A 55,119-nucleotide genomic window follows, 5' to 3' on the forward strand; every position below is an offset into this window, starting at 1 on the left:
GCAGTGTCCGGTGGGTACCGTGCGCTCCCGGATTTTCCGCGCTCGGGAGGCCATCGACAAAGCCCTGCAACCGTTGTTGCAGGAAAACTGAGACAGCGGCGACAGCCAAGAGAGGAACGCCATGAGTCGTGAAGCCCTGCAGGAATCGCTGTCCGCAGTGATGGATAACGAAGCGGACGAACTGGAATTGCGTCGAGTGCTCAGCGCACTGGATGATGTTGATACCCGTGAGACCTGGGCTCGTTACCAGATCGCTCGGGCAGCCATGCACAAGGATCTGCTGCTTCCGCGTCTGGATATCGCTGCGGCAGTGTCCGCTGCGCTGGAAGACGAAACGGCTCCGGCCAAAGTATCCCGCAGCCCATGGCGTAACCTGGGTCGCCTCGCTGTTGCCGCTTCGGTGACCGTGGCCGTTCTGGCTGGTGTTCGCCTGTACAACCAGGACGAAATTGCTGGTGTTGAACTGGCCCAGCAGTCGAACCAGCCTACTTTGGCCACTCCACAGGTCAAAGGTCCGGCAGTTCTGGCTGGTTACAGCGAGAGCTCGGAAGCGACTGGCCCTATGGCTAACGGCGTTCTGCAAGGTCAGCCAGGCTGGCATGACCAGCGTCTGCCAGGCTATCTGCGTCAGCACGCTCAGCAGGCTGCACTCAAAGGAACTGAAAGCGCGCTGCCATACGCACGTGCCGCAAGCCTGGAAAACCGTTAAGGAGGATCATGCGCGCCATCCCTCTACTTTCGCTTCTGCTCAGTGGCTGGTTCATAGTTCCAGCCCACGCTGACGAGGCCCAGGACTGGTTGACCCGTCTGGGCCAGGCCGAGCAGCAGCAGAGCTTCCACGGCACTTTCGTTTACGAGCGCAACGGCAGTTTTTCCACGCACAACATCTGGCATCGTGTCCAGAATGGCCAGGTCCACGAGCGGTTATTACAGCTCGACGGCTCGGCTCAGGAAGTCGTGCGCATTGATGGACGTACTCAATGCGTCAGCGGCACCCTGATTGCGGGATTGGGTGATTCACCCAACGCTGCCGCCCGTGCGCTGGATCCCAAAAAGCTGAAGAATTGGTATGACCTTGCCGTCATTGGCAAGTCGCGCGTGGCCGGCCGTGATGCAGTGATCGTGTCGCTGACGCCTCGTGATCAGCACCGTTACGGTTTTGAGCTGCACCTGGACAAGAAGACCGGGCTGCCGCTCAAGTCGTTGCTTTTGAACGACAAGGGGCAGTTGCTCGAGCGCTTCCAGTTCACCAGCCTCGACACGGATGAAATCCCGTCGGACAAGGACTTGTTGGCGGACCCGGATTGCAAGCCGATCAACATCGCAAGCGACAAGGCTTCTGCAGCTAAAACCGTGCAGAACTGGCGTTCGGACTGGCTCCCGCCAGGCTTTGAGCTGACCAGCAGCAGTTCGCACAAGGATGCGCAAACCAAGACCCAGGTCAGCAGTCTGATGTATGACGATGGTCTGGCGCGTTTCTCGGTGTTCCTTGAACCGTTGAATGGCGCAACCGTCACTGACACCCGCACTCAGTTGGGCCCGACCGTCGCGGTATCCCGTCGCCTGACCACGCCGCAGGGTGAAATGATGGTCACGGTGGTCGGCGAAATCCCGATTGGCACCGCCGAACGAATCGCTCTATCGATGCGTAACAACGATGGCGCTGCGACCAGCAAGCAGTGAGCTGATTTCAGTCATTTCCACTTCGTCGTCGAGACGTCGAAATGTTTGCTGAGCATTTTCATTTGCAAAACCCCTGAAAATTTTTTATAGGTCAGAGCCTCACGGCTCTGGCCTTGTTTGTTGTTCCCGGAACAAAAATGCCGGTCTGTGGTTTCCGGTGTTCCTTTGCTCCATATCGCTTAACCCTGCTCGTCGTAACGGGAGCTGTATGTCGATACCAAGTTTGAAGTCTTATCTTTCCATCCTCGCCACCGTGCTGTTGCTCGGTCAGGCGGTGCCTGCTGCGCAAGCGGCCGATCTGCCTGATTTCACCCAGTTGGTCGAACAAGCGTCGCCAGCGGTGGTGAACATCAGTACCACGCAGAAACTGCCGGACCGTCGGGTCAACCAGCAGATGCCGGATCTGGAAGGCCTGCCACCGATGCTGCGCGAATTCTTCGAGCGCGGCATGCCGCCTCAGCAGCGCTCGCCACGCGGCGATGGACGCCAGCGTGAAGCGCAATCGCTGGGTTCGGGTTTCATCATTTCGCCGGATGGCTACATCCTCACCAACAACCACGTGATCGCCGATGCTGACGAAATCCTCGTCCGTCTGGCTGACCGCAGTGAGATGAAAGCCAAGCTGGTCGGCACCGACCCCCGCTCTGACGTGGCGTTGCTGAAAATCGAAGGCAAGGATCTGCCGGTGCTCAAGCTCGGCAAGTCCCAGGACCTGAAGGCCGGCCAGTGGGTCGTCGCGATCGGTTCGCCATTCGGCTTTGACCACACCGTGACCCAAGGCATCGTCAGCGCTGTCGGCCGCAGCCTGCCGAACGAAAACTATGTGCCGTTCATTCAGACCGACGTGCCGATCAACCCGGGCAACTCCGGTGGCCCGCTGTTCAACCTGAACGGTGAAGTGGTCGGCATCAACTCGCAGATCTACACCCGCTCCGGTGGCTTCATGGGCGTGTCGTTCGCCATTCCGATCGACGTGGCGATGGATGTTTCCAACCAGCTCAAGAGCGGTGGCAAGGTCAGCCGTGGCTGGCTGGGCGTGGTCATTCAGGAAGTGAACAAGGATCTGGCCGAGTCGTTCGGTCTGGACAAGCCAGCTGGCGCGCTGGTAGCGCAGATCCAGGATGACGGCCCTGCGGCCAAGGGCGGCCTGCAGGTTGGCGACGTGATCCTGAGCATGAACGGTCAGCCGATCGTCATGTCCGCCGATCTTCCGCATCTGGTCGGCGCGCTGAAGGCTGGCGCCAATGCCAATCTGGAAGTGATTCGTGAAGGCAAGCGCAAGAACGTCGAGTTGACCGTCGGCGCAATCCCGGACGAGGACAAAGAGCTGGCAGGTCTGCCGAAATCCGGCGCTGAAAGCAGCAGCAACCGCCTCGGTGTTGCGGTCGGTGAATTGACCGCCGAGCAGAAGAAAACCTACGACCTCAAAGGTGGTGTGGTGATCAAGGAAGTGCAGGACGGTCCTGCGGCCTTGATCGGTCTGCAACCGGGTGACGTGATCACCCACCTGAACAATCAAGCCATCGGCTCGGCCAAGGAGTTCACCGACATCGCCAAGGCGTTGCCGAAGAACCGTTCGGTGTCGATGCGCGTGCTGCGTCAGGGCCGTGCCAGCTTCATCACCTTCAAACTGGCTGAATAAGCCAGCAGGCAGGTAAAAAGAAACCGCCTCGAAAGAGGCGGTTTTTTTGTGTCTGCAGCTTTTGTCTTTGTCGGGAAAGACTCAGCCCATCATGTCCTTGACCATGCGCTCCTGCTCCATCAGCTCGCGCTGGCGGGCATCGATGCGCGAGGACAGCGGGAAGTTGTTGCCCGCCTTGCGCTTGGCGAAGTCCAACTGCTGAATGGCCTGGCGGTAATCGCCGACCAGTGCAAAATACTCGGCGCGCGCCTGATGCAGGCCGATGATGTTGCCCGACAAGCCGCGGGTTTCAGCAACCTGATACCAGACGTCCGGATCATCCGGGCGTGACTTGAGCAGGCTGTCGAGAGCCTTCTCGGCATCGGCGGCGCGATTCTGTTTCAACAGCAGATCGACACGCACCTGATTCAGCGGATAGTTGCCCGGGAACTGCGTAAGCATGCGGTCGACCCGTGACTGCGCATCAGGCAGACGATTGTTGGTGATGTCCAGATCGACCTGCGCGAGGTTGTAGATGATCTCGTTCGGCGACTTGGCCAACAATTGCTTGAGGTTCTCTCGCGCTTCGTTGAGCTGGCCGCCCTTGATTTGCGCGATGGCGAGGCCGTAACGCGCCACATCGTTTTTCGGGTTCTCATCGAGCAGGGCGCGGAAGCGCTTGGCGCCCAGCCCCGGGGTTTCCTCGTAGATTAACTGCACCCGCGCGCGAATCAACTGGTAGCGCATGCTGTCTTCGATGCCGCCCGGTTTCGCCTGCTCGGCGCGGTTGCGAGTGTCGGCGATACGCGATTCGGTGACCGGGTGAGTCAGGAGGAATTCCGGCGGTTTGGCGTCAAAACGGTACTGGCGCATCAGGCGCTCGAACATGGTCGGCATCGAACGCGGGTCGTAACCGGCCTTTTCCAGGTTGAGAATGCCGATGCGGTCCGCTTCCTGTTCATTCTGCCGCGAGAAGCGCCGTTGTTCCTGCAACGCCGCAGCCTGGGTGCCAGCGATGGTGGCGATGCCAGCATCACCGCCGCCTGCCGCCGCGATGACGATACCCGCCAGCAACGCGGCCATCATCGGCACCTGCATTCTTTGTGAGGCTTCGACGCCTCGAGCGAAGTGACGTTGCGACAAGTGCGCCAGTTCGTGAGCGAGCACCGAGGCGTATTCACCTTCGGTCTGGGCGTTGAGGAACAGGCCGCCGTTGACCCCGACCACGCCGCCCGGCGCTGCGAAGGCGTTGAGCTGTGGGCTGTTGATCAGGATGAATTCCAGGCGGCGGTCGGAGACCTGGCTGGTCTCCACCAGTTTGTACACGCTGGATTCGACGTAATCCTTGAGCTGCGGATCGTTGAGCTGGGAAACCTGACTGCGCAGCATGGCCAGCCAGGCGCGGCCGAGCTGGTATTCCTGTTGCGGCGAGACAATGGCAGAGCTGGCGTCGCCGAGTGACGGCAGATCGTCGGCAAAGCCTGGTGAGGCGAGCAGGCAAGCGAGCGTCAGCAGGGTAGGGCGCAGAAAAGTCATGCACAAAGCCTTGGAGGACAAAGACCTTACTGTAGCCGGACACCGAAGCTGCGACCAGATATTCTAGGCAGCTCGACAACCCGAACCGGAGTGACGCAATGACTGACGCTGTAGCCCATGACGTGGAACTGGACGCCAGTGGCCTGAACTGTCCGTTGCCGTTGCTCAAGGCAAAAATGGAACTCAACAAACTGCACAGCGGTGCCGTGCTCAAGGTGATCGCTACCGATGCCGGCTCGCAACGCGACTTCCGTACCTTTGCCAAACTCGCCGGTCATGCGCTGTTGCGCGAAGAAGACGAGGCTGGCGTCTACCGTTACTGGTTGAAAAAAGCCTGAAGCGCCGCGCCTAAAATCGAAGGGATTATTGATGTTCAAAGTGTTACGCGACTGGATTCAGCGCTACTTCTCCGATGAAGAAGCCGTGGTGCTGGCAGTGCTGCTGTTTCTCGCCTTCACCGCCGTGCTCACCCTCGGCGGCATGCTTGCGCCGGTGTTGGCCGGGATGGTGCTGGCGTATCTGATGCAGGGCCTGGTGGTGACGCTCGAGCGGCTGCGTGTGCCCGGCGGGGTGGCGGTGGGGCTGGTGTTTGCGCTGTTCATGGGCGCGCTGATGCTGTTTATCGTCGTGGTGCTGCCATTGCTGTGGCATCAGTTGATCACGCTGTTCAACGAGTTGCCGGGCATGCTCGCCAAGTGGCAATCGCTGCTGCTTCTATTGCCCGAGCGCTATCCGCATCTGGTGTCTGACGAGCAAGTCCTGCAGGCGATCGAAGCGGCGCGGGGCGAGATTGGCAAGTTCGGTCAGTGGGCACTGACTTTCTCGTTGTCGAGTTTGCCGCTGCTGGTGAACATCATGATCTACCTGGTTCTGGTGCCGATTCTGGTGTTCTTCTTCCTCAAGGATCGGGCGATGATCGGCGAGTGGGTGCGTGGCTATCTGCCTCGCGAACGCGCGCTGATCACCCGCGTCGCCCAGGAAATGAACCGGCAGATCGCCAATTACATACGTGGCAAAGGCATCGAGATCGTGATTTGCGGCGGCGTGACCTACATCGCCTTCATCGCGCTGGGCCTCAACTACGCGGCGCTGCTGGCGTTGCTGGTCGGCTTGTCGGTGGTGGTGCCGTATGTCGGTGCGGTGGTGGTGACCGTACCGGTGCTGCTGATTGCGCTGTTCCAGTGGGGCTGGAGCGACCAGTTCATCTACCTGATGGCGGTCTACGGGATCATTCAGACGCTGGACGGCAACGTGCTGGTGCCGTTGCTGTTTTCGGAAGCAGTGAATCTGCATCCGGTGGCAATCATCTGCGCGGTGCTGTTGTTTGGCGGGTTGTGGGGATTCTGGGGGGTGTTCTTTGCGATCCCGCTGGCGACGCTGTTCAAGGCTGTGCTGGATGCGTGGCCGCGCAAGGAGCCGGTGGTGGCGCCGTTGCTTTAAATCGGGGTGAGGCTTTTGGCCTCATCGCTGGCAAGCCAGCTCCCACAGGTTTTGTATGTGCTGAACCCTGTGGGAGCTGGCTTGCCAGCGATGGCGTCGGTGATGACGCAGCAAAAACATCAGGCTTTATTCAGAGCCTCAGCCGCCGCCAGCACGGCATCAACATGCCCCGGCACTTTCACGCCACGCCATTCCTGACGCAGCACACCGTCCTTATCAATCAGGAAAGTGCTGCGATCAACGCCCAGGTATTCCTTGCCATACAGCTTTTTCAGCTTGATCACGTCGAACAACTGGCAAACCGCTTCGTCCTTGTCACTGATCAGTTCGAAGGGGAATTCCTGTTTGCCTTTGAAGTTTTCGTGCGACTTCAAACTGTCGCGGGAAATGCCGAAGACTTCGGTGTTGGCAGCCTTGAACGCCGCATATTGATCGCGAAAGCCCTGGCCCTGAGTGGTGCAGCCCGGGGTGCTGTCCTTCGGGTAGAAGTAGATCACCACTTGCTTGCCCTTGAGTTCGGACAGGCTGACGGTCTGCCCGCTGGTCGCAGGTGCGGTGAAATCCGCAACCGGTTGGTCGATGACTACGGCCATGAAAGCTTCCTTACATTGGGTTTTGTGGGCGCCAGGGCTCGATCAGGGCATCCAGGTTCATCGCGTCGGCGAAATCGAGGAACTGATCGCGCAGCCAGCTGATCTGCGTGTTGGCCGGCAGGGTCACGGTGAACGTGGCGTTGAGCATGGTGCCGCCGGTCTGTGGCGCCTGATAGGTGTCGCAGGTGAGGTTTTCCAGCTCGACGTTGTGGTCCATGAAGAACTGGCACAGCTCATTGATGATGTCCGGGCGATACGCCGAGCTGACGTAAGCCACGTAAGGCAGCGCTTGCGGACGATTTTCCAGAGCGGCGCTGCGCACCACGTTGACGGTGAAAGCGTGACGCTTGGCCAGCAATGGCAGGCTGCCTTCGAGGCGCGCGAGGGCGTCCCAGCTGCCGGAAATTTCCAGCACCAGGGCGCTGCACTCGCCGTGGCGGGTCAGGCGAGAGGTGACGACGGCGCAGCGGTTTTCATGGCTGGCGCGGCACAGGACGTTGGTCAGCTCCATGGGGTTGGCGCCGAGGGCACTGATGACAAGGAATTGTTCGCGAACTGTGGGGGTGGACATGCAGCATTCCTAAAGCGATGAGCGGTCGGTAGGTTGACGGGCATTGGTGGCCGGGCGTGCCTGTTCTGGCGGTCCGTATAAAGAGCCCCGGCCAGCGTTCGCGGCTCGCTCCACTGTGCGGGAGCGCGTCGATGCGACGCAGGAACGGGGCCTGGGAGGCCGAAAGGGGAGGCTGAAACCCGGCGTACAAGCTGATCTGTACCGATCAAAGTCTGAAGGGTAGCGAAAAGCGGCGCCAAGGGGAATGGCGGCGGCGCAGTACTTCGCTTGTGCAAGCATCTTGGCGCCAGTACCATTACCGCTCTCTTTTTCCGGCAGGAGCGGTTTCATGATTGCGGGCAGTATGGTGGCACTGGTCACTCCCATGGATGCACAAGGGCGTCTTGACTGGGACAGCCTCAGCAAACTCGTGGACTTCCACCTCAAGAACGGCACCCATGCCATCGTCGCCGTCGGTACTACCGGCGAGTCGGCCACCCTTGATGTAGAAGAGCACATCGCCGTCATCAAAGCCGTGGTCAAACAGGTTGCCGGGCGCATTCCGGTCATCGCCGGCACCGGCGCCAACTCGACCCGCGAAGCCGTCGAGCTGACCCGCAACGCCAAGGCCGCCGGCGCCGATGCCTGCCTGCTGGTGGTTCCTTATTACAACAAGCCGACCCAGGAAGGCCTGTACCAGCACTTCAAGCACATCGCTGAGGCGGTGGACATTCCGCAGATTCTCTACAACGTTCCCGGCCGCACCTCCTGCGACATGCAGGCCGAGACGGTGATTCGCCTGTCCACCGTGCCGAACATCATCGGCATCAAGGAAGCCACCGGCGACCTCAAGCGCGCCAAAGCGATCATCGATGGCGTGAGCAAGGATTTCATCGTGCTGTCCGGCGATGATCCGACCGCTGTCGAGCTGATCCTGCTGGGCGGCAAAGGCAACATCTCGGTCACCGCCAACGTCGCCCCGCGCGAAATGGCTGACCTGTGCGAGGCCGCGCTCAAGGGCGACGCCGATACCGCACGCGCAATCAACGAAAAACTGATGCCGCTGCACAAGGACCTGTTCATCGAAGCCAACCCGATTCCGGTGAAGTGGGCTTTGGTCGAAATGGGCCTGATGCACGAAGGCATCCGCCTGCCACTGACCTGGCTGAGCACCCCTTGTCATGAAACGCTGCGCTCGGCCCTGCGCCAGTGCAACGTCCTGGTTTAATTGAGGAAGTACAACGCATGAAGCGAATGGCCGGACTTTCCGCACTTGCCTTGATTATCTCCAGCACCAGTGGCTGCGGATGGGTCTGGGGGCCGGAAGGTTATTTCCGCGACCGTGGAAGCGATTACCTGCAAGCGCAACAGACTGCACCGATGCAATTGCCACCGGATGTGAGCACTGCCAAACGTCTCGATCCGCTGTTGCCGATCCCGCGCAACGTGGCCGATGACACCGCGACGGGCGAGTACGTTGTGCCGCGTCCTCAGCCGCTTTCGGCGGTTGCCGACGCAACTGATTACTCGCTGCAGAAGAGCGGTGATTCGCGTTGGGTCGTGGCTCAGCACCCGCCGGCCGAAGTCTGGCCAGTGGCGCTGCAGTTCTTCCAGGACAACGGTTTCCGTCTGGATGAACAGCGTCCGCAGACCGGTGAATTCACCACCACCTGGCAGCACTCCGACGAGTTGTCCGCGTCGATGGCCAAGCGCCTGAGTGCGGCCGGTATCGCCAGCGACAGCGAAACCCGCGTGCGTGTGCGCATCGAGCCGGGCGTGCAGCGCAACACCAGTGAAATCTACGTGGTCAGCGCCGAGCGTCCTGCCGGCAGCACGGCCGACGTGGCCTTCACCAACCGTTCGGTCAACACTGGCCTGGACGCTGCGCTGGTCGACGACATGCTCGCGAGCATGAGCCGCACCTCCGAGAAGGGCGGTTCGGTGTCGATGCTGGCCTCGCGTGATTTCGACGCGCCGAGCCGTGTCAGCCTGAACGAAGACGGCAGCGGCAACCCGGTGTTGAACGTCGGTACCGATCTGGACCGCGCCTGGTCGAGCGTCGGCCGTGCGCTGGAACAGGGCGAATGGCGCGTTGAAGACATCAACCGCAGCCTGGGCCTGTACTACATCAACCTGGCCGAAAAAGCCGAGAAGAAAGACGACAAGCCTGGCTTCTTCAGCAGCCTGTTCGGCAGTGCGCCGAGCAAGGAAGAAGTCGAAGCCCGCGCCGAGCGTTATCAGGTTCGCCTGAGCAAAGTGGGCGAGAACATCCAGGTCACCGTCGAAAAGAACATCAACACCGTCGCGCCGGCCGATGTCGCGCGTAAAGTGTTGAGCGTGATTCAGGACAACCTGGGCTGATCCGATATGCGTTTTGCCGTTCTCGGCAGCGGTAGCCAAGGGAACGGCACGCTGATCGCCAGTGCTGATACGTACGTGCTGGTGGATTGTGGTTTTTCCCTGCGGGAAACCGAAAGACGTCTTTTGCGCCTGGGTGTTCACCCGGCGCAACTGAGCGCGATACTCGTGACCCACGAACATGCCGACCACGTGCATGGCGTGGGTTTGCTGTCTCGGCGCTACAATCTGCCGGTCTACCTCAGTCGCGGCACGTTGCGCGGGATGCGCAAACCGCTTGAACCCGCTGGCTTTCTGGCCGGCGGCGAGCAACTGCAGATCGGCGCACTGAACGTCGGGGTCATTGCCGTGGCCCATGACGCGCAGGAGCCGACCCAGTACGTTTTCAGCGATCATGAACAGCGGCGCTTCGGCCTGTTGACCGACCTGGGATCGTTCTGCGAGCGGGTGCTGGATGGCTATCGGGACCTCGATGCATTGATGATCGAGTCGAACCATTGTCGCGACATGCTGGCCCGTGGTCACTACCCGTACTTTCTCAAGCAACGGGTGGGCGGCGAACGCGGACATCTGAACAACCATCAGGCGGCATTCCTGGTGGCCGAGTTGGGCTGGCAGGGTTTGCAACACCTGGTGCTGGCCCATCTGAGCAGCAAGAACAACCTGCCGCAGCTGGCCCGGCAATGTTTTGTCGACACCCTCGGGTGCGACCCGGACTGGCTGCAACTGGCCGATCAAGATTCAGGGCTCGACTGGCGCCACATCGCCTAGCCCACCTACTTAGCAAGCGGAGCCCATCATGGAAAAACGTGAAGAACTCTACCGCGGCAAAGCCAAATCGGTTTACAAGACCGACGACGCTGACCGCTTGATCCTGCTGTTTCGCAACGACACTTCGGCGTTCGACGGCAAGCGCATCGAACAGCTCGATCGCAAAGGTATGGTGAACAACAAGTTCAACGCTTTCATCATGCAAAAGCTCGAAGCGGCCGGCGTGCCGACCCAGTTCGACAAACTGCTGGGCGACAACGAATGCCTGGTGAAGAAGCTCGACATGATCCCGGTCGAATGCGTCGTGCGTAACTATGCCGCCGGCAGCCTGGTCAAGCGTCTGGGCGTCGAGGAGGGCATGAAGCTCAACCCGTACACCTTCGAACTGTTCTTGAAGGACGACGCCAAGGGCGACCCGTTCATCAACGAATCCCACGTCGTGGCGTTCGGTTGGGGCACCGCCGAGCAACTGTCGCGCATGAAGGAACTGTCGCTCAAGGTCAACGAAGTCCTGAGCAAACTGTTCGACGACGCCGGCCTGCTGCTGGTCGATTTCAAGCTTGAGTTCGGCGTGTTCAGCGACGGCTCCATCGTCCTCGGCGACGAGTTCAGCCCGGACGGCTGCCGTCTGTGGGACAAGGACACCAAGAAGAAGATGGACAAGGACCGCTTCCGCCAAGGCCTCGGTGATGTCATCGAAGCCTACGAAGAAGTCGCCGCTCGTCTGGGCGTACTGCTTTAATCGACGCAAGCATCTGATAGCACGGAAAAAATTTCGTTTGGGGGGTTCGCAACCAACGAAAGTGTTGTTATGATGCGCGCCGTTGGAGAGATGCCAGAGTGGCCGAATGGGACGGATTCGAAATCCGTTGTACCTTCACCGGTACCTAGGGTTCGAATCCCTATCTCTCCGCCATTATTGAACAAGACGAAGCTCCCGTAATCATTGCTGATTACGGGGGCTTTTTCGTTTCTGGCGTTTTGTTCGTTGCGCTTTTCGGGTACAACCTGCCGACTGCATAAAAGGAACAGCTCGATGAGTGAAGTTCAGCCGTTGGCGGGTGATGACGACGTTAGGCCGCAGGCCGTGAGTCTGCGCGAGGCGTTCTGGTTCTGGTTGAAGCTGGGCTTCATCAGTTTCGGCGGGCCGGCCGGTCAGATTTCGATCATGCACCAGGAGTTGGTCGAGCGGCGGCGCTGGATTTCCGAGCGGCGTTTTCTGCATGCCTTGAACTATTGCATGTTGCTGCCCGGGCCTGAGGCGCAGCAGTTGGCGACTTACATTGGCTGGCTGATGCATCGGAGCTGGGGCGGGATTGTGGCCGGGGCGTTGTTTGTGTTGCCTTCGCTGTTCATCCTGATTTTCCTGTCGTGGCTCTATATCGCCTTCGGTGAAGTGCCGGTGGTCGCCGGGCTGTTTTACGGGATCAAGCCTGCGGTGACGGCCATTGTCGTGCAGGCGGCGCATCGCATCGGTTCGCGGGCGCTGAAGAACAATTGGCTGTGGGCGATTGCGGCAGCGTCGTTTACCGCGATCTTTGCGTTCAATGTGCCGTTCCCGTTGATCGTGCTGGGTGCGGCGGTGATTGGCTATTTCGGCGGTCGACTGGCACCGGAGAAATTCAGGGCCGGCGGGCATAGCGCAGCGAAGAAGTCTTTCGGCGCGGCGTTGATTGACGACGACACGCCAACCCCGGCCCATGCCCGTTTCAGCTGGACGAAACTGGCCTTGATCGCCGTGATCGGTGCCGCGCTTTGGGCGTTGCCGATGGGAGTATTGACCGCGCTATTCGGCTGGCAGGGCACACTGACGCAGATGAGCTGGTTCTTCACCAAGGCAGCGCTGCTCACCTTCGGTGGAGCTTATGCGGTGCTGCCCTATGTCTATCAAGGTGCGGTCGGTCACTACGGCTGGCTGACCCCGACGCAGATGATCGACGGCTTGGCGCTGGGCGAAACCACACCGGGGCCGCTGATCATGGTGGTGGCGTTTGTCGGTTTTGTCGGCGCTTATGTGACGCAGGTGTTCGGCGCCGATCAGGTGTTTCTCGCCGGAGCGGTCGCTGCCGCAATGGTGACGTGGTTCACCTTTCTGCCTTCCTTCCTGTTCATCCTCGCCGGCGGCCCGCTGGTGGAGTCGACGCACGACGAACTCAAATTCACCGCCCCACTGACCGCGATCACCGCTGCGGTGGTTGGCGTGATTCTCAATCTGGCGTGTTTCTTCGGCTACCACGTGCTCTGGCCGCAAGGCTTCAGCGGCAGCCTGGATTGGCCATCGGCGTTGATTGCGCTTGCCGCGGCCATTGCCCTGTTTCGCTTCAAGCGCGGCGTGATTCAGGTGTTGCTGGGCTGTGCGTTGGTTGGGTTGGTGGTGCATTTGCTGCGTTAGTGATCGCGGCGCCGGAAATCGAATCGCGCGCTGGAGACTCGACTCCGGCCATAAGTTCCGGTCATTCCAGTGCGAATATCCCCAGCGGTACAGCCCGTTTCGCTTGTTCGCGCGGTTCAAACCATTTGTCCTGTCGCCGCAAATTTTTTGAAATTTCCGCAACGACAATGCTTCACAAAAGGGTAGGCAAACTTTTACCCAGAACTTGCCACGCTTACCCGACTGAGGAGATTTGTCATGTTTCTACATAACAAGCGACTTCAATACACCGTTCGTGTCGCCGAGCCCAATCCGGGGCTGGCCAATCTGTTGCTCGAGCAGTTTGGCGGCGCACAAGGTGAACTGGCGGCGGCTTCGCGCTATTTCACTCAAGCCCTGGCCGAGGACGATCCGGGACGCAAGGACTTGCTGATGGATATCGCCACTGAAGAACTCAGCCATTTGGAAATCATTGGCTCGATCATCGTCATGCTCAACAAGGGCGCGAAAGGCCGGATGGCCGAAGGCGTCGAGCAGGAGGGCGAGTTGTATCGCTCGCTCAATGGCAACGGCAATGACTCGCACATCACCAGCCTGCTCTACGGTGCCGGTTCGCCGCTGACCAACTCTGCCGGTGTGCCCTGGACGGCGGCGTACGTCGATACCATCGGTGAGCCGACCGCCGACATGCGCTCCAATATTGCTGCTGAAGCACGGGCGAAGATCGTCTATGAGCGCTTGATGAACGTGACTGACGATCCCGGCGTAAAAGAGGCGCTGGGCTTTCTGATGACCCGTGAGATCGCCCACCAGTTGTCGTTCGAAAAAGCCCTGCATTCGATTCAGCCAAACTTCCCGCAAGGCAAGCTGCCCGGCATGCCTGAGTTCACCAACGTCTACTTCAACATGTCGCAAGGTACCGAAAGCATGCGCGGCCCGTGGAATCAGGGCGACGATTGGGAGTTCGTCGAAAACCCGACGCCGGCGGTCGACGGCGGCGATGGCCTGGCCACCGTGCAACTGGACAGCGCCGACGAAGCGCTGCTGGAAAACATGAAGATGCGCACCATGTCCGACCCCAACAGCGAGCCGGTCACCGGTGCGGATCTGGGCTCCGGCGCGCAGGCCAAGCCTGGTTTATAAGGCACGTGGGGCGCGCCGGACATCAGGCGGCGCGCCCCGGTTGATCACTGTGAAATCATCAAGAAGAGGACTCGACATGGCTACTCCACAGGAAAACCTGCTCGACTGGCTGCGTGATGCCCATGCCATGGAGCAACAGGCCGAGCAAATGCTCAAGGCACAATCCAAGCGTCTGGAACATTACCCGCAGCTCAAGGCGCGCATCGATCAGCACATCGAAGAAACCCTCGGTCAGCAGAAACTCATCGACGAATGCCTGCAACGTCTGGGCGGTGAATCCTCGACGATGAAAGACCTGGGCGGCAAATTGATGGCGTTCGGTCAGGCTGTTGGCGGCTCCTTGATGAGCGATGAAGTGATCAAGGGCGCCATGGCCGGCTACGTTTTCGAAAACATGGAGGTCGCCAGCTATACCGTGCTGATCGCAGCGGCGAAAGCGGCGGGGGACACGCAGACGCAGAAGGCCTGCGAACAGATTCTGCCGCAGGAAGTGGCCATGGCTGAATGGCTGCTCAAGCATTTGCCGCAACTGACCGACGCGTTTCTCGAACGCTCGGCGGATCCGGACAAAGAAGCCAAGAAGTAACCATGCCCACCGGCGTCCGCCTGCCAGACGGGCGGACGCGCTATCAAATTACGGTGCGACCTGCAGCGGCTTGCGCTCGATCTCCACCGGTTGCAAATGACCCAGCCGATCCAAGTGATAGCGCTGTAGATCCCGCGCGAGAATCAGTTGGCCGTCATACAGCGCCGCCGCTTCACTGCGCACATCTTCGATGGATGGACTCAGCGCCGGGTTGGTCTGATAGCGTGCGCTGAAGTGCGTCAACACCAGATTGCGCACCCCAGCGGATTCGGCGAAAACGGCGACAGCGGCGGCGCTGCTGTGGCCGTAACTGGCACGAGCGCGGTCGATTGCTGCCTGCACGAATGTCGCTTCATGCACCAACACATCCGTCGATTGCGCCACTTCTGCCAGCAGTGCCGGCCGATCGTTGTCGCCGCAGACGATGATGCGCCGATCAGGTCGCGCGCTCAGCAGATAGTCGCGAGCGTGCAGCATCCGCCCGTCAACCTCCACGTCCTGACCATGGGCCAACTGACCCCAGAGCGGGCCGCGTTCGATGCCTTCAGCGTCGAGTCGCTGCACGTCGAGACGCGGTTCCGGATCGGACTCGGTAAATACATAACCGTGACACGGCACGCGGTGGGACAACTCGACGGTCTGCACCAGAACGTTGAGGTTGCGCCATTCGGTAAGCGTTTCCACAGCGTGCAGGTTGATCTCGAAGGGCAGATGCGATTGCGTCACCTCAAGGCTCATTCTCAGCCACGGATGCAGCGCCGCCGGCAGAATAATGTCCAGCGGCCGCGTGCGTCCGGACATGCCGGTGCTCGCCAGCAGACCCGGCAAGCCCAGGCAGTGATCGGCGTGCACATGAGTGATGAAAATCGCCCGCAATTCACTCAGTGACAGCGGCGTGCGCAGCACCTGATGCTGGGTGCCTTCACCGCAATCGATCAGATACCAGCCCTTGCCGGCAGAGGCGATCAATGCTGTTGCGCTGACGTTGCGCTGGCGGGTCGGCACGCCGGCAGACGTGCCCAGAAACAACAAATCCACGGTGGTTCTCCTGGCGGATCGGATTTCAGATATTGCGTGCAGTTCTCGGTGAGCTTTCGACAACCAGCGAGGCGATTCGGATCCATCGATGGACTGCGACAATTCATCGGACACCCGCGCTGTCGGCTTCTGGCCTTGGCACTTCGCTCGCTGATGATGGTCACAGCGAAACGGAGTCACTTAGCGGAGGTCAACTTGCCCAGAAAATCCAGGCCGATCGTCGACCGCGCCGATGCGGCGACCCTTTCGCAAGAACGCAAAGATGTGTTTTTCGCGGCGGTGCAGGTCAGCCGCATGGCCATGATTGTCACCGATCCAGCGCAGCCCGACGATCCCATCATTTTTGCCAACAATGCGTTTCTTGAACTCAGCGGCTACGAGCTGGAAGAAGTGCTCGGGCGCAACTGCAGGTTTCTGCAAGGCGAGCAGACTGATCGTTCCGTCTTGCAACAGGTCAAGCAAGCGCTCAAACATCAACACGAAACCTGCGTGGAGGTACTCAACTATCGCAAGGATGGCTCGTCGTTCTGGAACGAGCTGTTTATCGCGCCACTATTCAACGAGCGCGGGCAACTGGTGTATTTCTTCGCCTCGCAAATGGACGTCAGCCGCCGACGCGACGCCGAGGACGGCCTGCGCTACAGCGAGAACATGGAAGCGCTGGACCAGTTGACCGGTGGCATCGCCCACGATTTCAACAATCTGTTGCAAGTGATGATCGGCTACATCGAGCTGATCCAGCACACCGCCAAGCGGCCGAGCATTGATCCGCAACGCATCGTGGTCGGCGCCGGCCACGCTCGCGCGGCGGCGGAAAAAGCACGTTTGCTGACCCAGCATCTGCTGGCATTCTCCCGCCGACAACGGCTCGAAGGCCGGGTGATCAATCTCAATGCCTTGCTTGAGCGCTCTCCGTTGCCGTCGCATGAATCCGCCGATCTGGAACCGCGATTCGAACTGGCCGAGGACTTGTGGAACTGCCGGCTCGACCCGGCGCAGGCCGAGATGGCACTGAATCATCTGCTGTCCAATGCCCGCGATGCGTTGGGGCAGCAGCAACAGCCGGTGATCACCGTGCAGACCCGCAACGTCGTTGTCCCGGATGCCACGGATCCACATCAGGGCGGACTGGCGGCGGGGCGTTACGTCTGCATCGCGATCGCCGATAACGGCGTGGGCATTGCCGCTGACGATCTCGACAAGGTCATGGAGCCGTTCTACACCACGAAAGAGGAAGGAAGCGGCGCTGGCCTCGGGCTATCGATGGTCTACGGCTTCGTCAAGCAATCCGGCGGTGTGGTCAAAATCGAATCGACACCGGGGCTCGGCACCACGGTGCGCCTGTTCTTCCCGGCGGATGACAGTCAGCTATCGGCACCTGGCTCCGCTGAAACCGCAGAAAATCTCAAGGGCACGGAGCGCATCCTGATCGTCGAGGATCGCGCCGAAGTTGCTGAACTGGCGCGCTTCGTACTGTCCGAACAGGGTTACCGCACCACCATCGCTGCAGACGCGAGCGAGGCACTGGCGATGTTGCAGAGTAGCGACTTTGAGCTGGTCTTCACCGATCTGGTCATGCCCGGTGAGATGAACGGGCTGGCACTGGCGCGGGAAATCAGCCAGCGCTATCCGGCCATGCAGATCCTGCTGACGACCGGCTACTGCGCGGACGAGTCGACGCCCAATGAGTTGGCTGACAATGAGTTCGAATTGATCGCCAAGCCCTACGCGCCGGTGGATCTGCTGCGCAAGCTGCGCTCGATGCTCGGCTGAAAAAACGAACTGTCAGTGAACGTTCGGCGTCCATCCTTAAGACCACATTGAGCAACCAGTGAGGGGACTATCCCCGAGGAGATGTTTGCTATGAGTGATTATCCGATGGACGAAACCGATTCCGATCACCGCAACCGCCAGTTCGGCCAGGCGCTGGGGCTGGATGCTGACGAGGTGGAGTCGTGGGTCAGTGCAATCGAAGAGGACGGCAGCGGCATGGGCTACGTCGTGCATTTTTCCAGCGAAACGCCGGTGGACGTACTGGCCAAGGTGCAAGGGCTGGGCGATGACCTGATGATCAATATCGGGCCGATCGACTGAGCATCAGGGAGAACGGTTCATGCAGGAGCAACCTTTGGTGGTGATAAGCGGCGCCAGTGCTGGCGTGGGGCGCGCGGTGGCTCATCGATTTGCCGCTGGGGGCTACCGCATTGGCCTGTTGGCGCGTGATCCGGCGGGACTGGCCGCCACGCAGGAGGAGCTGCAAGCGTATGGCGTTCAGGTTGAAACCGTTAGCGTCGATGTCGCCGATGCGCTCGCCGTGCAAGAGGCCGCGCAGCAACTGGAAGCCACGCTTGGGCCGCTGGCGGTGTGGGTCAACGCGGCGATGGTCACGGTGCTCTCGCCGATAGAACAATTGTCCGCCGCCGAGATCGAGCGCGTCACTCAGGTGACCTATCTCGGTACGGTTCATGGCACCTTGGCGGCGCTGTCGTTGATGCGTCCGCGCAACAAGGGCCTGATCATCCAGGTCGGCTCGGCACTGGCCTATCGCGCCATTCCGTTGCAGGCCGCCTATTGCGGGGCGAAGTTCGCTGTACGCGGTTTTACTGATTCATTGCGCTGTGAGTTGCTGCATGAGCGCAGCCATATTCGCGTGTGCATGGTGCAATTGCCGGCGATCAATACCCCGCAGTTCGATTGGGCGCGCAACAAATTGCCCAAGCGTCCCCAACCGGTGCCACCGATTCACGACCCCGACGTAGCGGCACGGGCGATTTTCAGTGTGATAAAGCGTCCGCCGCGAGAGTTGTGGCTGGGGTGGTCGACGATCAAAGCGATTGTCGGCCAGTCGGTCATGCCCGGTCTGCTCGACCGTTTGATGGCGCGAAGTGCATGGTCCGGTCAGCAGACCAATGAGCCTGAAGACAACGAGCACCCGGACAACCTGTTCGAAGCGCAGCCGGATCGGCATCAGACCCGTGGCCGCTTTATCGGCCGCTCAAAGGACGCGGCGCTGGCCTTGACTTCGACTCAAGTGCTGGCGGTATCGGCAGTGATTGCCGTACTGGTGGGCGTGGTTCTATTACAGCTTTGATTGTTCCCCGTTATTCAGGGGTTGACGGATTTCAGTGCGCCAGCGGAGGGCTTGAGTTTTTCCTGCAGGTCGCGGGCAGTTTTTGCCTGTTTCTCGATGTCCGGCAACGCGGATTGGGCGAAAGCCTTTAGCTGCGGATTTTGTGATGACAGCGCTTCTTTCTTGAACAGCATCAGCTTTTGCTCAAGGGTTTCGGCCTGGCTGTCGATGTAAATGCGGTCGAAGGCGTCATCCCTTGATTCAAGGCGTAGCTGCTTGGCTTTGGATGCCACCGAGGGTTCGGTAGGAACCGCCATATGCTGGCTTTGCCCCAGCTGCCTGATTTGTTTATCGAAGCGCTCATGGTCGGCGATCATTTGTCTGGCGAACGCTTTGACTTCGGGCAAGGTTGCCTTTTCCAAAGCGATGCGCGAACTGTTGTGCTGGAACAGGCTTTGCTGTGCCGCCTCTTCGATGAAGGCGTCGATGGTGTCGGCACGGCTTGGCTGGACGCTCATAGCCAAGACCGCAAGGCAGATTGCGGCGAGTGATTTCATGGCGCGTAACCTCCGCAGCATCGATGGATGGTGGCGGCCCGGGATTGGCTCATGGCTGCTGATAATGGCCGGGGACGTTGTCGCCTTCGTCGGGCCTGGTGCGTTTCTGCACCTGGACGTCGCTCAGTGAAGCGGTCTTCAATTCGGCGAAAGCGGTCTTGATCAGGGTTTCAGCGAGACCCGGATCAAGGGTCTCGCCATCGTGGATCAGCGTGCGGCTTTGCGGCTGGTTGTCGACGATGAAACTGACGAGGTAGCGGTGCTCATGGGACATGGCTGAAATCCTTGGGTGCATGGCAGCAAAAATTGCAGTACATGCACCTTTGATGAACACCGCTGACAAGCATTCAAATAAACCCTTTGCAGGGCGACAGACGGTGCCGCTTTGCAGATGAACAGGACGTCGCTCAAATTTCCTTGATCGGCGTCTCGCCCTGTACGGCTTTGATCAGATTGATCACGTGCAGGCAATCAGCCTTGTTCACATACGATTCGCCACTGGCCACGGTCTCGTGGTTGCGCGCGCGCAGACGCCAGCGCCATTGGCCTTTGCCAGTGCTCGGGGTGCCTCGGGTTTGTCGGTAGATTTCGAAATACATGGGGTTCGCTCCCTGCGATGGATGTGCGCGCCAACCTGTGTGGCGCATCGACGCAAGCCTAGCGCAGCGGGTTTTTTTGGCTATCGCGGATTTGTTTCCAATCGTTCGCGGATGTTTCTGAAAGACCCTGCCCAGAGCGCCGCGACTGCCCGGCGAATTGGCCGATATGACGCCGTGTCATGCTTGCACGTGCGTGCCTGCTACTGCTTAATACGGGACGGCTCATGGCCTCGAAAAACTTTCGATGACCGACAAACTATAAAAAGAGCACTCCTTTGACTGAGCACGGAACGCAACAGGCCGGGCAGGTGACGTTGTCGCTGGTGATCCCCGTTTTCAACGAGGCCGACAGCCTCGACAGCTTTCTTTCGCGCATCGACGAGGTCTTTCAGGCGCAGGCGCTGATCGATCTTGAACTGGTCTTCATCAACGATGGCAGCACCGACACGACCCTTGAGTGCTTGCTTGAACGGCAGCGGCAAGACTCGCGTCTGCGCATCGTCGACCTGAGTCGCAACTTCGGTAAGGAAGCGGCATTGTCGGCCGGTCTGCAAATGGCGACCGGGCAGATCGTGGTGCCGATCGACGCCGATCTGCAGGACCCGCCGGAAGTTATTTTGCGAATGATCGAGCGCTGGCGTGAAGGTTACGAAGTGGTGCTCGGCCATCGCGTCAGCCGCCGCAGCGACACGTGGGCCAAGTCGACCTCGGCCCACTGGTTCTATCGCCTGCACAACCGCATCGCCGAACAGCCGTTGCCGGAAAACGTCGGCGACTTCCGCTTGATGGATCGCTGCGTGGTCGATGCCTTGCTGACCCTGCCTGAGTCGCGGCGCTTCATGAAAGGCCTGTTCGCCTGGGTCGGTTTCCGCACCACTCATGTCGACTACGAGCGCCCCGAGCGCGTGGCCGGGCAAAGCAAGTTCAATGGCTGGCGGCTGTGGAACTTCGCGCTCGAAGGCATCACCAGTTTCTGCACCGAACCGCTGCGGGTCTGGACCTACCTGGGAGCGACGGTTTCGCTGGTGTCGTTTGCGTTCGCCATGTTCATTGTCCTGCGCACACTGATCCACGGCGTCGACTTGCCCGGTTATGCCTCGCTGATGGTCGCGGTCACGTTCCTTGGCGGTTTGCAATTGATCGGCATTGGCGTACTCGGCGAATACCTCGGCCGCACCTATATCGAATCCAAACGCCGACCGGTTTTTCTGGTGCGTCGCGTCTACGACCCCAAGGACTGACAGATGGATCTCAAGGAAACCGACATCCTCGGCGACAGTATCGATGAGCATTGGTATTACTGCTGCAAAGCGGCGGCGACCCGGCGTTTGCTGGGTGACATGCCGATTCGGCGAATACTCGATGTCGGTGCCGGCTCGGGGTTTTTCTCGCACCATCTGCTGACCCACACCGACGCGCATGAAGCGTGGTGCGTCGACATCAGTTACCCCGCCGATTCGAGCGCCACCAGCGCGGGCAAACCGGTGCATTACCGACGCAGCATCGACAGCATTGATGCCGATCTGGTGTTACTGATGGATGTGCTCGAGCATGTCGACGACGACCTCGGCCTGCTCAAAAGCTATGTCGATAAAGTGCCTTCGGGCAGTCGTTTTCTGATGACGGTGCCAGCGTTCCAGTTTCTCTGGAGCGGTCATGATGATTTTCTCGAGCACAAGCGCCGCTACACCCTCGCGCAATTCGAAACCCTGGCGGGCGATGCCGGTTTGACCGTGCAGCGCGGCGCCTACTATTTCGGTGCGGTGTTTCCTATCGCCGCTGCGTTGCGCCTGATGCCTCAAGGTTCGCCGACCGCACAGCCACAGTCGCAACTCAAGCGCCATCACCCGTGGGTCAACAGCGTGCTCAAGACCCTGTGCCGACTGGAGTTGCCGTTGATGGGCAGAAACCGGCTGGCCGGTTTGAGCGTCTTCGTGCTGGCGCAGAAACCGTGATCGGCAGTGATCGTTCAGCGTTGGTCCGCCGTGGTCTGCGCTTTGCCCTGACCGGGCTGTTCGTCACAGCGCTGCATGCGCTGGTGGCTGTGCTGTTCATCCGCTTCATCGCGCCCGAACCGCCGCTGGCCAATGGTTTCGCCTTTGCCGTGGCGACTGTTGTGTCTTATGTGATCAACACCACCTGGAGCTTTTCAGCTCGCCTGCACGGGCGCACGTTACTGCGCTTTGTGTCGGTCTCGGCGGGCGGTTTTCTATTGGCGATGCTGGTTGCCTGGGCGGCGCAAATGGCTGGGTTGCACTATCTGCTCGGGATCGGCGCCGTGGCCCTGACGGTGCCGGCATTTACTTTCGTTTTGCATAATTTCTGGACGTATCGATGAAGCTTTGCTCAACCTCTCGGGCCGCTGCGCTGTTGCCTGTGCTGCTAGGCATTCTCGCGTTTTTTATCGTGGTCGGCCCTCGGGCGTTGAACCCGATGAACATTGCCTGGCTGGGCGACGGCGACCCGGCCACCCACTACCAGGGTTGGGTGTTTTTCCGGCACTCGCCATGGAGCTTTCCGCTGGGGCTCAATCCGTCTTACGGACTGGAGTTGTCCAACGGCTTGATCTTTTCCGATTCCAATCCTCTGTTCGCCTTTTTGTTCAAGCCGTTCTCGGCGCTGTTGCCGGAGCCGTTTCAGTATTTCGGACTGTGGTTGCTGACCTGCTTCATTCTGCAGAGCTGGTTTGCCTGGAAACTGCTCGGCCTGGTGACCCGCGACGCGGTTGTGCGGTTGCTCGGCACCGGGCTGTTTTTATTCGTTCCGGCCATGCTGATCCGCATGAGCGTGCACCTGTCCCTGGGCGGGCATTTCATGTTGCTGGCTGCGCTTTATCTGGCGCTGCGGCCCTTCACGCCCAAGCGCTCTCTGGCCTGGGGAACGTTGCTGGCGGCGGCCGCGCTGATCCACGCCTATTTGCTGGCGATGATTGCGCTGATCTGGCTCGCTGATCTCGCAGCGCACACCCTGCGGCGACATTTGGCGCCGCGCAAAGCTGGGGCCGAACTGATCGGACTGTTTTTGCTGGTGAGTCTGTGCTGCTGGCAGGCGGGCTACTTCAACGTCGGCGACGACGGCCTGGCACTGATGGGCTACGGCCTGTTTCGGGCCAACGTGCTGAGCTTTTTCGACCCGGGAACCTGGTCGTTTGCCCTGCGCGACATGCCCGGTGTGTTGGGCGACGGTGACGGTTTTGCTTTCCTTGGTTTGGGTGTGGTGTTCCTGTTCATCTGCGCCTTCGCGGCATGGCTGCAACGCGGCACGGATGTTCACCTCAAGCCACGTCGCTACCCGCTGCTGTTGCTCGCGCTGGCAGGCCTGGCGCTGTTTGCGTTTTCCAACAACATCGGTGTCGGCCCATTCGAATTGCATATTCCGCTGCCGGATGCGGTGGTGGCAGTGGCGACAATTTTTCGCGGGTCGGGGCGGATGATCTGGCCGGTCATGTACATGGCGATTTTCGCCATCCTGTACGTGGTGATTCGCGGCCATACTTCGCGCACGGCGCGGGTTCTGCTGGGCATTGCCCTGTTGCTGCAAGTGGCGGATACGCGTTCCGGCTGGGGAGAGTCGCGCAATCTGTTCATGGCCGCGCCGGCGCCACAATGGCCGACGCCGCTGGTTGATCCGTTCTGGAATCAGGCAGCCCGCCATTATCAGGCGGTGCGCTGGCTGCGCCCGGAGAATTATCCGGAGCAGTGGCGAACGCTGGCCGAGTATGCGGGACGCCATCATCTGCCGACCAATGCGGTCTACCTCGGCCGCATGAGTATCAAGGCCACCGAGGCGGCCCAGGCTGTGGCCGACCAGATGGTCAGCTCTGGTCAATACGCCACCGATACGCTGTATGTACTCGATAGCCGCACTGTGCTGCCGGCCGCGCTGACCCTCAATCGCGAGACTGACGTACTCGCCAGAATCGACGGTTTGAACGTGCTGGCGCCCGGCTGGAAGCGTTGCGCCGATTGCCCGCCCATCGTGGCCGCCGATCCCCTTACGCTGATCTCGCCACTCAAGACGAACGAGCGCGTGACCTTCAACGTTACCAGCCTGGCGACGTTCTTCCTCGGCAGCGGATGGTCGAAAAGTGAACCCTGGGGCACTTGGTCCGAGGGCAGTGAATCGCAAATCATTCTGCGGCCCGAGGCCCCGGTGAAGTCATTTGTGCTGGAAGCCAATGCTTTGATTGCGCCGTCGCATACCGAACAGGGGCTGGAGGTCATCGTCAATGATGTGGCGGTGCTCTCCACCCGTTTGCTCAAGGCCGAAGCGAACGTTGTCAGCGTGGATCTTCCAGCGGAAGTCCAGCAGCGCATCGAACGTGAAGGCGTGCTGGTGATTCGTTTCCAGCACGCCGATGCCGTCAGCCCGAGAGCGCTGGGCATGGGACTCGATCCGCGCAAGCTGGCCATTGGCATTCGAGCGTTGACGCTTCATTGACCCGGCAGTGGCAGTTTGGCGCAGCGGCCCATAGACGCGGTTCATGGGCCTTTCTACACTGCCGCTATTCCGGGAGCAGGGGCAATGGATGAACCGCAATGAACTACGCAAGGCCGACATCAACCTGATGGTGGTGTTCGAGACCCTGATGCTCGAACGCAACGTGACCCGCGCGGCGGAGAAGCTGTTCCTCGGCCAGCCGACCATCAGTTCGGCACTCAACCGTTTGCGCACGATGCTCAATGATCCGCTGTTCATCCGCGTCGGCCATCGCATGGAGCCGACGGCCCGCGCCGAAGACATTTACCGCCATCTCAAACCGGCACTGGATTCACTGTCGGCTGCGCTGAGCCTGACCCGCGATTTCGATCCCGCCACCAGCACCATGACCTTTCGCATCGGCCTGTCCGACGACGTCGAATTCGGCCTGCTGCCGCCGCTGTTGCGCGCGCTGCGCCAGGAAGCACCGAGCGTGGTGTTCGTGGTGCAGCATGTCGATTACTGGCGCATTCCCGACCTGTTGGCCGCCGGCGATATCACCGTCGGCATCAGCCAGACCCGCGGCCTGCCGGCCAACGCCAAACGCAAACTGCTGCGGCACATTCAGCCGAGCATCCTGCGCGCCGATGCCTCTGACACGCCGCTGACCCTCGACGAATATTGCGCTCGCCCGCATGTGCTGGTGTCACACACGGCCAATGTCAGCGGTTACGCCGATGAGTGGCTGGCGGAACTGGGGCGCACGCGGCAGGTGGTGTTGTCGGTACCGCAGTACAGCGCATTGCCGGCGTTGCTGGCCGGCACCGACCTGATCGCCAGCCTGCCGGATTACACCGCAGCGGCGATGGCGGCGTCGGGGGCGCTGTTCCAGGAACCGTTTCCGTTCAAGACGCCGACACTGGACCTGTCGATGGTCTGGCTCAGCCACGTCGACAGCGACCCTGCCGAACGCTGGCTGCGCTCGCGGCTCGAAGCGTTCATGAGTGAACGGCCAGCTGAGCACTACGATCCCTTGTAGGAGCTGCCGCAGGCTGCGATCTTTTGATCTTGATTGTGAAAAACACAAAATCAAAAGCTCGCAGCCTCGTTTCACTCGACAGCTCCTACAGGGAATGCGTTGAGCCGACTGTGTTATATGTACGCCCCCCGCATCCGCCGACTGGAGATCCGCAATGCCACACCTGCACATGGAATACACCGCCAACCTGACGCAGTTGAACGCTGACATCGCCCTGATCCGGCTCAACAACACGCTGGTCGGTTCCGGTCAGTTCGGCGCAGAGTTCGACATCAAGAGCCGCGCGATCAAGATCGACAACTTCAAGGTCGGCACGGCGCAGGGCGAGCGCGCCTTCGTCCATGTGAAATTGGCCTTGCTCAGCGGGCGCTCGGCGGAGATCAAGAAGCAGCTCTCGCAAAGCCTGTTGGCGGTGTTGCAGGAACTCTGCGAATGGCCGGCCGGGCTCGAAGTGCAACTGTGTGTCGAACTGCTCGACATCGATCGCGAGTCCTACAGCAAAGCCGCGATCGGCGTCTGACGCTCAGGCGTTTTCCAGCTCGCTGCATACCTGAATCACCTGCTCGCGCAGCCAGACGTTGGCGCTGTCCTGATCGGCGTTCTGGCTCCACTGCATGTCGAGGGTGAAACCCGGCAAGCCATTGGGCGCCTCGCAGTGGTTGAACACCGCGTCGTTGGTCAGCAAACGCTGGATACGCCGGGGCAGGGTGAGGATGAAATCGGTGCCGGTGATCATCTTCAACGCGGCGCTGTAGCTGTTCGAGCGCGCGACGATCTGGCGTTTCTGCGCTTGCCGTGCCAGCCAGCCGTCGACCATGTTGGTGCTTGAAGTCCACGGCGTCGGGAACACATGCCGACGTTCGGTGAATGCTTGCAGGCTCAGGCGCGGTTCGAGTGGGGTGGCGCGTTTGTCGAAGACGCAGACCAGGTCATCTTCCAGCAACATCCGTGATTTCAGATCCGCATGCTGGCGGTGAAAGTGCGGGCCGAAACTGATCACCAGATCGAGGCTGCCGTCGCGCAACTCTTCGGCCGGCACATCGGTTTCAAACTTGTGCATGTTGACCATCACCGGCAAGTCATCGAAGTCGAAGCGCTTCAACAGGCGCGGCAGAATCAGTTGTTCGAAGTATTCCGGTGCGCAAATGTTGAAAGTCACCGCCTGCCGGCTCGGGTCGAAGGCCGGGGCACCGGCGTGGCAGAGGTTGATGCTTTCGATGATTTTCTGCACATGGCCGTACATGCTGCAGGCCTTGTAGGTCGGGCGCATGCCGGTGCGGGTGTTGATGAACAGTTCGTCTTCGAAACTGGTGCGCAGTTTCTTCAGGCAATAACTGACGGTGGACTGGCTGACGAACAGGGTTTCCGAGACATCGGTGACACTGCTCTGCTCGTACACGGCGACGAATACCATCAAGTCCTGCATGTCGAGCTTGCGAAGCAAATTACTGTTCAGCATGAGTTCCGTCTCGCTGTGCCCCCTTGCGCAGAATTCGCGCAAACGTGTGCGTACGATCCTAACGGAACGATGGTGCCAGGAGAAACCCTTGTAGGACTTTTCACGGACACATGTGGGACAGAAACTTTTAGCAACACGACGTTGCCAATCTCGTGCGCAAAAGATGGCCAGAGGCCTCTAGCCCGGGCGAGGCAAGTGGCGCGCGTAGTGGCGAGGGTCGAAGCGCATCACCATCAGCAGCATGATCACCATCACCGCCGTCAACGCCCACCACGCGCCTTCGAAATTGCCCAGCCGATCGCGAATCATCCCTGCCAACAGCGGCGAGAGGCCGGCGATCAGATAACCGATCCCCTGTACAAACGCGGTCAGGCCACCGGCACGCTGCGGCTCGTCGCAATGATCCAGCGCTACGATCAGGCTCATCGGAAACAGACCGCCAATCCCCAGGCCCAACAGACAAGGCCACAGCAGGGCCAAATATTGCGGGACGAGTATCAGCCCGCAGAAACCGCCGATGATCAGCAACAGCAGAACCGCGACTATCCCACGTCGATCACGGCTGCGATTGGCGATCGCAGGCACTGCCAGGCCGGAAATGACCTCCATCGCTGTAAGAAAACCCAACAGCAGCCCGGCGTTCTGTTCACTCCAGCCTTTTTCCACGTAATACGGGGCGAGCCAGGCGAGGACACAGGTGTAGGACGCCGTACCGAGGCCAAAGAAAATCGCCAGCAGCCAGGCGCGAGGGCTTGTAATGAAAGACTCTCGCTTGGTCACTCTTGATATGGCTGGCGCGGGCTGTAAACACCAGACCAACCAAGCGAGCAACGCAAGCCCTGCCCAAACGGCCAACCCAACGCGCCAACTGCCGGCCTGTACCATCACCAGCGGCGCGAACGATGCGGCAATCGCGGCGCCGCCCATGATCGAAGTCACATAGATGCCCATGCACAACGCCACGTTATTCGCAAAGCGCGATTTGATCAGCGCCGGCATCAATGCCTGAATCAGGGCTATGCCAACGCCAGCCAGTATCGCGCTGACGATCAGCTCGACCGCAGAATCGATAAACAGCCGTGACACGCTCGCCAGCCCGATGACCAACAGCGACAGCAGCACCGTGCGTTGTTCGCCCAGACGCTGGCTGATGCCCAGGCCGAAGAACATCGCCAGCCCCATGGCCATGACCGGCAGCATCGTCAGCAAAGAGGCAAGCGTGAAGCTCAATGGGATATCGCTACGGATCGCCGACAGCAGCGGCCCGATGGCTGCCATTGAGGGGCGCAGATTAAGTGCGACAAGAATGATCGCGAGTATCAGCCAAGCGGCGGGGCGGGAGTGATTCATGAGCGGGCCTTTGAGTGCAGAGGCTGATGATTAGGCGTCGCGACGCGCGCATCGGCAAATCAGAAAATGCCGGGCCAGACTTAAAAACTCGATAACACCCCTGTCCCGATGTGGGAGCGAGCCTGCTCGCGAATGCGTTCCTCCAGACAAACAATTATTTGCTGACACTGCGCTTTCGCGAGCAGGCTCGCTCCCACAGAGGACATTGCGAAGTGCCTGAAACTGAATAAACCCTGAACCATTCTCAAATACTCGCAAACTTTCACGTTCGTACTCCGAGGCAACTAATCATTAGCATCTTTTTCACGAAAAATTGATCCATGCCTGCCTAAAGTTTGTCATGCCTCGGTGAATGAAGTTTTCACACTTGACGAGGCTCTTCTTTCAGGAACAGTCACTCATATGTTGAAGTTAAAAGCCGTGCACCCGGAATGGGTGACGTTGTTTGCCAGCGCCTTTTTGTTGCTCGGTTTCAATCTGGTGCTTTGGCAACATTTGTTCGAGATCACCGCCGCCGATGGCAAGGGCATCGCCATGCGCGTGGCCTTCGCTGTGATGATCTTTGCCGCGTTCAACATAGTCCTGACGTTATTCGCGTTCCGGCCATTGCTTAAACCACTATTGACCCTGTTGTTTTTAGTCAGCGCCGGCGTGGCTTATTTCATGAGCCAGTATGGCGTGATGATCGACGCCGGTATGTTGCGCAACTTTGCCGAGACCAACGTCACGGAAGTGCGCGATCTGCTCTCGTTGAAGTTGTTTGCTTATATTCTCTTGCTGGGTTTCCTGCCGTGTTTGTTGTTATGGAAAGTACCGGTCAATTATCGGCGCTGGCATCGTGAGTTGCTCAGCAAAGTTATTGTCAGTGTTGCCTCGGCAGCTGTGATCGGTGTTGTCGCATTGGCCAACTATCAAGGCTTGTCGTCGCTGTTTCGCAATCACCACGAAATTCGCCTGATGCTGGTGCCGAGCAATTACATCGGCGCATCCATTGGTTATCTGCAAGAGCAAGTCGTCTCGGCGCAGCAGCCGTTCATCAAGATCGGCGAAGATGCCCAGCGCAATCCCGACTTGCAGCTACAGCCACGCAAATCCCTCACGGTGCTGGTGGTGGGGGAGAGTGCGCGGGCGCAGAACTTCGGCATTCTGGGTTACGACCGAGACACCACGCCGCAACTGGACAAGGAAGCGGGGCTGATCGCTTTCACTGACGTGCATTCCTGCGGCACGGAAACCGCAGTCTCGGTACCGTGCATGTTCTCCAATATGGGCCGCAAGGATTACAACGCCAGCAAGGCCAGGAATGAAGAGGGCTTGCTCGACGTACTCAAGCGTGCCGGCATCGATGTGATCTGGCGCGATAACCAGTCCGGCTGCAAAGGCACTTGCGACCGCGTCACGGTGCAGGATGTCAGCAAGTTGCAGGACCCTGCGTTATGCGCCAACAGCGAATGTCGCGATGAAATTCTCCTGCAAGGCCTGCAAAGTTTCATCGATCATCTGGACAAGGACACCGTGCTGGTTCTGCACCAGATGGGCAGTCATGGCCCGGACTACTTCAAGCGGTATCCCAAGGAGTACGAACACTTCACTCCGGTCTGTGAAAGTAACGCGCTGAACAATTGCAGCCGCGAAAGTATCGTCAACGGTTACGACAATACGCTGGTGTACACCGACCATGTGCTGGCGAGCCTGATCGATGTGCTGCGCAGCAATCAGGACAAAGTCGACACCGCCATGCTCTATCTGTCGGACCACGGCGAATCGTTGGGCGAGTACAACCTGTTTCTGCACGGCACTCCGTACATGCTGGCGCCCGAGCAACAGAAGCATGTAGCGATGCTGGCGTGGTTCTCCGACAGCTATCAGAAGGCCTATTCGGTCGACACTCATTGCCTGCAACTGAGCCGGGACAAACCGCTGAGCCAGGACAATCTGTTCCACTCGATGCTCGGTCTGCTGGAAGTGCGCAGCAGCGTCTACCAGCCGGCGCTGGACATGTTCGCCGGTTGTCGCGGCGCGGTGATCGACGGCGTGTTGGCCAAGCAGTGAAGCGTTTCCTGCCCGTCGCGCCAATGCGACGGGCCTTTCTGTTTCTGCTGTCAGACTATTCTTGCTGACAGGCAAGACATTTCCTTACAGCTCTTGCCCTTCAAAGGCGCGTAAATCGTCGGTGGCGATATATACTGCGCGCCATTCTTCAAGGGAGAGCCGTGTGGCTATCGATATTCACTGGATTCGCGACAACGAAAGCCTCGCGCAGTTTTGCGCCGAGTGGCAGCAGCTGCCGTTCGTTGCCCTCGACACCGAATTCATGCGGGTCGACACCTTCTACCCGATTGCCGGCCTGTTGCAGATCGGCGACGGCAAACGCGCCTACCTGATCGATCCGCTGACCATCAACGCCTGGCAACCGCTGGCCGCGTTGCTGGAAAACCCGGCGGTGCTCAAAGTTCTGCACGCCTGCAGCGAAGACCTCGAGGTGCTGTTGCGCCTGACCGGCAGCCTGCCGGCACCGCTGTTCGACACGCAACTGGCCGCCGCTTACCTGAACCTCGGCTTTTCGATGGGCTACTCGCGTCTGGTGCAGGAAGTGCTCGGCATCGACCTGCCCAAGGGCGAAACCCGCTCCGACTGGTTGCAGCGCCCGCTGTCCGAAACCCAGATCAGCTATGCCGCCGAAGACGCCGTGCATCTGGCCGAGGTGTTCGTCGAGTTACGCCCCAAGCTGTCCGCCGACAAGTTCGCCTGGGTGCTGGAGGATGGCGCCGAACTGGTTGCCAACCTGCGCCGCGAGACCGATCCGTACGAGGTCTATCGCGAGGCGAAACTGGCGTGGAAGCTGTCCCGTGCGCAACTGGCCGTGCTGCGTGAGCTGTGCGCCTGGCGCGAAAAAGAAGCCCGCGCCCGCGACTTGCCGCGCAACCGCATCGTCCGGGAACACTCGCTGTGGCCCCTGGCCCGCACGCAGCCGGATAACCTCGCGGCGCTGGGCAAGATCGAAGACATGCACCCGCGTACCGTACGTCAGGACGGGCAGTTTCTGCTTGATCTGATCAAGCGCTCTGGCAGTGTGGGGCCGGATCAATGGCCGCCGGCAGTGCCCGAGCCGTTGCCCATCGAAGCCGCTGCGCTGATCAAACAACTGCGCGCGCTGGGTCAGGCCGAGGCCGAACGCCTGGGTATTGCCCCGGAACTGATGCTGCGCAAGAAAACCCTCGAAGCGCTGGTCAAAAGCGGCTTCCCCGAGGGTCCTTACCAATTGCCCGATTCGCTGCGTGGCTGGCGCCGCGAATTGCTCGGCCAGAAGCTGCTCGACAGCCTGGCCACCGCCGGAGAACAGCCTTGAAACGTATTTGCTCCATCTACCAAAGCTCCAAGCGCAGCGGCATGTATCTCTACGTGCTCAAGAGCGATGCGCTCGAGCGCGTGCCGGATGCGCTGATGACGGCTTTCGGCAAAGCGAAGCATTCCTTCGATCTGGTGCTGTCGCCCGAGCGCAAGCTGGCCAGCGAAGACATCACCGTGGTTCTGGAAAACCTCGACAAGCAGGGCTATCACCTGCAAATGCCGCCGGCCGAGGACGAGTACATCGAGCACCTGCCCGAAGAGTTGCTGCGACGCAACGACCCGGTCTGACCCGCGAGGCCCTGTCCTGGGCCTCGGTTAACCCTGGAACTGTTTTTACCGCGATGGCCGGCCCCAACCCGGCGGCTGTCTGCACGGTTTGCGAAAGGTTTGAAGATGCGCGTTCTGATTGCTGAACACGACCACGCGATATATGCCCGCCTGCTGCGTCAGGCACTGCCCGAGCTTGAAGTACTGACCAGCGGCGACTCCGCCGAACTGGCGCGGCAGGCCGCCGATTGCCCGGTGTGGCTGGGCCAGCCGGATCTGCTCGCGACCCTGCTGCGCCAGGGCCATCAACCGCAATGGCTGCAATCGAACTGGGCCGGCATCACGCCGCTGCTCGCCGACGGCCTGCGCCGCGACTATCGCCTGACCCGCGCCGTGGGGATTTTCGGTCAGGTCATGGCCGAATATGTTTTGACCTACATCCTCGGCCACGAGCGCGAAGTGCTGGCGCGGCTGGTCAGCCAGGTCGAGCGCAAGTGGGACAACCGCAGCGGTCAGAGTCTGGTCGGGCGCAAGGTGCTGATCGTCGGCACCGGTGACATCGGCCAGAGCGTTGCGCAGTTTCTGCGGCCGTTCGGCGTCGAGCTGTACGGCATCGCCAGCAGTGCCCGCGAACAGGCGCCGTTTGTCGAAGTCGGCGCGCTGGCGGATCTGCCGCGATTGGTGGGCGAAGTGGATTACGTGGTCAATCTGCTGCCGAACACCGAACACACCCACGATATCTACGACGCGGCGCTGTTCAAGCAATTCAAACCGACCGGACTGTTCATCAACGCTGGACGCGGTGTGGCAGTGGTCGATGCCGATCTGGTTGAAGCTTTGAAGGAAGGGCACCTGGCCGGCGCGGTGATCGACGTCTGCCGTCAGGAACCATTGCCGCAACGCCATCCATTCTGGACCGCGTGGGGCTTGCTCCTGACCGGGCACAGCTCGGCACCGACCTCGCCGGCGCTGATGGTGGATTTGTTTGTGCAGAACCTGAAAGCGTACGAGGCGGGTGAGGCGTTGCGTGGGGAAGTGGATTTCACCCGCGGATATTGAGGTGTCATCAAAAGATCGCAGCCTTCGGCAGCTCCTACAGGGGAATGCATTCCAGATGTAGGAGCTGCCGAAGGCTGCGATCTTTCGCTTTTCAGAGAGAGGGTGAAATCGCCTTCAGCCACCAGATCGCTCAAGGGCGGCGCGAGGCAGTAGAACCATTGGGCGGCGCTGAGGCCGACAAGCGGATTTACCGGCAGTCGCCAGCGCTTGGCCCTTGCGTCCGCTGGCACTAGACTGGCGGCCTTTTCACCACCTTGATGTTGATGCTTGAGCCATGGCCGCCATAGTCGAACCGTTCTGGAAACGCAAAACCCTCGATCAACTCGATCACGAGGAATGGGAATCGCTGTGCGACGGCTGCGGTCTGTGCTGCCTGCAAAAGCTCGAGGATGAAGAAGACAACAGCGTCTATTACACGCGCATCGCCTGCAAACTGCTGGATCTGAAAACCTGCCAGTGCAGCGATTATCCGAACCGGATCAAGTTTGTCCCGGACTGCATCCAGCTCACGCCGGGTCAGGCGGAAGAATTCAAATGGCTGCCGCCAACCTGCGGTTATCGTCTGGTCAGCGAGGGCAAGGATCTGCCGTTATGGCATCACCTGGTGTGTGGCGACCGCGATGCGGTGCACCATGAACGGATTTCCCAGTCCGGGCGCATGCTCGCCGAAGGCAGCGTGCCGGAGGATGACTGGGAAGATCATCTGATCTTTCGCGCGGGCTGATGAGGTGGTGGGTTGTTGAACCCGTAAAGATCAAAAGATCGCGGCCTTCGGCAGCTCCTATAATGGAAAACGTGATTCCGTGTAGGAGCTGCCGGAGGCTGCGATCTTTTGCTTTAAAGCCTCAGACGCCGGCCTTCGGCGAGACCAGCGAATCATTGCCGGTAACGGTTGCCGTTTCGGTGGCCACTTCGGCATTGGTCTTCAGCTTGCTCAGCTCTTCCCCGGCGCGTTCGATCTTCGCCCGCACGTTGCTCATGTCCTGACGGCCTTTTTCCAGCAGGCTTTTCGCCGAGCAGTGCCCGGTAATGCCACGGGCCACGGCCATGCCGCCGAGCGCCACTTGCAGCAGGCCGAACACGCCGCCACGGCGCAGGCCCTTGCCGACCATCAGCACGCCGCCGGTCAACGAGCCGACGCGCTCCCAGCCATGCACGTTCTTGTGCGAAGGCGACTGGAACGGGGTGGATTCGATGCGTTCTACGCGTTTGAGCTCGCTCATGGTCTATCTCCAGGCAGGGTGCGATTGATAGATAAGCTGACTGCCAGGGCGGTCAGCTTGTTCCATCGAATGTACGACGCTTCAGCGGAATTTCGGCCCGGAGCGGGTGTTCAGGCCCTTGGCCATGCGGTCGTAGAGCACGACGTTGACCGTGGCGGCGAGGTTCATGCAGCCGGTGGTCGGGATGTACACGACGTCTTCGCACCAGTCGCGAATCTCTTTATCCAGCGAACCATCCTCGGGGCCGAAGATGTACAGGGCGCGGTCGGGATGGGTGTATTCGGGCAGCGGCCGGGCGCCGTCGACCAGCTCCACCGCCACGGGTACGCAGTTGAGCGGAAGGATTTTTTTCAGGTCGTCGATGCCGATCAGCGGGATGTCGTAGTGCACGCGCTTGGTGTCGGTGACGAAGTCGGCGGCGCGTTCATAACGCTTGCCGGTGTAGAACACCGACGCCACGCCGTAACAGCCTGCGGCGCGCATCACCGAACCGACGTTCTCCGGAGATTTGGGGTTGTACAAACCAATGCAGCTGTACCGTTTGTCTGCCACGAGCGGGGTGCCTTCGGGAAAAAGAGGGCGATTATACGGGGATAAGATCAAAAGATCGCAGCCTTCGGCAGCTCCTACAGTCTAATGGCGTACACCGTGTAGGAGCTGCCGAAGGCTGCGATCTTTGCTTTTACTCTTCTTTTTTCATCAAGCCAGCCAGGGCCGCAAACGGGTTATGCGTGGCCTTGGCGATCTTCGGTGTGCTCAGCGAGCCGTCGCCGAAATACTGCTGATCGGTGTAACGCGAGTGTTCGTTGTCGTGGCAATACAGGCACAACAGCTCCCAGTTCGAGCCGTCCTGCGGGTTGTTGTCGTGGTTGTGGTCGCGGTGGTGCACGGTCAGTTCGCTCAGGCGCTTGCCGGAAAACTCACGGGCGCAGCGGCCGCAGACGTGCGGGTACATTTTCAGGGCCTTGTCGCGGTAGCCCATTTCCTTGTCGCGCTGGTTGTCGGCGAGGATGCGGTCCAGCTTCGACGTGTTGGTGGGGGTGGACGAACTCATGGGTTCACCTTTGCAGAAAGACTGATGACGGTTATGCGCAGAGTTTAGCTCAGCCCTTGAGCTTCTCGGCAATCCAGATCGTGTGGCGGGTGCCCTTGTTGCCGTGGGCGAAGACCTGGACTTCCTCGGCCTTGAAGCCGGCCTTCTTCAGTTTGTCGGAAAACTGCCGGTCGGCGCTGGCCGACCACACCGCGAGCGCGCCTTTGGGACGCAGGGCCTTGGCGCAGGCATTCAGACCAGCGGCGGAGTACAGCCAACTGTTGGCCTTCTGGGTCAGACCTTCAGGGCCGTTATCGACGTCGAGCATGATCGCGTCGAAACCGTTCGGCTCGCTTTGCAGCACGTTGGCCACATCTTCCATGCGGATCACCGTTCGCGGATCGAGCAATGGCCGACCGGATTTCTCCCCGAGCGGGCCGCGATTCCACTCGACCACGCCGGGCACCAGCTCAGCGACCACCACTTCGGCGGATTTGCCCAAGTGCTTGAGTGCCGAGGCGAGGGTGAAACCCATGCCCAGGCCGCCGATCAATACCCGCGAATTCGGCCGGCCGGCGACCTTGCGGCAGGGAATCTCGGCCAGTGCGTCCTCGGAACCGTGCATGCGCGTGTTCATCAACTGTCCGCCGTCGCCGCCCTGGATCTTGATGACGAAGTCCTCGCCATACTCGAACAGGCACAGGGCACCGCCGTTTTCAGGGATCGGGGTGGTGTCGAGCAGAACGAAACGTTTCATGGAAATCTCTACAAGGGGGAAGGCAAGCAGGCGCGTTGGGAGTAGCCTGAGCACAGACTAAAGGCCAAACGGAGCCCTTGATGAAGCGCACCATTCTAACGGTCATTACCCTGGCCGCGCTCGCGATTACTGCGGTGCAGGCCCAGCAGAGCGTTCCAGTCAGCCCGACGCCGCAACCCGGTTCGCCCGGCACTGCGACGCCGACGCCGTATCCGCAGATCACCCCGATCACCCTGCCCAAGTCGGGCGCCGGCAGTGGCAGCCCACCGCTGGTACCGATCGAAATGCCCAGCCCGCCGAGCAAGGATCAACCGGTGCCGGGCATCGAGCCGAACGGCAACAAGGTCAAGCCCCCCGGCGGTTAAACCTGTTGTGCGGCGAGTTGGCCGTCGGCCATGCGCAGGCGTTTGGACAGCGAGACGGCGAGGGCGCGGATGATTTTTGCGGCGATTTTCGGTGCGTCGTTGAGCATTTTCTCCAGCGAGTCCTTGCCCAGGTTGAGCAACTGACAATTGCTCGCCGCGATGCATGTGGCCGAACGGCGTTCGCCATCAAGCACGGCCATTTCACCGAAGGCCCGGCCGCTGCGCAGGGTGGCCATGGTGATCACCTGGCCGTCGGCGCCGGTTTTCTGCACGGCGACCTGGCCGGTGTGGATGATGCACATGAAACTGCCGGCATCACCCTCGCGAAAAATCGCCTCGCCCTCAGCCACGGTGCTGATACTGAAATAGCCGGAAGCGGCCGCAAAGTCGGCCAGTTGCAATTGATCGAACAGGCCACAGTCCATCAGCCAGTCGCGGATTTCGTTGTTCAGAAAGGTCGGTTCAGACATGTCGATGCGGTCTTTTTGTTATCACTGTTTCCAAGGAGCACACGGTCCCCATGTAGGAGCTGCCGAAGGCTGCGATCTTTTGATCTTGTCGTTCAAAACCAGGATCAAAAGATCGCAGCCTTCGGCAGCTCCTACACAGGGAGTTGGTGGGGGCTTTTGGTCTGCAGTTAAGACCCAAGCCACCCACAGAGTTCCTCAGGCAATCCCCAAAACCTTGAACACAAATGCATATTCGAGCGCTACGTCACGTAATCCCTGATAGCGCCCGCTCATGCCGCCATGCCCAGCACCCAATTCAGTCTTGAGCAGCAGCACATTGTCGTCGGTCTTGGTCGCGCGCAATTTCGCCACCCACTTGGCCGCTTCCCAGTACTGCACGCGGCTGTCGTTGTAGCCAGCGATCACCAGCAGCGGCGGATAAGCCTGCGCGGTGACGTTTTCGTACGGCGCGTAAGCCTTGATCCGATCATAGACGTCCGGTTCTTCCGGGTTGCCCCATTCGTCGTATTCGGTAACGGTCAGCGGCAGCTCGGGGTCGAGCATGGTGTTGAGCACGTCGACGAACGGCACTTCGGCAATCGCTACGCCGAACAGATCCGGGCGCTGGTTGAGCACCGCGCCGATCAGCAGGCCACCGGCGCTGCCGCCACTGATCGCCAGTTTCTCCGCCGTGGTGATGCCGTTGAGAATCAGGAATTCGGCGCAAGCGATGAAGTCGCTGAAGGTGTTGTGTTTGTGTTCCTGCTTGCCGGCGCGATACCAGGCTTCGCCCAATTCACCACCACCGCGTATGTGAGCGATGGCGAAGGCCATGCCGCGATCGAGCAGGCTCAGGCGTGCATGGGAAAACCATGGGTCGAGGCTGGAACCGTAGGCGCCGTAACCGTACAGATACAGCGGCACCGGTTTACCGACCATCTCGCGTTTCATCACCAGACTGATCGGCACCTGCGTGCCGTCCGGGGCGGTGGCCCATAGACGTTGGCTGACATAGGCGTCGGCATCAAATTGGCCGAGTACCGGGGTTTCCTTGAGCACCGTTTGTTCGCCGCTGGCAAGAATCAACTGGCGCACCTGGGCCGGGCGATTCAATGCTTCGTAGCGCAAGCGAATGCGGTCGCTCTCGAACTCCAGGCTGTTTTGCACATGCAGACTGTAGGCCGCATCGGGCAACTGCACGCGATACGACGCCTGGCCCTGCGGGTGAACCTGGATGATCGGCAGGCCACCTTCGCGCAGGCTCAAGGTCATCGCCTCTGCGTTGAGGCTGACGCCGTCGAGCATCACTTCTTCGTTGTGCGGGATCAGGTTCTGCCAGTCGGCTTCGCTCGGCGGCACGCCAGTGTCCGGGGCCTGATACAGGGCGAAGTTGATGCCGTCGCGGTTGGTGCGGATAAACCAGGTCCAGACGCCATCGAGCAGGCCGTGGTCGACGTCGTATTCGTGATCTTCGACCCGTGGCGCCAGGCAGCTGAACGGCAGGTGCGGCTGATTGGCGTCCAGCGCCCACACTTCACTGGTGGTCTTGCTGCCCAGCGACAGCAGCAATTGCTGTTCGGAGCTGGCGCGGTAGCAATGCAGGAAGAAACGACCGTCCGGCTCGTGAAAAACCTCTTCGGCGGCAGTGCCATCGAGGCGATAGCGGAACAGTTTATGCGGGCGATGGGTGTCGTCGAGCACACCGAAAAACAGGGTCAGGCTGTCGTTGGCCCAGGTCATGCTGCCGTCGCAATCCTCGAATTCCAGTTCGCTGACCCTGTCGTTGGACAGCTCCTTGACGAACAGCGTGTAGACCTCGTCGCCCGAAGCATCGACGCTGTAGGCCAGGCGCTGGTGATCGGGGCTGATGCTGAACGCACCGAGCGAGAAGAAGCCGCCATCGGCCAGCGCATTCGGGTCGAGCAGCAATTGTTCGCGGCTTTCATCGAGGGTCAGGCTGTCGTCGGCAGGACGCGGGCAGCGGTAGTGCCGGGCGTATTCGTCACCGGCGGTGGTGCGCGTGTAATACAGATACGGGCCCCAAGGCGAGGGCAGGGACAGATCGGTCTCGAGAATCCGCCCCTTGATCTCATTGAACAGGCTTTCACGCAGTTCGGCCTGATCGGCGGTTTGCGCTTCCTGATAAGCGTTTTCAGCCTTGAGGTAGTCGAGCACCGCTTCGGTGTCGCGCTCCTGCAGCCAGGCATACGGGTCGGCGCCGGGCGCCCGCTGGGCAATCGGGGCAGTCATGACATTGGCGGATTCGGGCATGGGAGGCTCTCGGACAATATTCGGAATTGGGTTGTTCGCAGGGCTTGAAAGCGCCGCAGCCCTTGTGGGAGCGAGCCTGCTCGCGAAAGCGGTGTGTCAGACATAGCTGTTGCAACTGACAGTCCGTATTCGCGAGCAGGCTCGCTCCCACAGGGGCGGCTGCTGGCCGTCTGGTATTGGGACAAGCCGCATGGGCGAAAAGTCGTTACTATAAGCGCCAATTTGCCTGCCTTGCCATGGACACCATGACCGAGAACGACTATCTGATCGCCTGGGGCCTTTACGCCTTTGCCGCCGTGGGCTGCCTGCTGGTATGGATGCGCCTGACCACCTGGATGTGGCGCTGGCTGCGCGAGCCGCTGCGTGTGCTGATGGCGGTGTTGCTGTTCAGCCCGACCATCGTCGATCCGGTGAAGGCCAAAGTAGCACCGGCCATCGCCATCACCGCCCTGGACATGCTGTTCAAGGTCGGCAACAACGCCTGGCGCGCGGTTTCCGATCTGTTCATGTACGGCATGATCGCCTTCGGGGTGTATCTGGTTTTCGTCTTGATCCGCCTGCCGATCGAGCGTGCCTCGACAGCCCGGCGTGAACGCGCCGAGGCCGCCAAGGCCGCCGCCCGTGCCGAAGAGCGCGACGATGATCAACCGTTCGGCGGCGCCGGTGATGACCGCTACGGTCGCCCGCCAGTGCCGAACAATCCGCAGCGCATGCGGGTCGAGCCGCGTCTGTAACCCGAGAGTCCGCACATGTGTGAATTATTGGGCATGAGTGCCAACGTGCCGACCGACATCGTGTTCAGCTTCACCGGCCTGATGCAGCGCGGCGGCCGCACCGGCCCGCACCGCGACGGCTGGGGCATTGCCTTCTACGAAGGGCGCGGCTTACGTCTGTTTCAGGACCCGGCAGCGAGCAGCGAGTCGGAAGTTGCCAACCTGGTGCAGCGCTATCCGATCAAGAGCGAAGTGGTCATCGGCCACATCCGCCAGGCCAACGTCGGCAAGGTCTGCCTGTCCAACACCCACCCGTTCGTCCGCGAACTGTGGGGGCGCAACTGGTGTTTCGCGCACAACGGCCAGCTCGCCGACTTCATTCCAATCAAAAGCTTCTACCGCCCGGTCGGCGATACCGACAGCGAAGCGGCATTCTGCGATCTGCTCAACCGTGTGCGTGCTGCGTTTCCGGAACCGGTCGATATCGAAGTGCTGCTGCCGGATCTGGTCGCAGCGTGCGCCGAATATCGCAGCAAAGGCGTGTTCAATTGCCTGCTCAGCGACGGTGACTGGCTGTTCTGTTACTGCTCGACCAAACTGGCTCAGATCACCCGCCGCGCACCGTTCGGCCCGGCGCGGCTCAAGGATGTCGATGTGATTGTCGACTTCCAGGCCGAAACCACGCCCAACGATGTGGTCACGGTGATTGCCACCGAGCCTCTGACCGAAAACGAAACCTGGACCCGCTACGAACCGGGCCAATGGAGCCTGTGGCGACGCGGCGAATGCGTCAGCCAGGGCAAGACCGAATAAGGATTTGCACCCATGTTGCTCAGTTATCTACGGCTGGTGTTGTTTGCGGCGGGCCTGTTGATCGGTGTCCAGGTGCCGGGGTTTATCAACGATTACGCCCAGCGTGTCGAAGCGCATCTGATCGAAGCGCAGACCGGCCTGCGTGGTTTCCAAGGCACGGCCGATCAGTTTTTCAAAGGCGACATGCAGGCGCTGGTCGCGCATTACCGGGCCAGCGAAGACCCGATTTTCCGCAGCGATGCCGACAGCCTGAACACCTTGCTGACCCGCCAGGTCGCGCTGGACAAGCAATTCCAGGCGATGCAAGGCCCGTGGTATGTGCGCTTCCTGCAAGTGGTCCTGGCCGCTGATCCGGACATTCGCAAGGAAACCTGGAACGGCTACAGCTACCAGATCCTGCTGACGCCAGAGGCGATGATCTGGGGCATGAGCGGCGCGTTGCTGCTGTCGTTCGGCATCGAATGCCTGTTCCGCCTGATCGACTGGGTCGTCCTCGGCGGCCGCCGCCTGCGCCAGAGCCGACCGATCGAAGATCGCGACGTGCGCGGTTTATAAGACCTGCTCATCCGCTGGCAAGAGAGGCTTTATGGCATGGGGGATTCTGTGGCGAGTCGGCTCTGTGGTGAGTGGGTACTGAGGTGAATGGGCTATGGAGGGAGTGGGTTCTGTGGCGAATGAGTTCCGTGGCGAGGGGATTTATCCCCGTTGGGCTGCGCAGCAGCCCCAAAACCTGCAAATGCGGTACCTCTGAAAGACCGCGTTGGCCGCACGACTGCTGCGCAGCCGAGCGGGGATAAATCCCCTCGCCACTGATCATCCAGTGAGGGTGATGCAGTCCTTGCCGACCTTGTGCGCATACCCCGCCAAGACCTGCTGACACAACGTCACAATCTCCTCGACCCACTCAACCCCGACCCGCCACGACACCACCACCGGCAGATTCGCTGGTCGCTGCTCGATGTCGAGCAAGATCAATTCGCCACGCGCCAGTTCCTCGGCCACCAGCACCGGCGGCAGCGCGCCGATACCGAAGCCATCGCGCAACAACCGGGTGATCGCTGACACCGAATTCACGCAATTCAAGCGTGGCGCCATGACGCCGTTGGCCTGCATCAGGGCGACGATATCCTGATGCGGCCGTGAGTTTTTCGAGTAGGTGATGATCCGCTCTTGCGCCAGTTCGGCGAGGTCGGCGTAGTCGCGGTTGTAGATCGAATTGCTGGCGACGATCCAGCCCAGCGGATGGCTGGCCAACTCCAGGCTGCGCACGCTTTCGTGGCGGATCAGATCGGTTTGCAACACCAGATCGAGAAAGCCCTTTTGCAGCTGGTCGCAGAGGTTCAGCGCGGTATCTGCGACCAACTCGATCTCCACCCGTGGATACAGATCGGTCATCTGCGCCACCAGTGGGCTCAGCCAGGTATGAATCACCGTGTCCATCACGCCGATACGCACCCGGCCGACCTTGCTCGAACGGGTTTCGATCGATTGTTTCAGCGCCGCCATGGTGTCGAGCATCTGCTCGGCATAGTCGAGCACTTTCAGGCCTTCCGGGGTCAGGCTGACGCCGCGTGAATCGCGCAGAAACAGCTTCACGCCCAGCTCGCCTTCGAGCACCGCAATGCGGCTGGAAATCGATGCCTGGGTGGTGAACAGCTTGTCAGCGGTCAGGCGAAAACTCTTCAGGCGCGCGACCCAGACAAAGGTCTCGAGAAACTTCAGATTCATGGACAAGGCTCGGCTGACAAATTTTTCTTATGCCTAAGGCGGGTTTTTATTCGTTGGACGGCGCAGGGCAGGGCGACGAAAAATCGGCGCATCCGGTTCCCACGATAGGCGTCGTCGGAGCTTCGAACAAGACCAATAAAAGCCCTGCGGAGATTTGCCATGAGTGCTCCCGACACCCTCCCGTTATCCAAACCTGTAACGCGCCCCGGGCCGTTCGACTGGTACCGCAACATCAACCAGCAGGAGCGCCGCACGTTCTGGAGCTGCAAGATCGGCTACGGTCTGGACGGCATGGACACGCAGATGCTCAGCTTCGTTGTGCCGACGCTGATCGCGATGTGGGGCATCACCACTGGCGAAGCGGGGCTGATTCACACCAGCACCCTGATCGCCTCGGCCATCGGCGGTTGGGTCGCCGGGATTCTCTCCGACCGCATCGGCCGCGTGCGCACCCTGCAACTGACGGTGCTGTGGTTCGCCTTCTTCACCTTCCTCTGCGGCTTCGCGCAAAATTACGAACAATTGCTGATCGCCCGCACCCTGATGGGCTTCGGATTCGGCGGTGAATGGACCGCTGGCGCAGTGTTGATCGGTGAAGTGATCCGCGCCAAAGATCGCGGCAAAGCGGTGGGCATGGTGCAATCCGGCTGGGCGCTGGGCTGGGGCCTGACGGCGATTCTGTACGCGTTGCTGTTCTCGGTATTGCCAGCGGAAGATGCCTGGCGGGCGCTGTTCATCCTCGGCATCGTGCCGGCGATATTCGTGATTTTCGTCCGTCGCCTGGTGAAAGATCCTGAGATTTATCGCGAAGCCAAAGCTGCGCAAACTCCGGAAAACCCGGCGAAGTTCTACGAGATCTTCGCACCGGGAATGCTCTTCACCACGTTTCGCGCTTCCTTGCTGACCACCGGTGCGCTGGGCGGCTACTACGCGATTACCTCCTGGCTGCCGACTTTCCTCAAGAACGAGCGCGGTTTGAGCGTGCTCGGCACCGGTGGTTATCTGGCGATGGTAATCGTCGGTTCCTACGTCGGCTATGTGATCAGCGCGTATCTGACCGACCTGCTCGGGCGGAAAAAGAATTTCATCTTGTTCGCGGTCGGCTCGTTCACCATCGTTCTGCTCTACACGCAGATGCCGGTCAGCAATGGCGTGATGCTCTGGCTGGGCTTTCCGCTGGGCTTCTTCGCTTCGGGGATTTTCAGCGGCATGGGCGCGTTTCTGACTGAATTGTTTCCTACGCGGATTCGCGGCTCGGGTCAGGGTTTCTGCTACAACATCGGCCGCGCACTGGCGGCGTTGTTTCCGCTGCTGATCGGCCTGCTCAGTCAGAAAGTGCCGCTGAGCATGGGCATCGGCGCCTTCGCGGCGGTTTCTTACGGCGTGGTGATTCTCGCGGCGCTGAGCCTGCCGGAAACCCGTGGCAAGCAACTCGACGCGCAGTAACTGATACCCTGCGCAGAAGTCTCCTACAGATAAAAAGACCAGCAGCTACAGGAGTGTTCACCGTGAGCCGCCTGCTATTGAATTGCGACATTGGCGAGAGCTTCGGCAGCTGGACCATGGGTCTGGACGCCGAAGTCATGCCCTTCATCGATTGCGCCAACGTTGCCTGTGGTTTCCATGCCGGCGACCCGAGCATCATGCGCAAAACCGTGGCGCTGGCCCTCGGACACGGCGTGCAGATTGGCGCGCACCCGGCCTATCAGGATCTGGTCGGATTCGGCCGACGCTCCATGGCGTATTCCGCGCAAGAGCTGCAGGACATCCTGCATTACCAGATCGGCGCCCTCGACGGCATCTGCAAGGCGCAGGGCGGGCGTGTGAGTTACGTCAAACCCCACGGCGCGATGTACAACGACATGATGGCCAACCCGGCGCAGTTGCGCGCGGTGGTGCAGGCCGTGGCCGCGTATGACCGCAGCCTGCCGCTGATGTTGATGGCGACCCGAGACAACGCTGCGGCGCAGCAAATTGGCGATGAATACGGCGTAACGCTGTGGTTTGAAGCGTTCGCCGACCGTGCCTACGACAGCGCCGGCCGGCTGGTCTCACGGCAATTGCCGGGCGCCGTGCATCACGATGCCGAAAAAATCATCGAGCAAGCGTTGACCATCGCCCGTGGCGGCGAACTCAGCGCCAGCGATGGCAGCGCCTTGATCCTGCGCGCCAACACCTTGTGCGTCCACGGCGACAACGCCAGTTCCGTGGCCGCCGTGCGGCGCATTCGCCAGGCCTTGCAGCAGTCGAGTGCGTCATGAATACACGGGTTGAAGTGGTGGCGCTCGATTGCCTGATGCTGCGTCTGTTCGATGACATCGCCGAAGCCAATATGCCGTGGATGCTCGCCGCCAGCGAGCGCTTGCGCACGGCGTTTGGTGCACAACTGATCGATCTGGTGCCGTCCTATACGACGTTGATGGTGCATTACGATCTGACGCTGTTGAGTCCGGCGCAGGCGCGCGAATTGATCGCCGAAGCGCTGGTCGATCTGACGCCGAATGCGCGAAGCGGTGGGCAGCGCCACGTCTTGCCGGTCTGGTACGACTTGAGTGTCGGCCCGGAACTGAGCCTGCTGGCTGAACGCAGCGGTCTCGCGGTGGAGGAGGTGATTCGTCGCCACAGCGCACGGGAATATCAGGTGTTCGCGTTGGGCTTTGCGCCGGGTTTTGCCTTCATGGGCCTGGTCGAAGAAATGCTCGCCGCGCCACGCTTGAGCACACCGCGCAAGAAAGTCGCCGCCGGCAGCGTCGGTATCGCTGAGCGGCAGACCGCTGCCTATCCGGTGGTCTCGCCCGGTGGCTGGAACCTGATCGGGCGCACCCCGGCGCAACTGTTTGATCGCCATCGCGACGGCTACAGCCTGATGCAACCGGGCGACACGGTGCGCTTCGAAGCCGTCGATCACGCCGAATTCATACGCTTGGGCGGCGATGACACCCCACTGGAGGCGCTGGCATGAGTCGATTGATGATCGAAGCCAGCACGCCGCTGTGCCTGTTGCAGGACGCCGGGCGGTTTGGCGTGCGGCATCTGGGCGTGACCCAGGGCGGCGCGGCGGATTGGTGCTCGATGAGCTGGGCCAATTGGCTGTTGGGTAATGAACTGGATGCGGCGGTGGTTGAAATCACCCTCGGCGGGTTTGCCGTGGTGGCTGAGGAGGATTGCCTGCTGGCGCTGGCAGGAGCGGATCTCGGCGCGCAGATCGACGGCCAGCCGCTGGCGCCGTGGCGCAGTTTCCGGTTGGCGAAAGGGCAGACATTGCGGATTACCCAACCCTTGCTCGGCGCCCGGGCTTATCTGGCCGCGCCCGGTGGGTTTACTGCGCCCAAGGTACTGGGCAGCAGTGCCACGGTACTGCGAGAAGAATTGGGCGGACTTGATGGCATGGGCCTTCCGCTCGCCAAAGGGGCGGCGCTCGGTTACAGCGGCGAAGCGTCAGCGGTGCGCGAAATGCCTTCGGCGCTGCGGCCGGATTTCAAAACGCATGCGCCTTTGGACTTGGTGCTCGGCGCACAGATCGGCCAGTTCAGCGGGCAGAGCCTGTTCGATGTGTTTAACAGCACCTGGACCATCGACAGTCGCGCCGACCGCATGGGTATCCGCCTGTTGGGCGCGGCGTTGCAATATCAAGGCGCGCCGATGATTTCCGAAGGGATTCCGTTGGGAGCAGTGCAGGTACCGCCGGACGGACAGCCGATTGTGTTGCTCAACGATCGCCAGACCATTGGTGGCTATCCGCGCATGGGTGCGTTGACACCGCTGGCGCTGGCGCGATTGGCGCAGTGCCTGCCGGGAGCGAAGGTGAGGTTAAGGCCGGTGGTGCAGGACGTCGCGCACCGCGAGCATGTCGAATATTTGCAGCGCTTCAAAGATCGCTAAAAGCTTCGCGAGCAGGCTCGCTCCCACAGATGTTGATCGTTCCCACGCTCCGCGTGGGAATGCCGCCCGGGACGCTCCGCGTCCCTGTGACGCAGAGCGTGACTTGATGCATTCCCACGCGGAGCATGGGAACGGTCAGGTCGTCATTTGGAAAGAAACCGCATCCCTTCCTCAAGCCCGCGCAGCGTCAGTGGATACATCTGATCCTCGATCAGATCGCGGACGATGTTGGTCGATGAGGTATAGCCCCAGGTATCTTTCGGATACGGATTGATCCAGATGAGCTTCTTGTATTTCTCCATGAAGCGCTGCATCCAGACGTAACCCGGCTCTTCGTTCCAGTGCTCGACGCTGCCGCCAGCCTGGGTGATTTCGTACGGCGCCATGGCCGCGTCACCGATAAAGATAACTTTGTAGTCGGCGCCGTATTTGTGCAGCAGATCCTGGGTCGAAGTGCGCTCGGAAGTGCGGCGCATGTTGTTTTTCCACACCGATTCATAGATGAAGTTGTGGAAGTAGAAGTACTCCAGGTGCTTGAACTCGGTCTTGCAGGCCGAGAACAATTCCTCACAGATCTTCACGTGCGCGTCCATCGAGCCGCCGATGTCGAACAACAGCAGCAGCTTCACCGTGTTGCGCCGTTCCGGGCGCATCTGGATGTTCAGCAGGCCGGCGTCCTTGGCGGTGTGGTCGATGGTGCCGTCGATGTCGAGTTCTTCCGCCGCACCCTGACGAGCAAACTTGCGCAGGCGACGCAGGGCGACCTTGATGTTGCGCGTGCCCAGTTCCACCGAATCGTCGAGGTTCTTGTACTCGCGCTGATCCCAGACCTTGACCGCTTTGCCCTGACGCTTGCCAGCGTCGCCAACCCGGATGCCTTCAGGGTTGAAACCGCCGGAGCCGAACGGGCTGGTGCCGCCGGTGCCGATCCATTTGTTGCCGCCGGCGTGGCGTTCCTTCTGTTCTTCCAGACGCTTCTTGAATTCCTCGATGAGTTTGTCCAGCCCGCCAAGAGACTGGATCTGCGCGCGTTCTTCGTCGCTCAGCGAGCGCTCGAATTCCTTGCGCAGCCAGTCCTCGGGAATCAGCGCCTGCAAGTGGTCGTCGAGTTTCTCCAGGCCATTGAAGTAGGCACCGAACGCGCGGTCGAACTTGTCGAAATGGCGCTCGTCCTTCACCAGAATCGCCCGCGACAAGTAATAAAACTCGTCCATGTCGGCGAAGGTCACACGCTGTTTCAGCGCGTTGATCAGGTCGAGCAGCTCGCGCACCGATACCGGTACCTTGGCTGCACGCATTTCGTTGAACAGGTTGAGCAACATGGCAGCAGCCTCTTAGCGGGTGCCGCGCCGGCTCATGAACGCCAGGCGCTCAAGCAGTTGCACGTCCTGTTCGTTCTTCACCAGTGCACCTGCCAGTGGCGGGATGGCCTTGGTCGGATCGCGCTCGCGCAGCACCGCTTCGCCGATATTGTCGGCCATCAGCAGTTTCAGCCAGTCGACCAGCTCGGACGTCGAAGGCTTTTTCTTCAGGCCCGGTACCTTGCGCACGTCGAAGAACACATCGAGCGCTTCGCTGACCAGATCCTTTTTGATGTCCGGGTAGTGCACGTCGACGATTTTCTGCAGGGTAGTGCGGTCGGGGAAAGCGATGTAGTGGAAGAAGCAGCGGCGCAGGAAGGCGTCCGGCAGCTCTTTCTCGTTGTTGGAAGTAATGATGATGATCGGGCGCTTCTTGGCCTTGATGGTCTCGTCGATCTCGTAAACGTAGAACTCCATCTTGTCGAGTTCTTGCAACAGGTCGTTGGGGAACTCGATGTCGGCCTTGTCAATTTCGTCGATCAGCAGAATCACCCGCTCCTCGGACTCGAAGGCTTCCCAGAGCTTGCCTTTCTTCAGGTAATTGCGCACATCGTGGACTTTTTCATTGCCCAGCTGCGAGTCGCGCAAACGGCTGACCGCGTCGTACTCGTACAGACCCTGATGGGCCTTGGTGGTGGATTTGATGTGCCAGGTGATCAGCTTGGCATCGAACGACTCGGCCAGTTGCTCGGCGAGCATGGTCTTGCCGGTGCCCGGCTCACCCTTGACCAGCAGCGGTCGTTCCAGGGTGATGGCGGCGTTGACCGCCAGCTTCAGGTCATCGGTGGCGACGTAGGCCTGGGTGCCTTCGAACTTCATCTGCAAATCCTCGAACGGTAACGCTGACCTTACGGGCAGGGCGGGGCGAAATAATCGGATGCCCGACTATAACGCGCACGCCGGTCGACTGTGAACGCAGACGGCTTATTCAGTCTCTGAATGGAGCGTCACATGTTGACTCAGTCTCGGCGGGTGGCCGAATATTTTGTCAACCGCAAAACTTAACCCTCATCCGGCTTCGGCCGTTCGTACCGCGCATTGAATGCCTGGATGAAGCCATTGCGCAAAATCTGCAAAAACGCTTCGAAGGCGTTGACGTTCTGCTGGTGAACATTGCCGCTGAGTTCAACGCGGGTGGCGAACTGGTTTTTGTTCTGGTTTTTCAGCACGGTCTCGGTGCCGCCGACCAACGCTTCCCAGATTGAGCGGAACAGGCCTTTGTTCTTGTTTTCGACGTCTTGCTGCCAGTTGAATACATCGACGTCGCGCAGCAGGGGTTTGATGTAGCCGGTGAGCCGGGCTTTCTCTGCCTTGGCTTCGATAACCACATCGCCGTGGCCGGCGTTGAAATCGAATTTGCCGTAGGCGGCGGCGAAGTCGTTCATGCGTTTGAGCTCGATGTCACGGGCGCGCAGGCGGAATTCAAAGTCTTCGAAGTTGCTCAGTGGATCGAAGGTGGCGGTGGTTTCCAGCGGCGCGTGGCCCAGCAGCAACGCCTTGCCTTCAAAGCGCGCGTCGCGTTTGCCTTCCTTGTCGACCACATTGGTCAGGTTGTAGATGCTGGCGTTGACGTTGCTGGCGTTCATGTTCACCGGCGGCTTGGAATTGAAGTTGCGGAAGGTGATACGGCCGTCGTTGATCTGCACTTCATCGAGGGTGATCGGCAGCAGCTTGCCCAACTGCTCACGCCAGTCGGTGCCCTGACCGGTCTGCGAGTTCTGTTTGTTGGGGCCGCCGTCGACAAAGTTGATTTCGGGGTTGAGAAATTGCACCTGCGCGACCACGGCATGGTCGTACCACAGTGAATGCCAGCTTACCGACAGGTCGATCAACGGCGCATCGACGAACGGCACCGGTACCTTGCCATCGACCTTGACGATCTTCAGACCGTTGATTTTGTATGCGCCGCGCCACAGCGCGAGGTCGACATCGGTGATCTGGCCACGGTAATCGCCCATGTCCGCGAGCTTGTCATTGAGGTAGTCGCGTACCAGATAGGGCAGGGCGAAATGCAGGGCGACCAGCAGCACCACGACACCCGTCAGGGTCCAGAGCGGCCAGCTGTAACGACGTTTCATGCCATTGTTCCTTCAAGAGTGTGGCTTGACGATTCAAAGCGATTGACTCCGCGCGTTTGCAGACGTTCGACCCGACTGGACTGTGATCGGCAACGGGCTTACCTTGGAAGGCTGAATTCAACGCTGCATAAGGACCCAGCCATGAGCCGTATTTACGCTGACAACGCCCATTCCATCGGTAATACGCCGCTGGTCCAGATCAACCGCATCGCGCCGCGCGGGGTCACCATCCTGGCCAAGATCGAGGGGCGCAACCCCGGTTACTCGGTCAAATGCCGAATCGGCGCCAACATGATCTGGGACGCCGAAAGCAGCGGCAGACTCAAGCCGGGCATGACCATTGTCGAGCCGACTTCCGGTAACACCGGTATCGGTCTGGCCTTCGTTGCCGCTGCGCGTGGCTATAAATTGATGCTGACCATGCCGGCGTCGATGAGCATCGAGCGCCGCAAGGTTCTGAAAGCCTTGGGCGCGGAACTGGTGTTGACCGAGCCGGCCAAGGGCATGAAGGGCGCCATCGAGAAAGCTGCGGAAATCGTCGCCAGCGATGCCGACAAATACTTCATGCCGGCGCAGTTCGATAACCCGGCCAACCCGGCAATTCATGAGAAGACCACCGGCCCGGAAATCTGGAACGACACCGATGGTGCCGTGGATGTGCTGGTGGCTGGCGTAGGTACCGGTGGAACCATTACCGGTGTCTCGCGGTATATCAAGAACACCGCCGGGAAACCGATTCTGTCGGTGGCCGTCGAGCCGGCGTCTTCGCCAGTGATTACGCAAGCGTTGGCCGGTGCCGAGATCAAACCGAGCCCGCACAAGATTCAGGGCATTGGCGCCGGTTTTGTGCCGAAGAACCTTGATCTGTCGATGGTCGATCGCGTCGAACAGGTGACCGATGAAGAATCCAAGGCCATGGCTTTGCGCCTGATGCAGGAAGAGGGGATTTTGTGCGGGATTTCCTGCGGTGCTGCCATGGCGGTGGCGGTGCGTCTGGCGGAGAAACCAGAGATGCAGGGCAAAACCATCGTCGTGGTGCTGCCGGATTCGGGCGAGCGTTATCTGTCGAGCATGCTGTTCAGTGACCTGTTTACCGAGCAGGAGAACCAGCAGTAAGCCTGTTGATTCAAGTCAGCCAGGGTTCAGGCGCTGCATGTTAATAAAGGCTTTGTTGCGTAATGCTTAACACTGAATCTTGTGTCAGGCGGGTTTTTCCCGGAGCCGGTAGTGTTTATCATGGCCGGCTGCCATGCCGGGAAAAGGGCATTGCGCAGCGTTGTCTTTATTCAAGGAGTCGTTGATGACCGTTTCGTTTGCCGCCAAGGCGTTTGTGCTGTTGCTGTTTCTGGGCAGCACGCTCTATGTGCATTTGCGCGGCAAGGCGCGTTTGCCGGTATTGCGCCAGTTCGTCAACCACTCCGCACTGTTTGCTCCGTACAACGCGTTGATGTACCTGTTTTCCGCAGTGCCATCCAGACCGTATCTGGATCGCAGCAAGTTTCCGGAACTGGATGTTCTGCGCGACAACTGGGAAACCATTCGCGACGAAGCCATGCACTTGTTCGACGAAGGCTACATTCGCGCCGCCGAGAAGAACAACGATGCGGGTTTCGGTTCGTTCTTCAAGAAGGGCTGGAAGCGGTTCTATCTGAAGTGGTACGACAAACCGCTGCCGTCGGCCGAAGCCCTTTGCCCGAAAACCGTGGCGCTGGTCAGTGCCATACCCAACGTCAAGGGCGCGATGTTCGCGCTGCTGCCGGGCGGCAGTCACCTCAATCCGCACCGTGACCCGTTCGCCGGCTCCCTGCGTTATCACCTCGGCCTGTCGACACCCAACTCCGATGATTGCCGGATCTTCGTCGACGGTCAGGTCTATGCCTGGCGCGACGGCGATGACGTGATGTTCGACGAGACTTACGTGCACTGGGTCAAGAATGAAACCGCTCAGACTCGAGTGATTCTGTTCTGTGACATCGAACGCCCGCTGAGCAACCGCCTGATGACCCGCATCAATCGCTTCATCAGCGGCTGGCTCGGCCGCGCCACCGCGCCGCAGAATCTTGATGATGAACGCGTTGGCGGCATCAACCAGGCTTATGCCTGGAGCAAGAACTTCAGCGACCGTTTCAGCGGCGTGGTCAAGCAGTGGAAGCGCCGGCATCCCAAGGCCTACAGGGTAATGCGCCCGGTGCTGGCGGTGTTGGTGCTGACGTTGCTGGGGTATTGGCTGTTTGGTTGACGCTGGCTCAGAAATAAAAAACCGCTCCTCAGGAGCGGTTTTTTCACAATCGGCCAGCGGCCAGCACCGAGGGCTCATCTTCGATACCGGTGATCAGCAGTTGCAACAGACGCCGTTGATTAGCGGTCAATTCATGATCAGCCAATCTTTTAGTTTTCAGCGATCTGACCAGTGCTTCGGGAGGTCTATGTTTCGCTTTTTTCATGTTGCCTCCCGCTTTGATCACTGATTGATTGGCTTTCACAGTACTGGATTCTCCAAGGTTTTGACAAGGCGGCCTTCGATGTCGAAGCTGAAACCCAGCTTCTGATAAACGGGTATCGCACCGTCCAGCGGCTCTTGTATTTCGATAACATCGCAGCCAACGAAATGCGCGTATTGCTCAATTACCATCATCGCTAGTAGTCCTATGCGATTTTTCAAAGGATGTGTTCCGCCAGGACGCCCTTCCAATCTCACAACTCGTAATCTTCGTCGACTATTGTTCGGGTTTGCAAAACACAGGCCGCAGAGCTGCCCGGCGAACCAGATAGAGATGTCCAATGCGCGTGGTTCACGTGATTTCCAGGCGATGACTTCATGCCAGAAAAAGCAGGGTTCTTCCCATGTTTCAAAAGCATGAAGCGCATGCCTGTTTATCGGTTCGAATTGAATCAGGGATACATCCATAATCGAAGCGTCGGCCGCCTTGAGTTGGCCTTGTAAGCCGGCAATCTGCGAAGCGGCCCGCTTCCTCGCCTCCGACCGATAAACCTGATACCGCAAATACGTCCGTTCCCTTGGCATATGATCTCTTGCATTCCATGTCTCCTGACAATCCGTTGCCGCGCCAATAACCCTAACCACCCGGCGCCAGACTGTCGCTACCGGCCCTTCGCCCAAGTCATTGCAATCTATGTCCCGGGCTGGTTATAGTCAGCCCGCGAGCCGCCTGGCTCGCGCGTTCATTTCCTCACTAAAGATCAGCATTCATGCCTGCATCCCTCATCAACGCGGTAGTCGATTCAGCGGTCAACGCTGGCGTCGTGCCGTGCGGGAATCGGCAGCCTGTGCAGATCAGTCATTACCCTCCACCTGTCAGTAGCACGCCGGTGTGCGCAGTCGTTTCGCCGCCGGGCGTTGGTGTGCGGGGTTGATCGGCAGTTTCTGCTGACCCCTGCGCCCGCCAGAACAACCTACTGAATTTCAGCTTCGGCTGAGTTGGCTTCTTGCCTGACTACAGGTGGTATTCATGTTTGTCCTTTCGAAACAATCCGCGCTCGCGGCGACGTCCACGAGCCTGTTCGTTCTGCTGTGGAGCAGCGGGGCGATTTTCTCCAAGTGGGGCCTCGCCCATGCTTCGCCCTTTGCCTTTCTGCTGATTCGCTTCGCCATCGCCCTGTGCGGGCTGGTCTTGCTGGCGCCGTTGCTGAAATTGAAGTTGCCCAAGGGCGGCAAGCCGATGCTGTTCGCGATCGCCACGGGACTGGTGTTGCTCGGGGCCTATCAGATCTTTTATCTGCTGGCGCTGGATTGTAAAGTCACGCCGGGGGTAATGGCGACGATCATGGGCGTTCAGCCGATCCTCACCGTGGTCTTGATGGAACGCCAGCGTTCGGCGAGCCGCCTGTTCGGCCTGGCGCTGGGCCTGGCCGGGCTGGTCATGGTGGTTTATCAAGGGATCGGTCTGGCTGGAATGTCCTGGGCCGGCATGCTGTTCGGTTTGCTGGCGCTGGCGAGCATGACGCTCGGCTCGATCATGCAAAAACGCATCACCGACAATCCGCTCGGCACGCTGCCAGTGCAGTACCTGGCCGGCCTGTTGCTGTGCGCGATTTTCGTACCGTTCCAGCCGTTTCACTTCGAACACAGCGCAGGCTTCATTGTCCCGGTGTTATGGATGGGGCTGGTGGTTTCAGTGCTGGCGACGCTGTTGCTGTATCGACTGATCGCGCGGGGCAATTTGGTGAATGTCACCAGCCTGTTCTATCTGGTGCCGGCGGTGACGGCGGTGATGGATTACCTGATTTTCGGCAATCGGCTGGCGGCGTTGAGTGTGCTGGGGATGCTGCTGATTATTGTCGGGTTGGTATTTGTGTTCCGTAAAACCGGATAGCCGATAGGCAGGTGGCGCTTGTTGCGCCGCCTTTCGCGAGCAGGCTCGCTCCCACATTGGAATGTATTTTTCTGTGGGAGCGAGCCTGCTCGCGAATAACTGCGACACATACCCTCTAACGGGCTGGCACCTTCGCAGGCTTGACCACCGCCGGCTTCAACACCAGCCACAACGCCGCCGCAATCAACACTCCGCCATAAATGTGCGCCATCGACAACGGCTCATCCAGCAACAACGCCCCCCACAACACGCCGAACGGCGGGATCATGAAGGTCACGGTCATCGATTTCACCGGGCCGATCGAGCTGAGCAGGCGGAAATAGATGATGTAGGCAAACGCCGTGCAACCCAGGCCCAGGCCTAGCAGCGACAGCCAGACCTGCCAGCCGCCCCAGCTGACCGGCGGCGCGGTAATGGTGCTGTAGGCGAACAGCGGCAGCAAAAACAACGTCGCCCCGAGCATGCTGCCCAATGCCGACAAACGGCTGTCCAGCCCACCGGCCTGATCCAGCCAGCGCCGTGCGAGGAATCCGGCAAAGCCGTAGCAAGTGGTCGCCAGCAGGCAGGCGACCGCGCCCATCAGCAGTTGCAGATCGAAGGCTACGGGACCGGCACGCGTCAGCACACCGACGCCGAACAGACCGAGGAACACGCCGCTGAGCTTGGCCGCCGTGAGCTTTTCGCTGAAGAACAAACCGCCAATCAACACGCCCATCAGCGGCGTCGTGGCGTTGAAGATCGCCGAATAGCCCGCCGGCAATACCTGGGCGGCAACCGAATACAGCGTCGCCGGAATTCCCGAGTTGATTACGCCCAGCAGCATCACGGTCTTCAGCTTGCCCTTGAAATCCCAGCTGATGCGCATCAGCCCAAGGATCACCAGCAGCCCGGCAGCCGCGATCGACACCCGAAAGAAACCGGTCGGGATCGTGCCGATCACCGGGGCAATGATGCGCATGAACAGAAAACTCGCGCCCCAGATAGCGGCCAGCGACAACATACGGAAAATATCGACAGGGCTCACGGCGGGCTCCTTCCTTGATCGGGACGAGAGTGTTGCCGAGCGTCCGGATCATGGCAACCGCTATTCGGGCTTTTAATTCTGCTTGCCGATGCATCGGCACGAGAAACCCCGTCAACGGTCAACCCCGTATCGGTTTTGGCAGAAATTGCGCTTTTCCTGCGAGCGTTTCCGTGACTAAGCTCAGACCAACCGAATTCCCGCCGAGGTTTCATTTATGTCGCAGCAATG

Annotated in this window: 61 protein-coding genes and 1 tRNA gene (2 of these 62 only partly in view); 40 read left to right on the top strand and 22 right to left on the bottom strand. The window is 60.0% G+C overall.

Annotated features, from left to right (window positions below; translation table 11 throughout):
* The 4 genes from rpoE to D8U60_RS10665 form a co-directional block, all read left to right on the top strand.
* Window positions 1-91, top strand: the end of a protein-coding gene (rpoE, locus tag D8U60_RS10650) for an RNA polymerase sigma factor RpoE (protein WP_003172477.1). The gene continues 491 nt to the left of window position 1, outside the view; only the last 91 of its 582 coding nucleotides appear in the window; its start codon lies off the left edge, out of view; its stop codon occupies window positions 89-91.
* A 30-nt stretch (window positions 92-121) separates the two neighbouring features.
* Complete coding sequence (locus D8U60_RS10655) at window positions 122-709, top strand: RseA family anti-sigma factor (protein ID WP_008077804.1); 588 nt, start codon at window positions 122-124, stop codon at window positions 707-709.
* A gap of 8 nt (window positions 710-717) precedes the next feature.
* Complete coding sequence (locus tag D8U60_RS10660) at window positions 718-1,683, top strand: MucB/RseB C-terminal domain-containing protein (protein WP_130900094.1); 966 nt, start codon at window positions 718-720, stop codon at window positions 1,681-1,683.
* Between the two features lie 208 nt (window positions 1,684-1,891).
* Window positions 1,892-3,325, top strand: a complete 1,434-nt coding sequence (locus D8U60_RS10665; RefSeq protein WP_130900095.1) for a DegQ family serine endoprotease — start codon at window positions 1,892-1,894, stop codon at window positions 3,323-3,325.
* An 81-nt stretch (window positions 3,326-3,406) separates the two neighbouring features.
* On the opposite strand, the gene D8U60_RS10670 is transcribed toward D8U60_RS10665, so the two are convergent.
* Entirely contained in the window at window positions 3,407-4,840 is a 1,434-nt protein-coding gene (locus D8U60_RS10670; RefSeq protein ID WP_024011999.1) for a M48 family metalloprotease, read from the bottom strand.
* Window positions 4,841-4,938: 98 nt separating this feature from the next.
* Between D8U60_RS10670 and D8U60_RS10675 the strand changes: the two genes are divergently transcribed.
* Window positions 4,939-5,178 carry a sulfurtransferase TusA family protein gene (locus tag D8U60_RS10675; RefSeq protein WP_041478863.1) on the top strand — a complete coding sequence of 80 codons (240 nt, stop codon included), beginning with the start codon at window positions 4,939-4,941 and terminating at the stop codon, window positions 5,176-5,178.
* A gap of 31 nt (window positions 5,179-5,209) precedes the next feature.
* Complete coding sequence (locus tag D8U60_RS10680) at window positions 5,210-6,280, top strand: AI-2E family transporter (RefSeq protein ID WP_016771268.1); 1,071 nt, start codon at window positions 5,210-5,212, stop codon at window positions 6,278-6,280.
* A gap of 119 nt (window positions 6,281-6,399) precedes the next feature.
* Here the strand turns inward: D8U60_RS10680 and D8U60_RS10685 are convergent, their stop codons facing one another.
* Window positions 6,400-6,873: a peroxiredoxin gene (locus D8U60_RS10685; protein WP_041478861.1), complete on the bottom strand. Its 474-nt coding sequence runs from the start codon at window positions 6,871-6,873 to the stop codon at window positions 6,400-6,402.
* A gap of 10 nt (window positions 6,874-6,883) precedes the next feature.
* Window positions 6,884-7,444: a glycine cleavage system protein R gene (locus D8U60_RS10690; protein ID WP_071174673.1), complete on the bottom strand. Its 561-nt coding sequence runs from the start codon at window positions 7,442-7,444 to the stop codon at window positions 6,884-6,886.
* Window positions 7,445-7,772: 328 nt separating this feature from the next.
* On the opposite strand from D8U60_RS10690, the gene dapA reads away from it, so the two are divergent.
* From dapA to D8U60_RS10735, 8 genes are all read left to right on the top strand, one after another.
* A complete protein-coding gene (gene dapA / locus D8U60_RS10700) occupies window positions 7,773-8,651 on the top strand; it encodes a 4-hydroxy-tetrahydrodipicolinate synthase (RefSeq protein WP_016771265.1) in 879 nt (292 codons plus the stop codon).
* A gap of 17 nt (window positions 8,652-8,668) precedes the next feature.
* Window positions 8,669-9,784, top strand: a complete 1,116-nt coding sequence (gene bamC, locus D8U60_RS10705; protein WP_016771264.1) for an outer membrane protein assembly factor BamC — start codon at window positions 8,669-8,671, stop codon at window positions 9,782-9,784.
* Window positions 9,785-9,790: 6 nt separating this feature from the next.
* Window positions 9,791-10,552 (top strand): MBL fold metallo-hydrolase, encoded by a 762-nt coding sequence (locus tag D8U60_RS10710; protein ID WP_130900097.1) that lies wholly within the window; start codon window positions 9,791-9,793, stop codon window positions 10,550-10,552.
* A gap of 28 nt (window positions 10,553-10,580) precedes the next feature.
* Window positions 10,581-11,294: a phosphoribosylaminoimidazolesuccinocarboxamide synthase gene (purC, locus tag D8U60_RS10715; protein ID WP_130900098.1), complete on the top strand. Its 714-nt coding sequence runs from the start codon at window positions 10,581-10,583 to the stop codon at window positions 11,292-11,294.
* Window positions 11,295-11,378: 84 nt separating this feature from the next.
* A tRNA-Ser gene (locus tag D8U60_RS10720) sits at window positions 11,379-11,468 on the top strand.
* A gap of 120 nt (window positions 11,469-11,588) precedes the next feature.
* Entirely contained in the window at window positions 11,589-12,944 is a 1,356-nt protein-coding gene (gene chrA / locus D8U60_RS10725; RefSeq protein WP_130900099.1) for a chromate efflux transporter, read from the top strand.
* 237 nt (window positions 12,945-13,181) lie between these two features.
* Window positions 13,182-14,066, top strand: a complete 885-nt coding sequence (locus tag D8U60_RS10730) for a manganese catalase family protein (RefSeq protein ID WP_130900100.1) — start codon at window positions 13,182-13,184, stop codon at window positions 14,064-14,066.
* Window positions 14,067-14,142: 76 nt separating this feature from the next.
* Window positions 14,143-14,652, top strand: a complete 510-nt coding sequence (locus tag D8U60_RS10735; RefSeq protein ID WP_024012005.1) for a DUF892 family protein — start codon at window positions 14,143-14,145, stop codon at window positions 14,650-14,652.
* Window positions 14,653-14,700: 48 nt separating this feature from the next.
* On the opposite strand, the gene D8U60_RS10740 is transcribed toward D8U60_RS10735, so the two are convergent.
* Entirely contained in the window at window positions 14,701-15,690 is a 990-nt protein-coding gene (locus tag D8U60_RS10740; RefSeq protein ID WP_130900101.1) for a ribonuclease Z, read from the bottom strand.
* Window positions 15,691-15,885: 195 nt separating this feature from the next.
* On the opposite strand from D8U60_RS10740, the gene D8U60_RS10745 reads away from it, so the two are divergent.
* From D8U60_RS10745 to D8U60_RS10755, 3 genes are all read left to right on the top strand, one after another.
* Window positions 15,886-17,463 (top strand): histidine kinase famiy protein, encoded by a 1,578-nt coding sequence (locus tag D8U60_RS10745; RefSeq protein ID WP_241663535.1) that lies wholly within the window; start codon window positions 15,886-15,888, stop codon window positions 17,461-17,463.
* Window positions 17,464-17,553: 90 nt separating this feature from the next.
* The gene (locus D8U60_RS10750; RefSeq protein WP_071174678.1) at window positions 17,554-17,784 is read left to right on the top strand and encodes a hypothetical protein; all 231 of its coding nucleotides are present in this window, start codon (window positions 17,554-17,556) and stop codon (window positions 17,782-17,784) included.
* 19 nt (window positions 17,785-17,803) lie between these two features.
* Window positions 17,804-18,781, top strand: a complete 978-nt coding sequence (locus D8U60_RS10755; protein WP_130900102.1) for an SDR family oxidoreductase — start codon at window positions 17,804-17,806, stop codon at window positions 18,779-18,781.
* Between the two features lie 14 nt (window positions 18,782-18,795).
* On the opposite strand, the gene D8U60_RS10760 is transcribed toward D8U60_RS10755, so the two are convergent.
* From D8U60_RS10760 to D8U60_RS10770, 3 genes are all read right to left on the bottom strand, one after another.
* On the bottom strand, window positions 18,796-19,317 hold the full coding sequence (locus D8U60_RS10760; protein WP_177435460.1) for a DUF4142 domain-containing protein: 522 nt from the start codon (window positions 19,315-19,317) through the stop codon (window positions 18,796-18,798).
* A 49-nt stretch (window positions 19,318-19,366) separates the two neighbouring features.
* Complete coding sequence (locus tag D8U60_RS10765) at window positions 19,367-19,591, bottom strand: hypothetical protein (protein ID WP_122611711.1); 225 nt, start codon at window positions 19,589-19,591, stop codon at window positions 19,367-19,369.
* Window positions 19,592-19,724: 133 nt separating this feature from the next.
* Entirely contained in the window at window positions 19,725-19,916 is a 192-nt protein-coding gene (locus tag D8U60_RS10770; RefSeq protein ID WP_016771242.1) for a DUF1508 domain-containing protein, read from the bottom strand.
* A 275-nt stretch (window positions 19,917-20,191) separates the two neighbouring features.
* Between D8U60_RS10770 and D8U60_RS10775 the strand changes: the two genes are divergently transcribed.
* The 6 genes from D8U60_RS10775 (at window position 20,192) to D8U60_RS10800 (ending at window position 25,894) form a co-directional block, all read left to right on the top strand.
* Entirely contained in the window at window positions 20,192-21,157 is a 966-nt protein-coding gene (locus D8U60_RS10775) for a glycosyltransferase family 2 protein (RefSeq protein WP_130900104.1), read from the top strand.
* A 3-nt stretch (window positions 21,158-21,160) separates the two neighbouring features.
* Window positions 21,161-21,871, top strand: coding sequence for a class I SAM-dependent methyltransferase (locus D8U60_RS10780; RefSeq protein WP_130900105.1), 711 nt, complete (start codon window positions 21,161-21,163; stop codon window positions 21,869-21,871).
* Window positions 21,868-22,254, top strand: coding sequence for a GtrA family protein (locus tag D8U60_RS10785; RefSeq protein WP_122611709.1), 387 nt, complete (start codon window positions 21,868-21,870; stop codon window positions 22,252-22,254). The genes D8U60_RS10780 and D8U60_RS10785 overlap by 4 nt, the downstream gene beginning before the upstream one ends.
* Window positions 22,251-24,356 carry a DUF6311 domain-containing protein gene (locus tag D8U60_RS10790; RefSeq protein ID WP_130900106.1) on the top strand — a complete coding sequence of 702 codons (2,106 nt, stop codon included), beginning with the start codon at window positions 22,251-22,253 and terminating at the stop codon, window positions 24,354-24,356. Before D8U60_RS10785 ends, D8U60_RS10790 begins: the two co-directional genes overlap by 4 nt.
* 88 nt (window positions 24,357-24,444) lie before the next feature.
* A complete protein-coding gene (locus D8U60_RS10795; protein WP_122700048.1) occupies window positions 24,445-25,374 on the top strand; it encodes a LysR substrate-binding domain-containing protein in 930 nt (309 codons plus the stop codon).
* A 154-nt stretch (window positions 25,375-25,528) separates the two neighbouring features.
* On the top strand, window positions 25,529-25,894 hold the full coding sequence (locus tag D8U60_RS10800) for a 5-carboxymethyl-2-hydroxymuconate Delta-isomerase (RefSeq protein WP_016771238.1): 366 nt from the start codon (window positions 25,529-25,531) through the stop codon (window positions 25,892-25,894).
* A gap of 3 nt (window positions 25,895-25,897) precedes the next feature.
* Here D8U60_RS10800 and D8U60_RS10805 read toward each other — a convergent pair whose 3' ends face one another.
* Window positions 25,898-26,833 carry a LysR family transcriptional regulator gene (locus D8U60_RS10805; protein WP_073472928.1) on the bottom strand — a complete coding sequence of 312 codons (936 nt, stop codon included), beginning with the start codon at window positions 26,831-26,833 and terminating at the stop codon, window positions 25,898-25,900.
* A gap of 177 nt (window positions 26,834-27,010) precedes the next feature.
* Entirely contained in the window at window positions 27,011-28,183 is a 1,173-nt protein-coding gene (locus D8U60_RS10810) for a cyanate transporter (RefSeq protein WP_130900107.1), read from the bottom strand.
* Window positions 28,184-28,585: 402 nt separating this feature from the next.
* Between D8U60_RS10810 and D8U60_RS10820 the strand changes: the two genes are divergently transcribed.
* From D8U60_RS10820 to D8U60_RS10840, 5 genes are all read left to right on the top strand, one after another.
* On the top strand, window positions 28,586-30,235 hold the full coding sequence (locus D8U60_RS10820; RefSeq protein WP_130900109.1) for a phosphoethanolamine--lipid A transferase: 1,650 nt from the start codon (window positions 28,586-28,588) through the stop codon (window positions 30,233-30,235).
* 163 nt (window positions 30,236-30,398) lie between these two features.
* Window positions 30,399-31,532, top strand: a complete 1,134-nt coding sequence (gene rnd, locus D8U60_RS10825) for a ribonuclease D (RefSeq protein ID WP_071174688.1) — start codon at window positions 30,399-30,401, stop codon at window positions 31,530-31,532.
* The gene (locus tag D8U60_RS10830) at window positions 31,529-31,822 is read left to right on the top strand and encodes a YcgL domain-containing protein (protein WP_016771234.1); all 294 of its coding nucleotides are present in this window, start codon (window positions 31,529-31,531) and stop codon (window positions 31,820-31,822) included. The genes rnd and D8U60_RS10830 overlap by 4 nt, the downstream gene beginning before the upstream one ends.
* 105 nt (window positions 31,823-31,927) lie before the next feature.
* Entirely contained in the window at window positions 31,928-32,860 is a 933-nt protein-coding gene (locus D8U60_RS10835; RefSeq protein ID WP_130900110.1) for a D-2-hydroxyacid dehydrogenase, read from the top strand.
* Window positions 32,861-33,134: 274 nt separating this feature from the next.
* Window positions 33,135-33,584 (top strand): YcgN family cysteine cluster protein, encoded by a 450-nt coding sequence (locus tag D8U60_RS10840; protein ID WP_016771232.1) that lies wholly within the window; start codon window positions 33,135-33,137, stop codon window positions 33,582-33,584.
* Between the two features lie 121 nt (window positions 33,585-33,705).
* Here the strand turns inward: D8U60_RS10840 and D8U60_RS10845 are convergent, their stop codons facing one another.
* The 4 genes from D8U60_RS10845 to D8U60_RS10860 all read right to left on the bottom strand — a co-directional run bounded on the left by D8U60_RS10845 (window position 33,706) and on the right by D8U60_RS10860 (window position 35,873).
* Window positions 33,706-34,083: a DUF2892 domain-containing protein gene (locus D8U60_RS10845; protein ID WP_095180651.1), complete on the bottom strand. Its 378-nt coding sequence runs from the start codon at window positions 34,081-34,083 to the stop codon at window positions 33,706-33,708.
* A gap of 81 nt (window positions 34,084-34,164) precedes the next feature.
* Window positions 34,165-34,635 (bottom strand): RNA methyltransferase, encoded by a 471-nt coding sequence (locus D8U60_RS10850; RefSeq protein ID WP_046816778.1) that lies wholly within the window; start codon window positions 34,633-34,635, stop codon window positions 34,165-34,167.
* A 130-nt stretch (window positions 34,636-34,765) separates the two neighbouring features.
* Entirely contained in the window at window positions 34,766-35,137 is a 372-nt protein-coding gene (locus tag D8U60_RS10855; RefSeq protein WP_122699709.1) for a YajD family HNH nuclease, read from the bottom strand.
* A 49-nt stretch (window positions 35,138-35,186) separates the two neighbouring features.
* Window positions 35,187-35,873, bottom strand: coding sequence for a hypothetical protein (locus tag D8U60_RS10860; protein ID WP_130900111.1), 687 nt, complete (start codon window positions 35,871-35,873; stop codon window positions 35,187-35,189).
* 80 nt (window positions 35,874-35,953) lie between these two features.
* Here D8U60_RS10860 and D8U60_RS10865 point away from each other — a divergent pair, with 80 nt between their 5' ends.
* A complete protein-coding gene (locus D8U60_RS10865) occupies window positions 35,954-36,238 on the top strand; it encodes a hypothetical protein (protein ID WP_130900112.1) in 285 nt (94 codons plus the stop codon).
* On the opposite strand, the gene D8U60_RS10870 is transcribed toward D8U60_RS10865, so the two are convergent.
* Window positions 36,235-36,708 (bottom strand): cyclic nucleotide-binding domain-containing protein, encoded by a 474-nt coding sequence (locus D8U60_RS10870; RefSeq protein WP_016771227.1) that lies wholly within the window; start codon window positions 36,706-36,708, stop codon window positions 36,235-36,237. The genes D8U60_RS10865 and D8U60_RS10870 overlap by 4 nt on opposite strands.
* A gap of 195 nt (window positions 36,709-36,903) precedes the next feature.
* The gene (locus tag D8U60_RS10875; protein WP_130900113.1) at window positions 36,904-38,958 is read right to left on the bottom strand and encodes a S9 family peptidase; all 2,055 of its coding nucleotides are present in this window, start codon (window positions 38,956-38,958) and stop codon (window positions 36,904-36,906) included.
* 236 nt (window positions 38,959-39,194) lie between these two features.
* Between D8U60_RS10875 and D8U60_RS10880 the strand changes: the two genes are divergently transcribed.
* Genes D8U60_RS10880 through D8U60_RS10890 form a run of 3 tightly spaced genes read left to right on the top strand, consistent with a single transcriptional unit; the run spans window position 39,195 to window position 41,039 of the window.
* A complete protein-coding gene (locus tag D8U60_RS10880) occupies window positions 39,195-39,692 on the top strand; it encodes a hypothetical protein (protein WP_016771225.1) in 498 nt (165 codons plus the stop codon).
* A 15-nt stretch (window positions 39,693-39,707) separates the two neighbouring features.
* The gene (locus D8U60_RS10885) at window positions 39,708-40,484 is read left to right on the top strand and encodes a class II glutamine amidotransferase (RefSeq protein WP_039760955.1); all 777 of its coding nucleotides are present in this window, start codon (window positions 39,708-39,710) and stop codon (window positions 40,482-40,484) included.
* 12 nt (window positions 40,485-40,496) lie between these two features.
* Window positions 40,497-41,039, top strand: coding sequence for a DUF2937 family protein (locus tag D8U60_RS10890; protein WP_016771223.1), 543 nt, complete (start codon window positions 40,497-40,499; stop codon window positions 41,037-41,039).
* Window positions 41,040-41,297: 258 nt separating this feature from the next.
* Here the strand turns inward: D8U60_RS10890 and D8U60_RS10895 are convergent, their stop codons facing one another.
* Complete coding sequence (locus tag D8U60_RS10895) at window positions 41,298-42,212, bottom strand: LysR family transcriptional regulator (protein ID WP_071174694.1); 915 nt, start codon at window positions 42,210-42,212, stop codon at window positions 41,298-41,300.
* A gap of 159 nt (window positions 42,213-42,371) precedes the next feature.
* Between D8U60_RS10895 and D8U60_RS10900 the strand changes: the two genes are divergently transcribed.
* The 4 genes from D8U60_RS10900 to D8U60_RS10915 all read left to right on the top strand — a co-directional run bounded on the left by D8U60_RS10900 (window position 42,372) and on the right by D8U60_RS10915 (window position 46,094).
* On the top strand, window positions 42,372-43,658 hold the full coding sequence (locus D8U60_RS10900) for an MFS transporter (RefSeq protein WP_071174695.1): 1,287 nt from the start codon (window positions 42,372-42,374) through the stop codon (window positions 43,656-43,658).
* A gap of 62 nt (window positions 43,659-43,720) precedes the next feature.
* Window positions 43,721-44,473: a 5-oxoprolinase subunit PxpA gene (locus D8U60_RS10905; RefSeq protein WP_130900114.1), complete on the top strand. Its 753-nt coding sequence runs from the start codon at window positions 43,721-43,723 to the stop codon at window positions 44,471-44,473.
* Entirely contained in the window at window positions 44,470-45,174 is a 705-nt protein-coding gene (gene pxpB, locus D8U60_RS10910; RefSeq protein ID WP_130900115.1) for a 5-oxoprolinase subunit PxpB, read from the top strand. The genes D8U60_RS10905 and pxpB overlap by 4 nt, the downstream gene beginning before the upstream one ends.
* Entirely contained in the window at window positions 45,171-46,094 is a 924-nt protein-coding gene (locus tag D8U60_RS10915) for a biotin-dependent carboxyltransferase family protein (protein ID WP_130900116.1), read from the top strand. Before pxpB ends, D8U60_RS10915 begins: the two co-directional genes overlap by 4 nt.
* A 143-nt stretch (window positions 46,095-46,237) precedes the next feature.
* Here the strand turns inward: D8U60_RS10915 and D8U60_RS10920 are convergent, their stop codons facing one another.
* The 3 genes from D8U60_RS10920 to D8U60_RS10930 form a co-directional block, all read right to left on the bottom strand.
* Entirely contained in the window at window positions 46,238-47,416 is a 1,179-nt protein-coding gene (locus D8U60_RS10920; RefSeq protein ID WP_016771218.1) for a VWA domain-containing protein, read from the bottom strand.
* 12 nt (window positions 47,417-47,428) lie between these two features.
* A complete protein-coding gene (locus tag D8U60_RS10925; RefSeq protein WP_024012028.1) occupies window positions 47,429-48,274 on the bottom strand; it encodes a MoxR family ATPase in 846 nt (281 codons plus the stop codon).
* A 182-nt stretch (window positions 48,275-48,456) separates the two neighbouring features.
* Window positions 48,457-49,533: a DUF748 domain-containing protein gene (locus D8U60_RS10930; protein ID WP_122611698.1), complete on the bottom strand. Its 1,077-nt coding sequence runs from the start codon at window positions 49,531-49,533 to the stop codon at window positions 48,457-48,459.
* Window positions 49,534-49,674: 141 nt separating this feature from the next.
* On the opposite strand from D8U60_RS10930, the gene cysK reads away from it, so the two are divergent.
* Together cysK and D8U60_RS10940 are read left to right on the top strand one after the other, a co-directional pair.
* Entirely contained in the window at window positions 49,675-50,649 is a 975-nt protein-coding gene (gene cysK / locus D8U60_RS10935; RefSeq protein WP_016771214.1) for a cysteine synthase A, read from the top strand.
* A 184-nt stretch (window positions 50,650-50,833) separates the two neighbouring features.
* Window positions 50,834-51,772: an aspartyl/asparaginyl beta-hydroxylase domain-containing protein gene (locus tag D8U60_RS10940; protein ID WP_041478836.1), complete on the top strand. Its 939-nt coding sequence runs from the start codon at window positions 50,834-50,836 to the stop codon at window positions 51,770-51,772.
* Between the two features lie 43 nt (window positions 51,773-51,815).
* Here D8U60_RS10940 and D8U60_RS27640 read toward each other — a convergent pair whose 3' ends face one another.
* Entirely contained in the window at window positions 51,816-51,977 is a 162-nt protein-coding gene (locus tag D8U60_RS27640; protein WP_162999814.1) for a hypothetical protein, read from the bottom strand.
* A gap of 35 nt (window positions 51,978-52,012) precedes the next feature.
* Window positions 52,013-52,558 carry a hypothetical protein gene (locus tag D8U60_RS10945; protein WP_071174700.1) on the bottom strand — a complete coding sequence of 182 codons (546 nt, stop codon included), beginning with the start codon at window positions 52,556-52,558 and terminating at the stop codon, window positions 52,013-52,015.
* 445 nt (window positions 52,559-53,003) lie between these two features.
* On the opposite strand from D8U60_RS10945, the gene D8U60_RS10950 reads away from it, so the two are divergent.
* Window positions 53,004-53,867, top strand: coding sequence for a DMT family transporter (locus tag D8U60_RS10950; RefSeq protein ID WP_071174701.1), 864 nt, complete (start codon window positions 53,004-53,006; stop codon window positions 53,865-53,867).
* A gap of 115 nt (window positions 53,868-53,982) precedes the next feature.
* On the opposite strand, the gene D8U60_RS10955 is transcribed toward D8U60_RS10950, so the two are convergent.
* The gene (locus D8U60_RS10955; protein WP_073472898.1) at window positions 53,983-54,891 is read right to left on the bottom strand and encodes a DMT family transporter; all 909 of its coding nucleotides are present in this window, start codon (window positions 54,889-54,891) and stop codon (window positions 53,983-53,985) included.
* A gap of 214 nt (window positions 54,892-55,105) precedes the next feature.
* On the opposite strand from D8U60_RS10955, the gene aceK reads away from it, so the two are divergent.
* A protein-coding gene (gene aceK, locus D8U60_RS10960) for a bifunctional isocitrate dehydrogenase kinase/phosphatase (RefSeq protein ID WP_130900117.1) crosses the window boundary here: on the top strand, window positions 55,106-55,119 show its 5' portion. The gene runs 1,708 nt beyond the window's last position; 14 of the gene's 1,722 nt are visible here — the first part of the coding sequence; its start codon is at window positions 55,106-55,108; its stop codon lies beyond the right edge, outside the window.

Source organism: Pseudomonas sp. Sample_11 (genome assembly GCF_004307505.1).
Taxonomy (GTDB): domain Bacteria; phylum Pseudomonadota; class Gammaproteobacteria; order Pseudomonadales; family Pseudomonadaceae; genus Aquipseudomonas; species Aquipseudomonas atacamensis.

Bases quoted from the DNA above. Each gene is read 5' to 3' on its own strand.
- D8U60_RS10655 (WP_008077804.1), top strand. From the start codon at position 122: ATGAGTCGTGAAGCCCTGCAGGAATCGCTGTCCGCAGTGATGGATAAC.
- D8U60_RS10660 (WP_130900094.1), top strand. From the start codon at position 718: ATGCGCGCCATCCCTCTACTTTCGCTTCTGCTCAGTGGCTGGTTCATA.
- D8U60_RS10665 (WP_130900095.1), top strand. From the start codon at position 1,892: ATGTCGATACCAAGTTTGAAGTCTTATCTTTCCATCCTCGCCACCGTG.
- D8U60_RS10670 (WP_024011999.1), bottom strand. From the start codon at position 4,840: ATGACTTTTCTGCGCCCTACCCTGCTGACGCTCGCTTGCCTGCTCGCC.
- D8U60_RS10675 (WP_041478863.1), top strand. From the start codon at position 4,939: ATGACTGACGCTGTAGCCCATGACGTGGAACTGGACGCCAGTGGCCTG.
- D8U60_RS10680 (WP_016771268.1), top strand. From the start codon at position 5,210: ATGTTCAAAGTGTTACGCGACTGGATTCAGCGCTACTTCTCCGATGAA.
- D8U60_RS10685 (WP_041478861.1), bottom strand. From the start codon at position 6,873: ATGGCCGTAGTCATCGACCAACCGGTTGCGGATTTCACCGCACCTGCG.
- D8U60_RS10690 (WP_071174673.1), bottom strand. From the start codon at position 7,444: ATGTCCACCCCCACAGTTCGCGAACAATTCCTTGTCATCAGTGCCCTC.
- dapA (WP_016771265.1), top strand. From the start codon at position 7,773: ATGATTGCGGGCAGTATGGTGGCACTGGTCACTCCCATGGATGCACAA.
- bamC (WP_016771264.1), top strand. From the start codon at position 8,669: ATGAAGCGAATGGCCGGACTTTCCGCACTTGCCTTGATTATCTCCAGC.
- D8U60_RS10710 (WP_130900097.1), top strand. From the start codon at position 9,791: ATGCGTTTTGCCGTTCTCGGCAGCGGTAGCCAAGGGAACGGCACGCTG.
- purC (WP_130900098.1), top strand. From the start codon at position 10,581: ATGGAAAAACGTGAAGAACTCTACCGCGGCAAAGCCAAATCGGTTTAC.
- chrA (WP_130900099.1), top strand. From the start codon at position 11,589: ATGAGTGAAGTTCAGCCGTTGGCGGGTGATGACGACGTTAGGCCGCAG.
- D8U60_RS10730 (WP_130900100.1), top strand. From the start codon at position 13,182: ATGTTTCTACATAACAAGCGACTTCAATACACCGTTCGTGTCGCCGAG.
- D8U60_RS10735 (WP_024012005.1), top strand. From the start codon at position 14,143: ATGGCTACTCCACAGGAAAACCTGCTCGACTGGCTGCGTGATGCCCAT.
- D8U60_RS10750 (WP_071174678.1), top strand. From the start codon at position 17,554: ATGAGTGATTATCCGATGGACGAAACCGATTCCGATCACCGCAACCGC.
- D8U60_RS10755 (WP_130900102.1), top strand. From the start codon at position 17,804: ATGCAGGAGCAACCTTTGGTGGTGATAAGCGGCGCCAGTGCTGGCGTG.
- D8U60_RS10760 (WP_177435460.1), bottom strand. From the start codon at position 19,317: ATGAAATCACTCGCCGCAATCTGCCTTGCGGTCTTGGCTATGAGCGTC.
- D8U60_RS10765 (WP_122611711.1), bottom strand. From the start codon at position 19,591: ATGTCCCATGAGCACCGCTACCTCGTCAGTTTCATCGTCGACAACCAG.
- D8U60_RS10770 (WP_016771242.1), bottom strand. From the start codon at position 19,916: ATGTATTTCGAAATCTACCGACAAACCCGAGGCACCCCGAGCACTGGC.
- D8U60_RS10780 (WP_130900105.1), top strand. From the start codon at position 21,161: ATGGATCTCAAGGAAACCGACATCCTCGGCGACAGTATCGATGAGCAT.
- D8U60_RS10790 (WP_130900106.1), top strand. From the start codon at position 22,251: ATGAAGCTTTGCTCAACCTCTCGGGCCGCTGCGCTGTTGCCTGTGCTG.
- D8U60_RS10795 (WP_122700048.1), top strand. From the start codon at position 24,445: ATGAACCGCAATGAACTACGCAAGGCCGACATCAACCTGATGGTGGTG.
- D8U60_RS10800 (WP_016771238.1), top strand. From the start codon at position 25,529: ATGCCACACCTGCACATGGAATACACCGCCAACCTGACGCAGTTGAAC.
- D8U60_RS10805 (WP_073472928.1), bottom strand. From the start codon at position 26,833: ATGCTGAACAGTAATTTGCTTCGCAAGCTCGACATGCAGGACTTGATG.
- D8U60_RS10810 (WP_130900107.1), bottom strand. From the start codon at position 28,183: ATGAATCACTCCCGCCCCGCCGCTTGGCTGATACTCGCGATCATTCTT.
- D8U60_RS10820 (WP_130900109.1), top strand. From the start codon at position 28,586: ATGTTGAAGTTAAAAGCCGTGCACCCGGAATGGGTGACGTTGTTTGCC.
- D8U60_RS10835 (WP_130900110.1), top strand. From the start codon at position 31,928: ATGCGCGTTCTGATTGCTGAACACGACCACGCGATATATGCCCGCCTG.
- D8U60_RS10840 (WP_016771232.1), top strand. From the start codon at position 33,135: ATGGCCGCCATAGTCGAACCGTTCTGGAAACGCAAAACCCTCGATCAA.
- D8U60_RS10845 (WP_095180651.1), bottom strand. From the start codon at position 34,083: ATGAGCGAGCTCAAACGCGTAGAACGCATCGAATCCACCCCGTTCCAG.
- D8U60_RS10855 (WP_122699709.1), bottom strand. From the start codon at position 35,137: ATGAGTTCGTCCACCCCCACCAACACGTCGAAGCTGGACCGCATCCTC.
- D8U60_RS10860 (WP_130900111.1), bottom strand. From the start codon at position 35,873: ATGAAACGTTTCGTTCTGCTCGACACCACCCCGATCCCTGAAAACGGC.
- D8U60_RS10865 (WP_130900112.1), top strand. From the start codon at position 35,954: ATGAAGCGCACCATTCTAACGGTCATTACCCTGGCCGCGCTCGCGATT.
- D8U60_RS10870 (WP_016771227.1), bottom strand. From the start codon at position 36,708: ATGTCTGAACCGACCTTTCTGAACAACGAAATCCGCGACTGGCTGATG.
- D8U60_RS10875 (WP_130900113.1), bottom strand. From the start codon at position 38,958: ATGCCCGAATCCGCCAATGTCATGACTGCCCCGATTGCCCAGCGGGCG.
- D8U60_RS10880 (WP_016771225.1), top strand. From the start codon at position 39,195: ATGGACACCATGACCGAGAACGACTATCTGATCGCCTGGGGCCTTTAC.
- D8U60_RS10885 (WP_039760955.1), top strand. From the start codon at position 39,708: ATGTGTGAATTATTGGGCATGAGTGCCAACGTGCCGACCGACATCGTG.
- D8U60_RS10890 (WP_016771223.1), top strand. From the start codon at position 40,497: ATGTTGCTCAGTTATCTACGGCTGGTGTTGTTTGCGGCGGGCCTGTTG.
- D8U60_RS10895 (WP_071174694.1), bottom strand. From the start codon at position 42,212: ATGAATCTGAAGTTTCTCGAGACCTTTGTCTGGGTCGCGCGCCTGAAG.
- D8U60_RS10900 (WP_071174695.1), top strand. From the start codon at position 42,372: ATGAGTGCTCCCGACACCCTCCCGTTATCCAAACCTGTAACGCGCCCC.
- pxpB (WP_130900115.1), top strand. From the start codon at position 44,470: ATGAATACACGGGTTGAAGTGGTGGCGCTCGATTGCCTGATGCTGCGT.
- D8U60_RS10915 (WP_130900116.1), top strand. From the start codon at position 45,171: ATGAGTCGATTGATGATCGAAGCCAGCACGCCGCTGTGCCTGTTGCAG.
- D8U60_RS10920 (WP_016771218.1), bottom strand. From the start codon at position 47,416: ATGTTGCTCAACCTGTTCAACGAAATGCGTGCAGCCAAGGTACCGGTA.
- D8U60_RS10925 (WP_024012028.1), bottom strand. From the start codon at position 48,274: ATGAAGTTCGAAGGCACCCAGGCCTACGTCGCCACCGATGACCTGAAG.
- D8U60_RS10930 (WP_122611698.1), bottom strand. From the start codon at position 49,533: ATGAAACGTCGTTACAGCTGGCCGCTCTGGACCCTGACGGGTGTCGTG.
- cysK (WP_016771214.1), top strand. From the start codon at position 49,675: ATGAGCCGTATTTACGCTGACAACGCCCATTCCATCGGTAATACGCCG.
- D8U60_RS10940 (WP_041478836.1), top strand. From the start codon at position 50,834: ATGACCGTTTCGTTTGCCGCCAAGGCGTTTGTGCTGTTGCTGTTTCTG.
- D8U60_RS27640 (WP_162999814.1), bottom strand. From the start codon at position 51,977: ATGAAAAAAGCGAAACATAGACCTCCCGAAGCACTGGTCAGATCGCTG.
- D8U60_RS10945 (WP_071174700.1), bottom strand. From the start codon at position 52,558: ATGCCAAGGGAACGGACGTATTTGCGGTATCAGGTTTATCGGTCGGAG.
- D8U60_RS10950 (WP_071174701.1), top strand. From the start codon at position 53,004: ATGTTTGTCCTTTCGAAACAATCCGCGCTCGCGGCGACGTCCACGAGC.